This window comes from Hymenobacter armeniacus (assembly GCF_014699055.1).
GTDB classification, from domain to species: Bacteria; Bacteroidota; Bacteroidia; order Cytophagales; family Hymenobacteraceae; genus Hymenobacter; species Hymenobacter armeniacus.
This window is the reverse complement of sequence record NZ_JACXAC010000005.1, coordinates 228,710-284,411: the sequence shown is the minus strand read 5'-3', so window position 1 is coordinate 284,411 and position 55,702 is coordinate 228,710. Positions and strand designations below refer to the sequence as shown.

The 55,702-nt window shown below is 62.6% G+C and carries 56 protein-coding genes (1 of these 56 only partly in view); 35 read left to right on the top strand and 21 right to left on the bottom strand.

Translation table 11 applies throughout. The annotated features are described in order from the left end of the window. From nusB to coaE, 7 genes are all read left to right on the top strand, one after another. Positions 1–896, top strand: partial view of a transcription antitermination factor NusB gene (gene nusB / locus IC234_RS15915; protein WP_190926482.1) — the 3' portion only. Its footprint begins 301 nt before the window's first position; the window shows 896 of its 1,197 coding nt (coding positions 302–1,197); the start codon falls outside the window, past its left edge; its stop codon occupies positions 894–896. Positions 897–1,002: 106 nt separating this feature from the next. Then, on the top strand, positions 1,003–1,314 hold the full coding sequence (locus tag IC234_RS15910) for a YtxH domain-containing protein (protein ID WP_190926480.1): 312 nt from the start codon (positions 1,003–1,005) through the stop codon (positions 1,312–1,314). Between the two features lie 109 nt (positions 1,315–1,423). After that, complete coding sequence (locus tag IC234_RS15905) at positions 1,424–2,422, top strand: isocitrate/isopropylmalate dehydrogenase family protein (RefSeq protein ID WP_190926478.1); 999 nt, start codon at positions 1,424–1,426, stop codon at positions 2,420–2,422. A 130-nt stretch (positions 2,423–2,552) separates the two neighbouring features. Then, a complete protein-coding gene (locus tag IC234_RS15900; protein ID WP_190926476.1) occupies positions 2,553–3,062 on the top strand; it encodes a DUF1573 domain-containing protein in 510 nt (169 codons plus the stop codon). Positions 3,063–3,122: 60 nt separating this feature from the next. Then, positions 3,123–3,416: a preprotein translocase subunit YajC gene (yajC, locus tag IC234_RS15895; RefSeq protein ID WP_223827717.1), complete on the top strand. Its 294-nt coding sequence runs from the start codon at positions 3,123–3,125 to the stop codon at positions 3,414–3,416. Between the two features lie 2 nt (positions 3,417–3,418). Next, positions 3,419–4,150, top strand: coding sequence for a YbbR-like domain-containing protein (locus IC234_RS15890; RefSeq protein ID WP_190926472.1), 732 nt, complete (start codon positions 3,419–3,421; stop codon positions 4,148–4,150). Between the two features lie 2 nt (positions 4,151–4,152). Continuing rightward, positions 4,153–4,758, top strand: a complete 606-nt coding sequence (gene coaE / locus IC234_RS15885) for a dephospho-CoA kinase (RefSeq protein ID WP_190926470.1) — start codon at positions 4,153–4,155, stop codon at positions 4,756–4,758. 54 nt (positions 4,759–4,812) lie between these two features. On the opposite strand, the gene IC234_RS15880 is transcribed toward coaE, so the two are convergent. Further along, complete coding sequence (locus IC234_RS15880; protein ID WP_223827754.1) at positions 4,813–5,079, bottom strand: ArsR/SmtB family transcription factor; 267 nt, start codon at positions 5,077–5,079, stop codon at positions 4,813–4,815. A gap of 295 nt (positions 5,080–5,374) precedes the next feature. Here IC234_RS15880 and IC234_RS15875 point away from each other — a divergent pair, with 295 nt between their 5' ends. From IC234_RS15875 to IC234_RS15865, 3 genes are all read left to right on the top strand, one after another. Further along, the gene (locus IC234_RS15875; protein WP_190926465.1) at positions 5,375–6,604 is read left to right on the top strand and encodes a Glu/Leu/Phe/Val dehydrogenase dimerization domain-containing protein; all 1,230 of its coding nucleotides are present in this window, start codon (positions 5,375–5,377) and stop codon (positions 6,602–6,604) included. A 366-nt stretch (positions 6,605–6,970) separates the two neighbouring features. Next, a complete protein-coding gene (locus tag IC234_RS15870; RefSeq protein ID WP_223827753.1) occupies positions 6,971–7,714 on the top strand; it encodes an LOG family protein in 744 nt (247 codons plus the stop codon). Positions 7,715–7,804: 90 nt separating this feature from the next. Continuing rightward, positions 7,805–8,998, top strand: coding sequence for a lycopene cyclase family protein (locus IC234_RS15865; RefSeq protein ID WP_190926461.1), 1,194 nt, complete (start codon positions 7,805–7,807; stop codon positions 8,996–8,998). Positions 8,999–9,005: 7 nt separating this feature from the next. Here IC234_RS15865 and IC234_RS15860 read toward each other — a convergent pair whose 3' ends face one another. From IC234_RS15860 to IC234_RS15850, 3 genes are all read right to left on the bottom strand, one after another. Continuing rightward, positions 9,006–9,713, bottom strand: coding sequence for an ABC transporter ATP-binding protein (locus tag IC234_RS15860; RefSeq protein ID WP_190926459.1), 708 nt, complete (start codon positions 9,711–9,713; stop codon positions 9,006–9,008). A gap of 101 nt (positions 9,714–9,814) precedes the next feature. Then, complete coding sequence (locus IC234_RS15855; protein ID WP_035561220.1) at positions 9,815–10,036, bottom strand: DUF2795 domain-containing protein; 222 nt, start codon at positions 10,034–10,036, stop codon at positions 9,815–9,817. Between the two features lie 113 nt (positions 10,037–10,149). After that, entirely contained in the window at positions 10,150–11,466 is a 1,317-nt protein-coding gene (locus IC234_RS15850; protein ID WP_190926457.1) for a DUF349 domain-containing protein, read from the bottom strand. 276 nt (positions 11,467–11,742) lie between these two features. Here IC234_RS15850 and ettA point away from each other — a divergent pair, with 276 nt between their 5' ends. Continuing rightward, positions 11,743–13,407: an energy-dependent translational throttle protein EttA gene (gene ettA / locus IC234_RS15845; RefSeq protein ID WP_190926455.1), complete on the top strand. Its 1,665-nt coding sequence runs from the start codon at positions 11,743–11,745 to the stop codon at positions 13,405–13,407. Positions 13,408–13,556: 149 nt separating this feature from the next. Continuing rightward, positions 13,557–15,446 (top strand): T9SS type B sorting domain-containing protein, encoded by a 1,890-nt coding sequence (locus IC234_RS15840; RefSeq protein ID WP_190926453.1) that lies wholly within the window; start codon positions 13,557–13,559, stop codon positions 15,444–15,446. A 91-nt stretch (positions 15,447–15,537) separates the two neighbouring features. On the opposite strand, the gene IC234_RS15835 is transcribed toward IC234_RS15840, so the two are convergent. From IC234_RS15835 to panC, 9 genes are all read right to left on the bottom strand, one after another. After that, the gene (locus IC234_RS15835) at positions 15,538–16,428 is read right to left on the bottom strand and encodes a hypothetical protein (RefSeq protein ID WP_190926451.1); all 891 of its coding nucleotides are present in this window, start codon (positions 16,426–16,428) and stop codon (positions 15,538–15,540) included. A gap of 2 nt (positions 16,429–16,430) precedes the next feature. Then, complete coding sequence (locus IC234_RS15830; RefSeq protein WP_190926449.1) at positions 16,431–16,691, bottom strand: hypothetical protein; 261 nt, start codon at positions 16,689–16,691, stop codon at positions 16,431–16,433. Between the two features lie 168 nt (positions 16,692–16,859). Beyond that, positions 16,860–17,672, bottom strand: a complete 813-nt coding sequence (locus IC234_RS15825) for a peptidoglycan recognition protein family protein (protein ID WP_190926447.1) — start codon at positions 17,670–17,672, stop codon at positions 16,860–16,862. Between the two features lie 32 nt (positions 17,673–17,704). Then, positions 17,705–18,976: a hypothetical protein gene (locus tag IC234_RS15820; protein WP_190926445.1), complete on the bottom strand. Its 1,272-nt coding sequence runs from the start codon at positions 18,974–18,976 to the stop codon at positions 17,705–17,707. A gap of 336 nt (positions 18,977–19,312) precedes the next feature. After that, complete coding sequence (locus IC234_RS15815; RefSeq protein ID WP_190926442.1) at positions 19,313–19,936, bottom strand: helix-turn-helix transcriptional regulator; 624 nt, start codon at positions 19,934–19,936, stop codon at positions 19,313–19,315. 250 nt (positions 19,937–20,186) lie between these two features. Further along, positions 20,187–20,864: a zinc metallopeptidase gene (locus tag IC234_RS15810; RefSeq protein WP_190926440.1), complete on the bottom strand. Its 678-nt coding sequence runs from the start codon at positions 20,862–20,864 to the stop codon at positions 20,187–20,189. A gap of 27 nt (positions 20,865–20,891) precedes the next feature. After that, a complete protein-coding gene (gene rfaE2 / locus IC234_RS15805; protein WP_190926438.1) occupies positions 20,892–21,371 on the bottom strand; it encodes a D-glycero-beta-D-manno-heptose 1-phosphate adenylyltransferase in 480 nt (159 codons plus the stop codon). A 60-nt stretch (positions 21,372–21,431) separates the two neighbouring features. Further along, positions 21,432–22,478 carry a lysylphosphatidylglycerol synthase transmembrane domain-containing protein gene (locus IC234_RS15800; protein ID WP_190926436.1) on the bottom strand — a complete coding sequence of 349 codons (1,047 nt, stop codon included), beginning with the start codon at positions 22,476–22,478 and terminating at the stop codon, positions 21,432–21,434. 90 nt (positions 22,479–22,568) lie between these two features. After that, positions 22,569–23,414 carry a pantoate--beta-alanine ligase gene (gene panC / locus IC234_RS15795; protein WP_190926434.1) on the bottom strand — a complete coding sequence of 282 codons (846 nt, stop codon included), beginning with the start codon at positions 23,412–23,414 and terminating at the stop codon, positions 22,569–22,571. A gap of 118 nt (positions 23,415–23,532) precedes the next feature. Here panC and IC234_RS15790 point away from each other — a divergent pair, with 118 nt between their 5' ends. The 7 genes from IC234_RS15790 to IC234_RS15760 all read left to right on the top strand — a co-directional run bounded on the left by IC234_RS15790 (position 23,533) and on the right by IC234_RS15760 (position 30,747). Then, positions 23,533–24,345, top strand: coding sequence for a glycogen/starch synthase (locus IC234_RS15790; RefSeq protein ID WP_190926432.1), 813 nt, complete (start codon positions 23,533–23,535; stop codon positions 24,343–24,345). Beyond that, entirely contained in the window at positions 24,329–25,876 is a 1,548-nt protein-coding gene (locus IC234_RS15785) for a DUF4270 family protein (protein ID WP_190926430.1), read from the top strand. The genes IC234_RS15790 and IC234_RS15785 overlap by 17 nt, the downstream gene beginning before the upstream one ends. Before the next feature lie 63 nt (positions 25,877–25,939). After that, positions 25,940–27,775, top strand: a complete 1,836-nt coding sequence (gene glmS, locus IC234_RS15780; RefSeq protein WP_190926427.1) for a glutamine--fructose-6-phosphate transaminase (isomerizing) — start codon at positions 25,940–25,942, stop codon at positions 27,773–27,775. Positions 27,776–27,900: 125 nt separating this feature from the next. After that, positions 27,901–28,284, top strand: a complete 384-nt coding sequence (locus tag IC234_RS15775) for a Rid family detoxifying hydrolase (protein ID WP_190926425.1) — start codon at positions 27,901–27,903, stop codon at positions 28,282–28,284. A 57-nt stretch (positions 28,285–28,341) separates the two neighbouring features. Further along, positions 28,342–28,533, top strand: coding sequence for a hypothetical protein (locus IC234_RS15770; RefSeq protein ID WP_190926423.1), 192 nt, complete (start codon positions 28,342–28,344; stop codon positions 28,531–28,533). 143 nt (positions 28,534–28,676) lie between these two features. Then, entirely contained in the window at positions 28,677–30,233 is a 1,557-nt protein-coding gene (gene gltX / locus IC234_RS15765; RefSeq protein WP_190926421.1) for a glutamate--tRNA ligase, read from the top strand. 121 nt (positions 30,234–30,354) lie between these two features. Further along, entirely contained in the window at positions 30,355–30,747 is a 393-nt protein-coding gene (locus IC234_RS15760) for a hypothetical protein (protein ID WP_190926419.1), read from the top strand. A 9-nt stretch (positions 30,748–30,756) separates the two neighbouring features. On the opposite strand, the gene IC234_RS15755 is transcribed toward IC234_RS15760, so the two are convergent. Next, the gene (locus IC234_RS15755) at positions 30,757–31,341 is read right to left on the bottom strand and encodes a toxin-antitoxin system YwqK family antitoxin (RefSeq protein ID WP_190926417.1); all 585 of its coding nucleotides are present in this window, start codon (positions 31,339–31,341) and stop codon (positions 30,757–30,759) included. A 153-nt stretch (positions 31,342–31,494) separates the two neighbouring features. Here IC234_RS15755 and IC234_RS15750 point away from each other — a divergent pair, with 153 nt between their 5' ends. Further along, entirely contained in the window at positions 31,495–32,277 is a 783-nt protein-coding gene (locus IC234_RS15750; RefSeq protein ID WP_190926415.1) for a TIGR00266 family protein, read from the top strand. Between the two features lie 17 nt (positions 32,278–32,294). Here IC234_RS15750 and IC234_RS15745 read toward each other — a convergent pair whose 3' ends face one another. The 3 genes from IC234_RS15745 to lptB form a co-directional block, all read right to left on the bottom strand. Further along, positions 32,295–32,552, bottom strand: coding sequence for a hypothetical protein (locus IC234_RS15745; RefSeq protein WP_190926413.1), 258 nt, complete (start codon positions 32,550–32,552; stop codon positions 32,295–32,297). A 145-nt stretch (positions 32,553–32,697) separates the two neighbouring features. After that, complete coding sequence (locus IC234_RS15740) at positions 32,698–34,251, bottom strand: GH3 auxin-responsive promoter family protein (protein ID WP_190926411.1); 1,554 nt, start codon at positions 34,249–34,251, stop codon at positions 32,698–32,700. Positions 34,252–34,312: 61 nt separating this feature from the next. After that, positions 34,313–35,044: an LPS export ABC transporter ATP-binding protein gene (gene lptB / locus IC234_RS15735; RefSeq protein ID WP_190926409.1), complete on the bottom strand. Its 732-nt coding sequence runs from the start codon at positions 35,042–35,044 to the stop codon at positions 34,313–34,315. Between the two features lie 149 nt (positions 35,045–35,193). Between lptB and IC234_RS15730 the strand changes: the two genes are divergently transcribed. Together IC234_RS15730 and IC234_RS15725 are read left to right on the top strand one after the other, a co-directional pair. Then, entirely contained in the window at positions 35,194–36,480 is a 1,287-nt protein-coding gene (locus IC234_RS15730; protein WP_190926407.1) for an OmpP1/FadL family transporter, read from the top strand. A gap of 30 nt (positions 36,481–36,510) precedes the next feature. Beyond that, positions 36,511–38,052, top strand: coding sequence for an SGNH/GDSL hydrolase family protein (locus tag IC234_RS15725; protein ID WP_190926405.1), 1,542 nt, complete (start codon positions 36,511–36,513; stop codon positions 38,050–38,052). A gap of 68 nt (positions 38,053–38,120) precedes the next feature. Here the strand turns inward: IC234_RS15725 and IC234_RS15720 are convergent, their stop codons facing one another. Beyond that, positions 38,121–39,098, bottom strand: a complete 978-nt coding sequence (locus IC234_RS15720) for a YpdA family putative bacillithiol disulfide reductase (RefSeq protein ID WP_190926403.1) — start codon at positions 39,096–39,098, stop codon at positions 38,121–38,123. 114 nt (positions 39,099–39,212) lie between these two features. Between IC234_RS15720 and IC234_RS15715 the strand changes: the two genes are divergently transcribed. Continuing rightward, on the top strand, positions 39,213–40,127 hold the full coding sequence (locus IC234_RS15715) for a class I SAM-dependent methyltransferase (RefSeq protein WP_190926401.1): 915 nt from the start codon (positions 39,213–39,215) through the stop codon (positions 40,125–40,127). A 138-nt stretch (positions 40,128–40,265) separates the two neighbouring features. Here IC234_RS15715 and IC234_RS22210 read toward each other — a convergent pair whose 3' ends face one another. Beyond that, positions 40,266–42,374 (bottom strand): alkaline phosphatase, encoded by a 2,109-nt coding sequence (locus IC234_RS22210; RefSeq protein ID WP_190926399.1) that lies wholly within the window; start codon positions 42,372–42,374, stop codon positions 40,266–40,268. A 194-nt stretch (positions 42,375–42,568) separates the two neighbouring features. Between IC234_RS22210 and IC234_RS15705 the strand changes: the two genes are divergently transcribed. Beyond that, positions 42,569–43,651 (top strand): ligand-binding sensor domain-containing protein, encoded by a 1,083-nt coding sequence (locus IC234_RS15705; protein ID WP_190926397.1) that lies wholly within the window; start codon positions 42,569–42,571, stop codon positions 43,649–43,651. A 117-nt stretch (positions 43,652–43,768) separates the two neighbouring features. On the opposite strand, the gene htpG is transcribed toward IC234_RS15705, so the two are convergent. Then, positions 43,769–45,598, bottom strand: a complete 1,830-nt coding sequence (gene htpG / locus IC234_RS15700) for a molecular chaperone HtpG (RefSeq protein WP_190926394.1) — start codon at positions 45,596–45,598, stop codon at positions 43,769–43,771. Between the two features lie 135 nt (positions 45,599–45,733). Beyond that, complete coding sequence (locus IC234_RS15695; protein WP_190926392.1) at positions 45,734–46,243, bottom strand: hypothetical protein; 510 nt, start codon at positions 46,241–46,243, stop codon at positions 45,734–45,736. Positions 46,244–46,378: 135 nt separating this feature from the next. Here IC234_RS15695 and IC234_RS15690 point away from each other — a divergent pair, with 135 nt between their 5' ends. From IC234_RS15690 to IC234_RS15640, 11 genes are all read left to right on the top strand, one after another. Further along, positions 46,379–46,729: a hypothetical protein gene (locus tag IC234_RS15690; RefSeq protein ID WP_190926389.1), complete on the top strand. Its 351-nt coding sequence runs from the start codon at positions 46,379–46,381 to the stop codon at positions 46,727–46,729. A gap of 91 nt (positions 46,730–46,820) precedes the next feature. Next, positions 46,821–49,301 (top strand): TonB-dependent receptor, encoded by a 2,481-nt coding sequence (locus tag IC234_RS15685; RefSeq protein WP_190926386.1) that lies wholly within the window; start codon positions 46,821–46,823, stop codon positions 49,299–49,301. 152 nt (positions 49,302–49,453) lie between these two features. Beyond that, positions 49,454–50,029: an RNA polymerase sigma factor gene (locus IC234_RS15680; RefSeq protein ID WP_190926383.1), complete on the top strand. Its 576-nt coding sequence runs from the start codon at positions 49,454–49,456 to the stop codon at positions 50,027–50,029. A 3-nt stretch (positions 50,030–50,032) separates the two neighbouring features. Further along, positions 50,033–50,287, top strand: coding sequence for a hypothetical protein (locus IC234_RS15675; protein ID WP_190926381.1), 255 nt, complete (start codon positions 50,033–50,035; stop codon positions 50,285–50,287). 180 nt (positions 50,288–50,467) lie between these two features. Beyond that, a complete protein-coding gene (locus tag IC234_RS15670) occupies positions 50,468–51,160 on the top strand; it encodes a ClpP family protease (RefSeq protein ID WP_190926379.1) in 693 nt (230 codons plus the stop codon). A 75-nt stretch (positions 51,161–51,235) separates the two neighbouring features. Continuing rightward, positions 51,236–52,189: a cation diffusion facilitator family transporter gene (locus tag IC234_RS15665; RefSeq protein WP_190926377.1), complete on the top strand. Its 954-nt coding sequence runs from the start codon at positions 51,236–51,238 to the stop codon at positions 52,187–52,189. A 59-nt stretch (positions 52,190–52,248) separates the two neighbouring features. Further along, entirely contained in the window at positions 52,249–53,490 is a 1,242-nt protein-coding gene (locus tag IC234_RS15660) for an MFS transporter (protein ID WP_190926374.1), read from the top strand. A gap of 89 nt (positions 53,491–53,579) precedes the next feature. After that, positions 53,580–53,984: a hypothetical protein gene (locus IC234_RS15655; protein ID WP_190926372.1), complete on the top strand. Its 405-nt coding sequence runs from the start codon at positions 53,580–53,582 to the stop codon at positions 53,982–53,984. 115 nt (positions 53,985–54,099) lie between these two features. Beyond that, on the top strand, positions 54,100–54,546 hold the full coding sequence (locus IC234_RS15650) for a DUF6526 family protein (protein WP_190926370.1): 447 nt from the start codon (positions 54,100–54,102) through the stop codon (positions 54,544–54,546). 113 nt (positions 54,547–54,659) lie between these two features. After that, complete coding sequence (locus IC234_RS15645; RefSeq protein ID WP_190926367.1) at positions 54,660–54,962, top strand: DUF4286 family protein; 303 nt, start codon at positions 54,660–54,662, stop codon at positions 54,960–54,962. A 63-nt stretch (positions 54,963–55,025) separates the two neighbouring features. Beyond that, a complete protein-coding gene (locus IC234_RS15640) occupies positions 55,026–55,613 on the top strand; it encodes an arylesterase (protein ID WP_190926365.1) in 588 nt (195 codons plus the stop codon). Positions 55,614–55,702: the final 89 nt, after the last annotated feature.

Below are 55,702 nucleotides of genomic sequence, written 5' to 3'. Positions count from 1 at the left end.
AGCTGTACGCCGGCCAGCTGCTGGTGGGCGCCGAAAGCATTCACGACCAGTACCTGCACTTGCTCAACCTGCCCGCCGCCCTGCTCGGCGTGATTGAGGAAGAGCAGAGCCGCGAGGAGCGCCGCCGCCTCGGCCCGCGCGAAGACGCCCTGGACGCCAACCGCCTGCACCAGAACAAGGCCATTGCCAAGCTCATGGCCAACGAGCAGCTGCAGGCCACCACCATCCGGCGCAAGCTGCAGTGGGACGGCGCCGAAGAAACGGAGGCCCTGCGCACCGCCTGGGAGGAGATGAAAGCCGATGAAACCGTGCGGACCTACCTGGCCGGCAAGGACGTGGACCAGCCCGAGATGGACTACGACACGGACATGGAAATCCTGCGGCATCTCTACAAAGACTTTGTGTTCAAGGGCGAAGCCCTGCCGCGCCAGCTCGAAGCGGCCGACCTGAACTGGGAAGAAAACCGCCCCATCGTGCGCAACTTGGTGCTGAAGACGCTGAAAATGCTGCCCTACGGCGCCGACGAAAAGCAGGAACTGATGAACCTCTCGGCCAACTGGGCCGACGACCGCGAGTTTGCCGAAACGCTCTACAAGCAGACGCTCATCGAGGACGACAAGATGGAGAAGCTCATTGCCGGCTCGGTGCAGAACTGGGACGTGGAGCGCGTGGCCCTGCTCGACAAAATTATCCTGAAAATGGCCCTCACCGAGATGCAGCTCTTCCGCGGCATTCCGGTGAAAGTCACCATCAACGAGTACATCGAAATCAGCAAGCTCTACAGCACGCCCAAGAGCAAGCAGTTTGTGAACGGCATTCTGGACAAGCTGGCGACGGATTTGGCCGCCAGCGGCGACATTCGCAAGTCGGGCCGCGGCCTGCTCGACAACCAGTAGCGCCGGGCGCCGAAGCCCGGCCCCTTGTTCTACATTTGTACCCACGGCCGGGTTTCTGCGTACTCAGCCCGAACTCTTTTCCCACCTCCCAATCATCCCGACGACCATGGCCAGCAAAACCACCACCGGCATCTTGTGCTTCGCGGGCGGCGCCCTCACCGGCGCGGCCCTTGGCTTGCTCTACGCCCCCGAACCCGGCAGCGAAACCCGCTCCTGGCTCAGCTACCAGCTCGAAAAATACCGCTCCGTGCTCGCCGACCTCACCGACAGCCTGGTGACCAGCCGCGAAGGCGTGGGCCAGTCTTCGGCCAAAAGCGAAGGCCAGCGCGTGATTTCCGACGCCAAATCCAAAGCCGAACAGCTGCTGGGCGACGTCGACCAGCTCATCAACCAAATCAACTCCCGCAAGGGCGCCTAATTCAATGGGTGACTGAGCGAATGGGTGAATGGGTGAATGATGCGGAACCAAGCCATCACACCCGTTCACCCATTCACTCATTTACCCGTTCACCCATTACCAGAAGAAGATGCACGTAGTAACCCTTATTCCCGGCGACGGCATAGGCCCCGAAATCACGAAAGCCGTAACCGATATTTTTGCCGCGGCGCAGGTGCCCGTGCAGTGGGAAGAGCAGAACGCCGGCCAAACCACCTTCGACCAGTCGGGCGAGCTGATTCCCAACGCCCTGCTTAAGTCGCTCGAAAAGAATAAGGTGGCCCTCAAAGGCCCCATCACCACGCCGGTGGGCAAAGGCTTCCGCAGCATCAACGTGACGCTGCGCCAGAAGTACGACCTCTACCAGAACGTGCGCCCCAGCAAAACCACACCCGGCATCAAAACCCGCTACGAGGGCATCGACTTGGTGCTGTTTCGCGAAAACACCGAAGGCCTGTACTCGGGCCTGGAGATGTGGGACGAGCGCCTGGGCATTGCCGACGCGGTGGCCCGCGTCACGGTGGAGGGCTCGCGCAAAATCTGCCGCGCCGCCTTTGCCTACGCCGCCAAGCACGGCCGCAAAAAGGTGACGCTGGCCCACAAGGCCAACATCATCAAGATGGCCGGCACGCTGATGATAAACGCGTGCAAAGAAGCCAGCCTGGAGTTTCCGGAGATTGTGTTCGAAGACAAAATCATCGACAACATGTGCATGCAGCTGGTGGGCAAGCCCGAACAGTTCGACGTGATTGTGACCACCAACCTGTTTGGCGACTTGCTGTCGGACCTCTGCGCCGGCCTGGTGGGCGGCCTGGGCGTGGTGGCCGGGGCCAACATCGGCGACAACATGGCCATTTTTGAGGCCGTGCACGGCTCGGCTCCCGACATCGCGGGCCAGGGCAAAGCCAACCCCACCGCACTACTTCGCTCGGCCCTGATGATGCTGCACCACCTCGGCGAGCACGCCAAAGCCGACCAGATTGAAAAGGCCCTCGAAGCCACCCTGCTGCACCCGGAACAATGCACCGGCGACCTCGGCGGCCGGGCTAGCACCAGCGAGTTTGCCCAGCACATCATCGAGAAGCTGTAGCTCATCGCGTTGCTGCCTACCAATCGTTTGGCCTCCTGAGCCTGCGAAGGCCCTTCTCACGCTGAACCGTTTGTTCGGCGGAGAGAAAGCCCTGCGGGCTTGGGCTGACAACCAGATACATACCCCACTCATGAAATACCAGATTTTCCTGGCTGCTGCTCTGCTGCTCGGCGCCTGCAACCGCGACAAGAACGAGGTGGGCACCGAAGGCATGAACGCCGCCGCCACCGAAGCTTCCGACGCGGCCGCCAACCCCACCGTGGACAACCCCAACGTGGTGAGCGAAAACGAAGCGCCCAACCCCAACGCCCCGGTGATGAAATTCACCGAGTCCGAATTTGACTTCGGCGACATCAAGCCCGACACGAAGGTGCACCACACCTTCGCCTTCACCAACACCGGCAAGTCGCCGCTGCTGATTGAGGACGCCACCGCTTCGTGCGGCTGCACCACGCCCAGCTGGACCAAGGAGCCCGTGGCCCCCGGCGCCCAGGGCACCCTGGAAGTGCAGTTTGACAGCCGCGGCAAGCAAGGCATCATCAGCAAGCAGGTGGCGGTGCGGGCCAATACCCAGCCCACCATCACCACCATCCTCATCAAAGGCAACGTGCTGACGGCCGATGCCAAGAAGCCCCTCTAAATCACCTCTTTCACGCTTACCGCCATGTTGTTGACGTTATTTTTACAGGCCGCCGGAGGAATGGATTTGACCCAGTTGATTTTCCCCGTTGCCATTGGCCTGGTGGTGTTTTTCTTCCTGATTCGGCCCCAGCAAAAGCGCGCAGCCGAAGCCAAGTCCTTCCGGCAGGCGCTCACCAAGGGCACGCGCATCGTGACCATCGGCGGCCTGCACGGGCTGGTGGTCGACCTGACCGAAGACACCGTGGTGGTGGAAGTGGACCGCGGCACCAAGCTGCGCTTCGACCGCTCGGCCATTGCCCGTGAAGTGGGCAGCAAAACGAGCCCCAGCGCCGACGCCCCCGCCGCCAGCTAGCCATGGACGGGCCGCTGAACCGGGCGGGCCGGCTGGTGCGCTGGTTCGTGCGGCCCTTTGCGGGCCAGGAACCCAGTTTTTACCGGGCCGTGACGGCGTGCCTGCTGGCCGCCGGCCTGTTCTGGCAAATGAACGCCCTGAACAAGACTTACACCACGCGCGTGAGCTGCCCCTTGGCCTGGCACTACGACTCGGCCCGCTACGTGCCCCTGCGGCCACTGCCCACGGCGTTGCCAGTCACCGTCACGGGCCAGGGCTGGCGGCTATTGCGCGCCAACATGGGCTGGGGCACCCACCCCGCCGACCTGCGCCCCGTGCCCCTGCCGGGCACGCGCTACCTGCCCCCCGCCGCCTGGCGCCGCGGTCTCCAAAATGCGCTTGAGGGCGTGCAGATAAACGAGTGGGCCGGCGACACCCTCCGGCTGACCTTCGACCGCTACGCCACGCGGCGCCTGCCCCTGGCACTGGCGCCCGATTCGGGGCAGACTCGGGCGGCGCGCTTCACGCCCGCCACCGTTAGCTTTCGCGGGCCAGCCTCGCTGGTTAACTCGTTGCCCAGCCCCTACCCCGTGGCACTGCCCAAGGGCGCCGGCGCGTCCGACAATGTCGAAGTAGAGTTGCGTGCCCCGTCGCAGGTGCGGCCGTCCGTTTCCACGGTGCGCGTGAGCCGCCTTGCCAACACAGCGCCGGCCGCGCCCGGGCGTCGTCGCGCCATCAACCACTTCAGTCGTTAACCATGCTGCGCATTGGCATCACCGGCGGCATTGGCTCGGGCAAGAGCATTGCCAGCCGCTTGTTTCAGGCCCTGGGCGTGCCCACCTACGACGCCGACTCCCGCGCCCGCTGGCTGATGGAAAACGGGGCCGAGCTGCGCCGTGAGCTCACCGCAGCCTTTGGCCCCGACACCTACGACGCCGCCGGCCGGCTCAACCGGCCGCTGCTGGCCAGCACGGTGTTCAACAATCCCGCGCTGCTGGCGCAGCTCAACGCGCTGGTGCACCCGCAGGTAGGCCTCGATTTTGAAGCCTGGGCTCGGGCGCAGGAGGCCGCGGGCCACCCCTACGTGCTCAAGGAAGCCGCCCTGCTCTTCGAAGCAGGCTCGTACCAACAGCTCGACCGCATCATTACGGTGTATGCGCCGCTGCCGGTGCGCGAGGCGCGGGTGCTGCGCCGCGACCCGCACCGCTCCCTGGCCGACGTGCGGGCCATCATGGCCAAACAGCTCAGCGAGGAGGAGAAGATGCAACGCGCCGACTACGTGCTGACCAACGACGACGCGCAGCCGCTGCTGCCGCAGGTGCTGGCCTTGCACGCTGCGTTCAGCGCGCCGCAGGGCGCATAAAAAAGGCTGCCTCTTGCGAAACAGCCTCCTTCAACTAAAGCTAGCTAGCTCAGGCTACAACCGGCCCGAATAATCTTCCAGGGTATCAATTACTTTCAGCAGCTGCGGCACTGCCAGCGAGTAATAAATCTTGGTGCCCACTTTGCTCGACTTCAGCACGCCCCGGTCTTTGAGGGTGATGAGGTGTTGCGAAGCAATGGCCTGGGGAAGGTCGAGGGCCTGGTAGATATCGGTAACGGACATTTGGCTGTCCTTGCCTTTGGTTTTGCCCAGCAGGTCAACAATGGCCAAACGTTTGGGATGCGAGAGAACCTTGAGCATAGCCGCGGCACGGTCCAACTGTTGCGCTTCAACACGCGAATGCAATGGTTTCATGAAGTCGATAAAAAGTGAAAGGAAAATGGAAGCGTAGAATAAGTGCAATACAGCGGTACTACTCAGGTAGTTCCTAAAGACTATGCAAAATAGGAAGAAATAGATTTATTTTTCCTTCCTATACTGCAGTATTTGAAGATTTTTATTTTCAAATGGGTAACATCCTATTTGAAAGCCCGGCACCGGGCCGCCGCGTACCTTTGCGGCCCTGTTTGTAAAGACGCTTTTTTGTATTCAACCGATGCTTGACCTGCTCACAAAATTTGAAAACAAGCGCCCCGAAATCGTATTCGAGTGGCAAGACGCTGAAACCGAAGCCGAAGGCTGGGTGGTCATCAACTCCCTGCGCGGGGGCGCGGCCGGGGGCGGCACGCGCATGCGCAAAGGCCTCGACAAGCGCGAGGTAGAAAGCCTGGCAAAAACGATGGAGGTCAAGTTCACGGTGTCGGGGCCGGCAATCGGCGGGGCGAAATCGGGCATCAACTTCGACCCGCAGGACCCGCGCAAGCGCGGGGTGTTGGAAAGGTGGTACCGCGCCGTCATTCCGCTATTGAAAAACTACTACGGCACCGGTGGTGACCTTAACGTAGATGAGATACATGAGGTTATACCGATAACTGAAGAATACGGACTGTGGCACCCGCAGGAAGGTGTGGTGAACGGCCATTACCGCGCCACCGAACCCCAAAAAATCCAGAAGCTGGGCCAGCTGCGCCAGGGCGTGGTGAAAGTGGTGGAAGACGCCACCTTCTCACCCGACTTGGCCCGCAAATACACCGTGGCCGACCTCATCACCGGCTACGGCGTGGCCGAGGCCGTGCGCCATTACTACCGCCTCTGGCCCGGCACAGAGCTGCGCGGGCAGCGCGCCATCATCCAGGGCTGGGGCAACGTGGGCGCGGCGGCGGCCTATTACCTGGCCGGCCAGGGCGTGCGCATTGTGGGCATCATCGACCGGGCCGGCGGCCTGCTGAGCACCGACGGCCTGGGCCTGGAAGAAATCCGCGCCCTGCTGCTGGCCCGCAAAGGCAATGCCCTGACGGCCGAGCACCTGCTCTCGTTTGCCGAAATCAACGAGCGGGTGTGGTCGGTGGGGGCCGATATTTTCATTCCGGCCGCGTCGTCGCGCCTCGTCACGCAGGCGCAGGTGGAGCAGCTGCTGGCCGGTGGCCTCAAGGTGATAAGCTGCGGCGCCAACGTGCCCTTCGCCGACCCGGAAATTTTCTTCGGGCCCACCGGCGTGTTTGCCGACGAGCGCGCGGCCGTCATCCCCGATTTCATTGCCAACTGCGGCATGGCCCGCGTGTTTGCCTACCTCATGGAAACCGGCGCCGAAATCACCGACCAAGCCATTTTTGCCGACACTTCGCGCATCATCGGGGCCGCGCTGGAGCGCACGCATCAGGAAAATTCGCAGGCCACCGGCATCGCGCAGCGCTCGTTCGAGATGGCGCTGCGGCAGCTGGTGTGAGGCGATAGCCAGAAGAGCGACAACGGGTTAAGCTGAGCTTGCTGGGGCCCTGGCACAAGCGCTGCAATCGATTGTAGCGCGCCAGCGGCCGTGGCAAGCTCGGCATACTGCTCTTCTTCAAGCCCTAAAACGTGGGCAAGCGTGATTGTTTGCTAACAAATCAATATCTTTGACGCCCTACTTTTGAGTCGCCCCGGTTCGGGGCGATTTTGTTTTTGGTAGGTATTTCCACTTGCAATTATGTCTACACTGAAAAAACCCAAGACCAGCAAAACCAAAGCGGCCGACGAAATGCTGAACGCCGGCAGCGGCAAAACCATCAAGCAGCCCAACGTCAACGACGACAAGCTGACCTCCATCACGGAGATGCGCCAGAGCGCGCACGGCGAAACCACCATGGCCCTGGAGGACGAGCAGCGCCTGCGCAAAGCCTTCGTGGACAAGGACTGGAACGAAATCAAAATCGCCGACAGCTGGCAGATTTTCAAGGTGATGGCCGAGTTTGTGGAGGGCTTCGAGAAGATGTCCAAAATCGGTCCCTGCGTGAGCATCTTCGGCTCGGCGCGCACCAAGCCCGACAATCCTTACTACAAGCAGGCCGAGGAAATTGCGGCCAAGCTGGTGCGCCACGGCTACGGCGTCATCACGGGCGGCGGCCCCGGCATCATGGAGGCCGGCAACAAGGGCGCCCGCTCCGAGGGCGGCAAGTCGGTGGGCCTCAACATTGAGCTGCCCTTCGAGCAAACCCACAACATCTACATCGACCAGGACAAGTGCATCGACTTCGATTACTTCTTCGTGCGCAAGGTGATGTTTGTGAAATACGCGCAGGCCTTCGTGGGCATGCCCGGCGGCTTCGGCACGCTCGACGAGCTGTTTGAAGCCATGACGCTGATTCAGACCAAGAAAATCAGCCGCTTCCCCATCGTGCTGGTGGGCTCGGCGTACTGGAACGGCCTGTTTCAGTGGGTGAAAGACGTGATGCTGCACGAAGAGCACAACATCTCGCCCGAGGACCTAAACCTGGTGCAGATTGTGGACGACGCCAGCGAAGCCGTGAAAATCATCGACGACTTCTACCACAAGTACCTGCTGTCGCCGAACTTCTAAACCGGTCCGGCAAGCCCGTGGTTATGCAAAGCCGCTTCTTCGGAAGCGGCTTTTTTGTGGGTAGCTTTCGCCTGCCGTTGCCATTTTTTTATGCCCGCTCCTACCGCCGCCACTTTCGATTATGATTACCTCATTGTGGGCGGCGGGGCGGCCGGCCTCAGCTTGGCCTATCACATTGCGCAGGAACCCCGGCTGGCCCGCAAGAAAGTGCTGCTTATCGAGCCGGAGGCCAAGGCACAGGACGACCGCACCTGGTCCTTCTGGGCCGATGCGCCGGGTCTATTCGACGGCATTGTGGCGCACGAGTGGCGACAAATTGCCTTCCGCAGCCCCGGCTTTGAGCGCGTCATCGACTTGGGCCGCTACCGCTACAAAACCATCAACGGGCTGGATTACTACCGCTTCGTGCAACGGGCGCTGGCCGACAACCCCCAGTTTACCATCGTGCGGGGCACGGTGATTGACCTGGAAGATGGCGCTGACGGCGTACGGGTGCGCAGCAGTTGCGGCGATTTCCGGGCGCGCTACGCGTTCGATAGTCGCCCGCCGGACTTGGCTGCGTTGAGGCGACCGGAGAAGCACCGCTACCTGCTGCAGCACTTCGTGGGCTGGGAAATCGAAACCGACCACGACGCGTTCGACCCCGCCACGGTGGAGTTTATGGACTTTCGCGGCGAGCAGCACCACGAGGCGCGGTTTATGTACGTGCTGCCGTTCTCGGCCCGCAAAGCACTGGTAGAGTACACATTGTTCTCAGAAAACCCGCTACCCAAAGCAGAATACGAAGCTGCTCTCCGTCAATATCTGAGCACGACGCTGGGGCTGGCCGATTACCGCATTACGGCCGAAGAAGTGGGCGCCATTCCGATGACCGACCACCCGCTGCCGGCTCGCATCGGCCCGCACATCATCAACCTGGGCACCCGCGGCGGGCGGGCCAAGCCCAGCACCGGCTACGCCTTCAAGCGCATTCAGCAGCATTCGGCACGGCTGGTGGCGGCCCTGGCCAGCACCGGCCACCCGCCCCCCGACCCCACCGGCGACCAATGGCAATTCCGGCTCTTCGACACGCTGCTGCTGGACATCATGCGCCGGCGGGGCGAAACGACGCGGGACATTTTCCGCCAGCTGTTCGAGCGCAACCCCGTGGAACGCATCTTCCGCTTTCTGGACGAAACGACCTCATGGGCCGACAATTTCCGCATCATGAACTCGGTGTCGCCCGGCCCCTTCATGCGGTCTATCGGGCAGGTGCTGCTGGGGCGGCCGGGGCAGCGGGAGTAAGCCTTGCTTAACGCTGCGGGGCTTGCTCCAGGCAGGCGCGGGCCGCTTGCACAGTGGCGGCCGAAATGAGGCGCAGCTGCGGCTCCGCTTCTGACAGATTGAGCAGATAGCCCGACAACTCGGGCAGGTTGTCGAGGTCGTGGGTGCTGCAGAGCACGGTTTTGCCCTGCGCCGTGGCCCACTCGTGCACCAAGCTGAATACCTGGCGGCGGTAGTACACGTCGAGCTGCTGCGTGGGCTCATCCAGCAGATACACCTGCGCATCCTGCAGGCTGAGCTGGGCCAGCCACACCAACTGCTGCTCCCCGCCCGAGAGCTGGGTGAAGTCGCGCGCGGCCAGGTGCGCCATGCCCACCCGGGCCAACGCGGCGTCGGCCAGCGCGTAGTCGGCCGGCGAATAGGCGCTCAGCAGGCCGTGGTGGCGGTAGCGGCCCATGACCACCAGCTCGCGCACGGCAATGGCAAAGTCGATGCTGCCGCGCTGGGGCAGGTAGCCCAGCAGGCCGGCGGCTGCGGCGCGGCGCAGGGTGCGCACCTCGTGCCCGTGCAGCTGCACGCTGCCCTGGTAGGCCAGCTGCCCCGTCAGTACCCGAAAAAGAGTGGTTTTGCCGCTGCCGTTGTGGCCCACCACGGCCACGAAAGCCGGCTCGGGCAGGCACAAAAAAAGGTTGCGGACCAGCACCCTGCCGGGGTAGCCCGCAACCAGTTGTTGCATGTTGAGGGGTGAGTGTTGCGTGGTGAGTGACGGATTGTTGTGCATCAACAGGCTCGCGTCGCGTCAATCATCTAACAGTAACCCCTTAGCAGTCAGTAGTTCTAGTACTCGTCCTCGTTGAACATGAAGTCCTCCTTGGTGGGGTAGTCGGGCCACACTTCCTCGATGTTCTCGTAGGGCTGGCCGTCGTCTTCCAGGGCTTGGAGGTTTTCCACCACTTCCATGGGCGCGCCCGAGCGGATGGAGAAGTCAATCAGTTCGTCTTTGGTGGCGGGCCAGGGAGCATCTTCCAGATAAGATGCGAGTTCGAGTGTCCAATACATAGGGAGGCGGATAAAAAAAGGTTGGCGAAGGTAACTATTTCCGGGCAAGATACAAGCCCGAAACGGCGGCATTCCGGCGGCCTTTTCGGCAACGCAAAACGCGGCCCAAAGTTTTAGCCGGCGGCCTGGGCTTGCTGGTTAAACAAGGCAATCAGGTCGTTTTTCGTGCGGATTTTGCGTTCAAACGACCGGATTTTGGTTTGCAGCATCTGCCGGAACGAGTCGTTGGCGGCGCTGGGGCTCAGCTTGTCAAGATTGTCGCGCAGGGTGGCCAGCTCGGCTTGGTCGTCCTTGAGCAGCTCGCGCAGGGTGCTGGCCCGGTAGCGGGCGCGCTCGGCCGGAGCCGTGGGCACGGCCTCGGTGGCGGCACGCTTGCGCAAGTGGTACTCCAACGCGCTGAGCTCGAATATCTTGTCGCAAGCCACCATGAAGCGCTGCCAGATGCGGTCCGACTCTTCGCCGCGCACGGTGCCTACCTGTTTCCACTCGGCTTGCAGGGCTTTGGCCTGATGAATGGCCTCCTGGGGCGGCACGGCCATGAGGGCCTCGGCGCGCTCGGCGAGGGCGCGCTTGCGGGCCAGCAACTGCTCGGGCGTGGCGGCGGCGCCGGTGCCGGCGGCCTGCTGCGCCGCAATGTGCGCTTTGAGGCGCTCAAAGAAATGGTTGTTGGCCGCCCGGAAGCGCGTCCAGAGTTCGGAAGCCTGCTTCTTGGGGAGGGTGCCGTTTACTTCGCGCCAGGCCTGCTGCAGCTGTTTGAGCTGCCGCGAGGTGGCCTCGAACTGGTCGGAGTTCTTGAGGTTTTCGGCCTGCTGAATGAGCTCGCGGTAGCGGTTTTGTACGCGCGCCACCATGGCCTTCTTGTCCGACTGAAAGGCTTTGCGCCGGTCAAAAAACTCCTGAATGGCGGCTTGGAACCGCGTTTCCAGCTCGTCGGTCATGGCTTTGTCGACGGGGCCGGTTTTGAGCCAGCCCTGGCGCAGGTCCTTCACTTTCTCGCTGGCCGACACCCACTCCACGCTGTCGCGCAGGGCCTCGGCCTCCTGGATGAAGCCGAGCTTGGTGGCCAGGTTTTTCTCGCGGTTTTGAGCCACCGTCACGGCAATGGCTTCTTCGGCTTCGGTGAGACGGCGGTGCAAGGCGGCAAAATCGCCTAGGCCATCGTAGGTCAGCAGCTGCTCTTTCAGGTGCAACGCCTTCATCAGGAAGGAACCTTTGTTGTCGCTGGCCTCCATTTTCATGAGCAGCGAATCTACTTTTGCCCGCAGAGCTTCAAAGCGTTGGGCAAAATACAGGAGGGCGGCTTCGTCGGTTTCTTTGACCAGGCCTATCTGGCGGGCGGGCTGGGCAAGCACGGGGCGCAGCCACACGCCGCCGGCTTCCACGTAGCCGTAGCGCTGGGCTTCGGCCAGCAAGTGGTCGGTTGGTTCCATACTAATGTGTAAGCTCGTGGGTAGGAGTGCGGAATACGGGGCAGAGCGGTGAAAAGGGGTGAAGTGGCTGAAAAATGGATTGGGAAGGGAATACAAGTTTACGGTAAAAAGGTGATGTAATGATGTAGCCGCGGGGAAACGTGCCCAAAACCGGGTTTGACGCCCGGGAACCACCGACACACGGCCCCGAAAACCCGACGGCCGGCGCATGGCCCACTAGCCGCGGTTGCCGTTCTTTGCGCTTGCAATTCGTCCATCAGCCCTTCCCGACTCCCCATGAGCGACCAGACCATCATCTTCAGCATGGCCGGCGTGAGTAAGATTTACCCGCCCCAGAAGCAAGTTCTCAAGAACATCTACCTCTCGTTTTTCTACGGCGCCAAGATTGGCGTGTTGGGCTTGAACGGCTCGGGCAAGTCGAGCCTGTTGAAAATTATTGCCGGCGTCGACAAGCAGTTTCAGGGCGAAGTGGTGTTTTCGCCGGGCTATTCGGTGGGCTACCTCGAGCAGGAACCCCAGCTCGACCCCACCAAAACCGTGCGCGAGGTGGTGGAAGAAGGCGTGGCCGAAACCGTGGCCCTGCTCAAGGAGTTCGACGAAATCAACGAGGCCTTTGGGGCCGAAGACGCCGACTTCGACAAGCTGCTTGACCGCCAAGGCAAGGTGCAGGAACGACTGGACCAGCTCGACGCCTGGAACCTGGACTCGAAGCTGGAGCGGGCCATGGATGCCCTGCGCACCCCGCCCGAGGAGGCCGTTATCGGTAACCTCTCGGGCGGGGAGAAGCGCCGCGTGGCGCTATGCCGCCTGCTGCTGCAGGAGCCCGACGTGCTGCTGCTGGACGAACCCACCAACCACCTCGACGCCGAAAGCGTGTTCTGGCTGGAGCAGCACCTGCAGCAGTACAAAGGCACTGTGATTGCCGTGACCCACGACCGGTACTTCCTCGACAACGTGGCGGGCTGGATTCTGGAGCTGGACCGCGGCTCGGGCATTCCGTGGAAGGGCAACTACTCGTCGTGGCTGGAGCAGAAGACCCAGCGCCTGGCTCAGGAAGAAAACCAGGAAAGCAAGCGCGCCAAGACCCTGCAGCGCGAGCTGGATTGGGTACGCATGTCGCCCAAAGCCCGCCAGAGCAAAGGCAAGGCCCGCCTGGCCAACTACGACAAGCTGGCCAGCGAAGAAGCCAAGGACAAGGAGCAGAAGCTGGAGCTATTCATTCCTGACGGCCCGCGCCTGGGTGCGCAGGTCATCGAGGCCGAGGGCATCACCAAGGCATTTGGCGACAAGCTATTGTTTGAGAACCTGAGCTTTTCGTTGCCGCAGGGGGGCATTGTGGGCATCATCGGGCCGAACGGCGCCGGCAAAACGACGCTCTTCCGCCTCATCACCGACCAACTGCAGCCCGACGCGGGCACCTTCGAAGTAGGCCCCACGGTGCAGACGGCCTACATCGACCAGCAGCACGACACGCTGGACCCCAGCAAATCGGTGTTCGACACCATTACGGGCGGCACCGAAACCATGCTGCTGGCCGGCCGGCCGGTGAACTCCCGCGCCTACGTGAGCAAGTTCAACTTCGGCGGCGGTGACCAGGAGAAGAAAGTGGCCATGCTCTCGGGGGGCGAAAAAAACCGCGTGCACTTGGCCATGACGCTCAAGCAGGGCGCCAACCTGCTGCTGCTCGACGAGCCCACCAACGACCTGGACGTAAACGCCATCCGAGCCCTGGAAGACGCGCTGGAGAACTTCGCCGGTTGCGCCGTCATCATCTCGCACGACCGGTGGTTCCTCGACCGGCTGGCCACCCACATTCTGGCTTTTGAGGGCGACTCGGAAGTGGTGTGGTTCGAGGGAAATTTCTCGGACTATGAGGAAGCCAAGCGCAAGCGCCTGGGTGACGTAGAACCGAAGCGCGTGCGGTACAAGAAGCTGGGCTAGAGAGCACTATAAGCTCAATATCAGATACGCCCCGCCGTTCATTCGGCGGGGCGTGATTGTTTAGCCGGGGCGGTGCCACCCGCGGTCGGCTTAATTTTTGCTTTGCCTGTTCGCTATAAGAATACGGTTCTTCCATCATGCGACTGCCCATGCGTTTTCTTACTGTTCTGTTACTAGTGTGGGCGGGGTGTGGGCAAGTGCAGGCGCAGGGCGAGAACAATAACTGGGCTTTTAATTTTTTGTATGGGCTGAATTTCCGGCCGTCGGGGCCCGCTTTTGTTGCCACCAGCTTCCGGCACTCGGCAGGCGGTTGTTCCGCTATTTCCGACGCCAATGGCCGGCTGTTGTTCTACACCAATGGCAACACGGTCTGGGACAGCCAGCACACCCCTATGACCAATGCCTGCGGCGCCTGCGATGGCACTACCGCGCAGCTCAACGCCGGGTTCGGCGCCCACAACGGCACCCTGATTGTGAAGCGGCCGGGTAGCCAGTCGCTTTACTACGTTTTCACCACCGACTCGCAGCAAAACTTGCTTAACGGGGGCCTGTCCTACACCGAGGTAGACATGTCGTTGCGCAGCGGGCTCGGCGGCGTCACGGCCGTGCGCAACGTGCGCCTGCCCACCCCCACCCTCACCAGCAAAATCGCTGAAGGTGTGGTGGGGATGCAGCACGCCAACCGTCGGGACGTATGGGTGGTGGTGCACGGCTTGGGAACTAACTCCTTTTACAGTCTTCTGGTGACCTCGGCCGGCGTAAGCCCAGCGCCAGTCACGAGCACCAGCGGCAGCCTGAGCACGAACATCAGCATCATGGCCTTTGCGCCGGATGGCAAGCACTTGGTTCGTGCCGGGCTCTACGCGCCGGTTGAGTTGTTCGACTTTAATGGAGCGTCCGGCTTGCTGAGCAATGCGCAGGTGCTCGACACAGACGTGACAAATTCATTCCTCTTCGATTTCGAGTTTTCAGCCGATGCTTCTAAACTCTACCAGTCTCAATCTTCACGCACGACGTCCAGTGGCAACGTGTTTGAAACTCATTTTTTGTGTCAGTATGACTTACGGGCAGGCTCACCCGCGGACGTCCGGAACTCCAAGCTGATGATTTATAAAACCTTTTTCACGGACCCTGATTTTAGGCCACTGTCGGACCTGGAAATTGGGCCAGATGGCCGCATTTATGCGACCTCCGGCAACACGTTGGGCATTATCGACCGCCCCAATCGCCGCGGCTTGGCCGCGAATTTTCGCCCGGTTGGACTACCTGTCGTCAATGTCAGCAACATTACCGGTGCCAATGGCAACGAGCTGCAAAACATCGTGCGCCTGCAGCCTCCGTCGCTCGACTTTATGGCCGAAACCGCTTGCGCGGGCTCCACAGTCCAGTTCGCACCCTATGAAATCCCCACGGGCACAGGCCCCCTCACCTGGACCTTCTCCGACCCGCTTACCGGCCTGGCCGATTCGGTGCAGGGGACTTCAGTCACGCGCACTTACCCGTTGGCTGGCACCTACACCGTGACGCTTTCGACCGTGTTGCGGGGGCAGTACTACCGCTTCGAGCGCAACCTCATCATCTCCCCACTTCCCGCCCTTGCGTTACCCGACACCATTCGCCTGTGCGGGGGCTCTGTGCTGATGCAACTCGGCGCGCAACCCGCCGGCACCACCTTCCGGTGGTCTGATGGCTCAGCCAGCAGCCAACTTGCCATAAGTCAGCCAGGCAAATACTGGGTGAAAGTGCGCAATTACCAGGGCTGCGAGCGCGCCGATACCACAGTGGCCATAGCCTGCCAGTTGCCCAACGTCATTACGCCCAATGGGGACGCCGTTAATGAAACGTTCCGCCTCGAGGGCCTAAAAGCCGGCGAGTGGAGCTTAGACGTCTACAACCGTTGGGGCCGGCTGGTATACCGAACAGCAACCTACGACAACCGCTGGAACGCCCAAAACCAATCGGCGGGTATTTATTATTATCTATTACGCAACCGCCAGTCCGGCCAGCGCCTACGGGGTTGCTTAGAAGTGATTCGCTAGCGCCCACCACGCCATTGGTAAACCCTCCCACAAGTGCAAGGCAACCGCACAAGAGCTAGAGTCATCCAGCATGCGTTACAGGCTTAGCGGACTAAAAAGCGACGGTTAGACCTATTCCGTACTGGTCGCCCTGATTAAAATTCGGCGCTCCTGACCCTTTCTGGTATTCGAAGTCCAAGTACTGTTTTTTATACGCTCCGGTGCCGGGCATGTAAAGTCGTAGCTTGCCTTGCACCCGATGGTACCACGCCTGGTTTTTGAAGTCATACCATAAGTCGGCATTTCCGATAGCGCCGGCCTGCAAGAAGCCAATCTTGATGAGCGGTTCGCCGGCATCGATAGCGAAGGAGCCTTTCGCCCGGAAGATGCCATTATCACGCAATTCCTTGCCCTCCACCGCCTCCCCGCCTTTCAGGTGCTGGCCCGTGGTGTCGTTCTTGAACTTGTAACCACCTTGCAGAAATACCCCAATGCGTGTGGAGCGCATGAAAGGAGTGATATGCTTGTTGCCAGCAATCTGATACCACGGAGCGTAGCCAACTTCCGCCACGCCGTTGATGACCCGGAATGTGTTGTTGCTTTCCAAGCCTGCTGATACCGGAAACAGGTGAAATATCCGCCGGGAGTTTACTGTGCGTAGGCCCCCAACCGTGGTGTCGCGGAACACCATGGCGAAGCCCTGTGCTTTGATATTTATGGAGGAAAACGCATCCGCGGTTCCCGTCAACACATTGATTTCGGGAGACAATTGAAACAACGCGTTTTTGCTGGTTGAAGCGACCAGGATGTCTTGGTATTTAAAGGTGCTATCCCATGCTTGAGCATACGAAATGGCCAGCTTGATGGCATTTGCCTTAAGGTCGGTGCGTAAGCTGCTCAGGTTGATTGCCGTTCCTTCCTGGCTTATCTGCCCAACAGCTCTGGTTGAACAAAAGCATAGCGCTACCACTAAGCCGACCACAAACGTGCGTCTTGTGCCCATGACTAAAGTATCCTAGCGGTTAACTGAATGACGTTCAACTTTAGCCAATTGCTAGGCCATGGCTTGTCAACTCCGCCATTCGCTTTAATTGTCCACCGAATGATTGCCCGGTATACATTGGCCGAATGGGCATTGCCCCACCCGTCATTGGTCGACAAAACATCTTCGTGAATGGTCGCGTCATCAATCGGCACACCGGTGTTGTTGAAGCTACCCAAATGGTATTTCATAACCGTTTGCAGTGCTAGAGGGGTAATTGCCATGGGAAATTTGAAACTAATGGCGTATTTCTCTTTCGGTTGCAGCCTTTTTGCTGTACCATTTTCAGCTTCTTTGCGGAAGCAACAAACTCCCTGTTTCGAGCTCCGTTTATCAAACAGTCCTCTACATTGACTAGGGCGTGCTTGCGTTGGAGTGCTTCAAGCGCCCTTTCATCGCACGGCCCCGCTCCAGCAAAACAGTCCGCCGGGGCTGAGCTCGTACCAGTCGTCGTTGCCGCTCACGGCTTCGCCCACCACGCGGCCCTGCACGGGCAGCACCGCCCCGGCTGGCACTTGCCGGGCCACCGGCGCGCGCCGAAACGGCTCGCCCTGCCGGATGTTGACCAAGCCTTGCGCGGCTACGCTGCTGGGCAGCGGCGGCAGGTCGGGCAAGACCCCTCCGATGCTCTGAAAGATGGCCGTGACGTCGGCCAATAGCTGCGGAAACGTGCGCCGGCTGTGCGACAAGCCCGCCACCGGGTCGAACTTCCGGCCGGGGTCGAGAAAGCAATGGCCAGTGATGTCGCGGCGCGGGTCGAGCCCAAAATGCACGCAGAGGTAGGCCAGCAGCCACACGTAGCGCCGGTAGGCTTCGTCGGCGTTGATTGCCCCGCCGTAGCAATACTCCACTCCGATGGCCGCGTCGTTGGCGTTGCAGCCGTAGAGAATGTTGTCTTCGCGCCGGTCGTATAGCACATGCCAGGCTTTTTCGGGTGGGGCCGTCAGGGCCGGCACGCACTCCAGAATCTGGTGGTCGTCGACGAACAAATGGGCTGAGGTAGGCGGTTTGATGAGGTAGGTGTCGCGGTAGTAGCGCACGTTGCCAGCGGCCGTCGAGCCGGGATTCCCAGTGTCGTGGGCCACCAGAAAACGCGCGCGCAACGGGTTGGGACCGGGCGCCGTGAGTGCGTAGCCCCGGCGGCGGGTGCCCAATGGCAGGTAGGCGGGCAAAATATCAAATTCGCGGTCTGGGTACTGTTTCATGACTCGGCGTGAAAAAGTGAGCAGGGGCCGGCTTAGCCCATGGCCAGGCTGGCATCAGGAGCGCCGCTCAGCGTGCCAGCGGGGGGCTGGGCTTCGTTGTCGTCGCCCTCGTCGTCGCGGCGGGTGGGGGTGCCATCGGGCAGCACCGCCGGCGTGGGCGCGGCAGGTGCCGGGCCGCTATCAGTTGGCATACCGGAGGCGCCGGCGTTGGCAGGGGTCACGTTCACAATGGTGGTGGCTCCGCCAGGCAGGGTGCGTTGCACTACCGCCCCTTGGCCCAGGGAATTTCCTTGAATACCGGCGGCGTCTTTGGCCGCTGCCACGTCCGACGAAGCGGGTTTGCTTTCCTGGTATTTGCCAAACAAAAACCCGGTTGTGCTGATGGAAATAAGGCCCAGCAGGCCTTCGTCCAGCGGCGGCAGGTTCCACAGCCGCCACACGTGTCGCACGAAGTATAGCCCCACCAGCAGGTTGAACAGCAGGAATTGGATGCGCGCGATGCTAAACCGGTTTTGCTCGGCCAGGATGTCGCGCCAGAAGCCCTTGCTGACGTCCTTCACGGTGGGTCCTTCGGCGCTGGCGTTCACTTGGTCACTGGTGATGCCGCGGCTGAACAGGTTTCCGCCCAAGCTGATGCCTAGCAGCCCCAACAGGCTCACGGGAATGGCCGCCAGTTCGCCGGTCACGAGGTAGCACAGCAGGTAGGCGCTGAGAATGAGGAAGGTCCAGAACACGAGCTGCACCTTGCTGAGGCTGAACGGCACCGACTCGTAGTGCTTGCCAATCATGTCGGTACGGTCCACATCCAGGCCGTTCAGGTTGCCGCGGAGGATGTCGCTCCGCACCAGGTTGCTGTGCCAGCACAGATACAGCAATACGGCCAGCAGCGCACCCACCAGAAAAAGGCCCAGGTTGAGTTCGTTGCGGCGCACCAGTTCCAGGTAGATGTTGTGGTCCTGCGGAAAGGCATCGCCCAATTGCCCGTTCTCGAACCCAATGCCGATGTGCGCCTTGTGGTCCAGCTTGCTCCGCACCCGGTAAAAAAGCTGCCAGATGGGCTCGGTGGTGGGGTTACGCAGCAATAAGAACCGCACCGTGGCCGTATCGGCGCGGTTGAGCAGGTCCACGCTTTCCGGCGCCATCGGAAAGCTTACCCCGTCGATAAACAGCCGCAGTTCCGTGGGCTTGCGTTTATAAGCCTCCAAGGCTTTGGCCAGGCCGCGCACGCGCAGCACCACGTGGTCGCCCAGTTGCAGGCTGTCGCGGCGCTTGCTGGACAGGTTGTAGACGTCTGTTATCTGCACCAGTGGCGGAGCGGCCTCCGCCGCAGCTACGGGCTTTGGGGCCACTGGCGGGGCGGCCGCTGGCGGGGCGGCTACTGGTGGTGCGCCACCGGCTTCTGGCACTTGGGCCACCGCCGGCCCTATTGCCAACATCAACAGAAAAAGAAAGCCGAGTAACTGTCGAGCGCGCATAATCAGGGGCATTGAGTAGCAGAGTCCGGTGCTGTTTCAAGCAATGAAAAAGCAGTTGTGCCGTGTGCAAAACCAACCGCTCTTTGTGCGCAAGGCCCACCTGCCAAGCAGCCCGTAAAACTCGCTTTTTGCTTTCCCTGCTACATCAGTGCCATCACTGAAAATTCACGCTACCCAGCCCTCCCGCACCGCCCGCGCGGCTAGCCCCACCAGCGTGCGGGTGCCGGCCTTCTGCAGCAGGTTGCGGCGGTGGCTTTCCACGGTGCGCACGTTGATAAACAGCCGGTTGGCAATTTCCTCGTTGCAGCAATCGGCCACCACCAGGCGCAGCACTTCCAGCTCGCGGCGGCTGAACCGCCCGGCAATGGCGTAGGGCGGCAGCACGCGCGGCGGTGGGCTGCCCACAGGCCCAGCCGCAAGCCACGGCGCAATGGCCGCCGCCAACGCATGGGGAGGCACGTGGCTGGGCACAAACAGCCAAGCCCCTGAACCCGCGTGCAGGCCTGCCTCGTGGGCCAGGGTGCGCGCATCGGCCAGCACCAGCAGGCGCTGGGAAGGGCGAGCCTGACGCAGACGCCCCAAGACGTGGGGCAGGTTTAAGCCCGGCAATGCGCCTTCGAGCACCAGCAAGCCGTAGAAATGATGCGTGGCTAACTGTTCTACTTCCGAAGCATCTGCCGTGAGCGTGATGGCCAACTCGGGGCATTGCTCGCGCAACACGGCTAGCAAGCCTTGCCGGAACAGTGTGGGTGCGGCCGCAACCAAGGCCGTTGGGGTAGAAGTGGGCATGGTACTGGCAGAAAAGAAGGTTTCCGCCCCAGCATCGCTGCGCAAGGCAGCCGCGGGCCCGGGCGACAACAGGAAGGGCACCGCAAAGTATAAATCATAATTGAATTATCAATAATTAAATTTCTATATCTTTTGCTTATTGCATGCAAGCTCGTCAGTAGGCAAGCTGGCTGACAGCTAACAGATAAGCACAAAAAAGCCGCTGCTCCGGTTAAGGAACAGCGGCTTTGCCGTCAGGGGCAGCCTGGGCTTAGTTGCGCCGGCTGCCGCTCAGAAAGATGCTGACGTAATACAGCAACGTGGCCAATGAGCTGATGGCAGCTACCACGTAGGTCATGGCGGCCCACCACAAAGCGTCCTTGGCCATGGCGTGCTCCTGCACCGTCACCACGCCGCGCTTGTCCATCCAGGCCAGGGCCCGACGCGACGCGTCGAATTCTACTGGCAGGGTCACGAACGAAAACAAGGTGGTGAGCGAGAACAGCGCAATGCCGATGCCCAGCGGAATGACCGAGCGGTTAATCAGGAACACGCCGGCGAGCAAAATCCACGGCATCCAGGTCGACACCGCGCTCAGGGCCGGCACCATGGCCGAGCGGAACTGCAGCATGGAATACGCGGTGGCGTGCTGCACGGCGTGGCCGCACTCGTGGGCCGCAATGGCGGCCGCGGCGGCGCTGCGCTCGGCGTACACGCCCTCGCTCAGGTTCACGGTTTTGTCGGTGGGGTTGTAGTGGTCGGTGAGGCGGCCTTCGGTGCTGATGATGCGCACGTCGGTGATGCCGTGGTCGGCCAACATGAGTTCGGCGACTTGGGCGCCGGTCAAATTGGCACGCAGGCCCACTTGGGCGTATTGCTTGAACTTGCTACGGAGGCGCCATTGAATGCCCCAACTAACCAGCATCAGCAGAATCAACAGGAAATACATGGCAGTAAGAAAAAAAGGGTGAAACCGCTACGAGGAGTGCAAAATGCGCTCCACGATGCGGGACGTGCTGTAGCCCTGCACTAATGGCACAGTCAGCACCTGCCCGCCCCGGTTTAACACCAACTCATGCCCCACAATTCCGTCAATGGCGTAGTCGTCGCCCTTCACCAGCACGTCGGGCTGCACCAGTTCGATGAGGGCCAGCGGCGTGGGCTCGCCAAACAGCACCACCGCATCCACAAAGGCCAATGAGGCCAGAATACGGGCCCGCGCGTGCTCGTCCTGAATGGGCCGGCCGGGCTTGAGGGCGCCCACCGACGCGTCGGTGTTCAGGCCCACCACCAGGGCGTCGCCCAGGTGCCGGGCCTGTTCCAGGTAGTCCACGTGGCCCAGGTGCAGCAGGTCGAAGCAACCGTTGGTGAACACCACTTTACGTCCCTCGGCCCGCCAGGCCGCTACGGTGGCGGGCAGCTGCTCACGCGTCTGGATTTTGTCTTTGGTCCACATAAAATCAATGGGTGAAGGGTGAATGGGCCAATGCTTTTCGCGCCCATTCACCCACTGAAACTATTCACTGGTCAGCGGCTCGTCGGCAATGGCTTCGGCTTCGGTGAGCAAGCGGCCTTTGTCGGCGGCGGCCACGGCCACGAAGCTGATGCCGCCCATGAGCACCACCAGCAGCGTTTGGGCCCCGTGCACCACCAGCGCGTACGCAATGCCGGCCTCTTTGCTGATGCCGTACACAATCAGCACGCCCTGCACCAGCACGTGGAAGGGGCCGATGCCGCCGGCCACCGGCGCCGCCATGCCAAACGCGCCAAACGTGAGCACGGCCAGGCCGGCGCGCATGTCGAGGCTGTACGTTTCCGGAAAGCAGAAAAACGCCAGGTAGTCCATGAGGTAGTACACGCTCCAGGTGAAGAGCGTGTGGAAGATGAACAGCCACTTGTTTTCCAGCTTCAGCACGCTGAACACGCCGGCCAGCAGCCCTTTCACAAACAACACCGCCTTGTTGAAAAACGCGTTCTGACGCAGCCGCTCCAAGTTGCGAAACAGCGCGAAGCCGGCCACCAGCAGCAGAATGCCGCCCACAAAAGCCGCAATGATGAGCGGCAGCGGGTTGCGGGCCAGGGTCTCGTAGCGTCCGCCCAGGATTTCCACCGTCACAAACCGCCAGAACGTCTGGAAATCCAGCAGCAGCAAGGTGCTGAGCAGGCCCAGCAGCACCAGCACGTCAATCACCCGCTCGGTCACCACCGTGCCGATGGCCACTTGCACCGGCACGCCGCTCGTGCGCCGCAGCACCGAGCAGCGGATGACCTCGCCCATGCGCGGCAGCACAAGGTTGGCCAGGTAGCCCACCATCATGGCGTGGTACACGGGCCAGTAGCCCGCCGGCGTCTGCGAGGCCTTGAGCTGCATCTGCCAGCGGTAGGCCCGGCTGAAGTAGCCCAGCGTGGAAAGCGTAAGCGTGATGGCCAGCCAGAAATAGTTGGCCGTGGCGATGTAATGCCCGATGCGCGACAAATCCTGCCCCCGCACGGCGTACCACATCAGCGCGCCCGAAATGCTCAGCAGCAGGACGTATTTGAGAATGTTTAAGAGCTTTTTCAATAGAAGACCGGAATAGCTGCGGGCGCAAACGAGGAACAAAAACCGCCGCAAAGGTAAAACGCCCTTGCGCGCGGCGTGGCCGCTCCTCCCCTACTCCACCACCACGTTGTCAATCAGGCGCACGCCGCCCAGGTGCGCGGCCAGGCACAGCACCACGGCCCGGCCGGCGGTGTACTCGGCCAGCGGCTGCAGGGTTTGGGCATCGGCCACTTCCACGTATTCGGGCGTGAGCAGCGGCTCCCGGGCCAGGGTGGCCTCGGCCGTGGCGCGCACCTGGGCGGGCGGCACCCCCTGGCGCACCTGGGCCGCGGCGGCTTCCAGCACCTGGTGCAGCAGCGGTGCGGCGGCGCGGGCCGGCGCATCGAGCCGGCGGTTGCGCGAGGACATGGCCAGCCCGTCGGCTTCGCGAATGGTCGGGCAGGTCACAATTTCCAGGTCGAACGACAGGTCGGCCGCCAGTTGCCTGATGACGGCCACCTGCTGCCAATCCTTCTGGCCGAAGTAGGCCCGGTGCGGGCGGGCCATGTGAAATAATTTGCTCACCACCGTGGCCACGCCGTTGAAATGGCCGGGGCGGTGGGCACCTTCCATCACCCGCTCCAAGTCGCCGAAATCGAAGCGCAGGACGGACGGGCGGGGGTACATTTCTTCCACCGTGGGCACAAACAGGGCGGTGCAGCCGGCGGGCTCCAACAGGGCCGCGTCGGCCTCGGGCACGCGGGGGTACAGGCGGAAGTCTTCGGCGTTGTTGAACTGCGTGGGGTTGACAAACAGGCTGACCACCACCACGTCGCAATCGGTGCGGGCGGCTTGTACCAGCTGCAGGTGGCCGTCGTGCAGGGCGCCCATGGTGGGAACCAAGCCGACCCGTTGGCCGGTTTGGCGAGCGTGTTCGGTGTAGGCGTGCAACCCGGCGGCAGTCGTAAGTATCTGCATAGAGAAGGAAGGCTATTGGCAAGGCCCTCGGTATGATTTATGTTGATTTTCCGCCCAAAATTGTTTAATTTTGTGCACCCATAGCATGGCCTTGTCCCATTCTCTTCAATAATCCATTATGTCGAAGCTACGAATCCTCTACGCGGCCACCGAAATTGACCCCTTCCTGCAGACCACGAAAGTGGCTGAAATGCTCCGGCGCCTACCCGCCAGCATGCAGGAGATGGGCTGCGAGATTCGGATTTTTGTGCCCCGTTTCGGCATTATCAACGAACGCAAAAACCGGCTGCACGAAGTGGTGCGCCTCTCGGGCATCAACATTGCCGTGGGCGACGACGAGAAGCCGCTGGTTATCAAGGTGGCGTCCATCCCGACGGCCAAGCTGCAGGTGTATTTCATCGACAACGAGGACTATTTCCACCGCAAGTCGGCCCTGGTCGACAAGAACGACAAGTTTTACGCCGACAACGACGAGCGCGCCATTTTCTTCTGCAAAGGTGTGCTCGAGACGGTGAAGAAACTAGGCTGGTCGCCCAACATTGTGCACTGCTCGGACTGGATGACCGGTTTAATTCCGCTGTACCTGAAGACGACTTACAAGAAAGACCCGGTGTTCAAGGACGCCAAGTCGGTGTTCTCGATTTACAACAACGAGTTCGACGACAAATTTGAGGGCAACATTCTGGAGAAAGCGAAGATGCTCGACATCGACGACCAGATGCTGGCCTCGCTGAAGTCGGCTGATTTCAGCGGCTTCATCAAAATGGGCATGGAGTATGCCGACACCGTGGTGCGGTCCGACGAGGACTTCAGCGAAAACATGAACGGCATGTTCCACGAATACGCCCTTAACAACAAGCTCAGCCAGGTAGCCACCGACGAAAACCTGCACACTTCCTACCTAGCGCTTTACAATGAATTGGCTAACTAGCCGCAGTGCTCCCCTCGTGGCCGTGGCCGCTTTGGCGCTGGCCAGCTGCGACAAAGGCACGGACCTGAACGTTGACCTGCCCGACACCACGGCCGTCAGCACCGAGTACAAAGACCTCCCGTTGGAAGCCAGTACCGTGCGCATTGCGCCGGTCCAAACGGCCAAAACCAACCAGTTCCTAGTGGGCAGCCTGGCTGATAACGTGGCCGGCAAAACCACGGCCGCCGCGTACTTCAACGTGGTGGATGCCAGCGGTGTTAACGCCATCATTTCGGCCGGTGGCGGCATTCCCGCCGACTCGCTGCCCTCCACCGTTACCGCGCCGGTACTGGATTCGGTGGTGCTGGTGATGGGCTTTGACCGGGTGTATGGCAGTGCGACGACGCCCGTCAAGTTTGACGTGTTCAACCTGGCGGCGCCGCTCGACGAGCGGCAGGTGTACAACGGCGGCACGCCGGTTGCGTTGGGTGCTCCCATTGCTCTGGGCCTCACCAGCCGCCTCGACCGCACCATCACCGTGACTACCGCGGCCGTAGCCGCGACCTCCACCAGCCCGGCCATCCCGGCCGGCACCACCGTAACGCCCGACCCCACGGTGCGCTTGCTGCTACAACGGACGGCCGTGCCCCCGGGCCCGGGCCAGCCCGGCGTGCCGGGCGTGAGCTCGTCTTTTGCCACGGGACTGTACGCCAAGCTAAATATGGCTGGGTTCAACCAAGCCCAGTTGGATAGTTACCTGAAAGGCTTGGCGGTATTGCCCAATGTGGACCACAATAGCAGCATCGTCAGCTTTAGCAAAAGCTACAAGTCGCGCATCCTGGTTTACTACCACCACAGCAAGTCACCTCCTGCGTACTCCACCATCTACTCCATCTATTTTGGCCCCGCTTACAGCGGCATAAGTACCACGTACTCGTCGGCGCGCGACCCGCGCTACTTCACCACCATCGACAACGTACTGCCCCCGGCACTGTCGGCGCTGGCCGCGCGGTCGGGGTCGGTGCCGCCGGCGCTGCTGGGCGGCACCAGCTACGTGCAGGAAGGCACTGGCCTGGCTACGCGCGTGCTGATGAAAGGCCGGGTGACTCTGAAAAGACTCATTGGCTCTACCGACACGGTGGGCGTGGTCATCAACCGGGCCGAGATAATTGCGCCCGTCAAGCCCTTTACCAACGCCTTGTATGGCAACCCTGCGCAGCTGTACGCCGTGGAAGTGAACGCCGCCAACCAAGTGTTGCAGCGCACCATCAACTTTCTGCCCACCGACCGCATTGTGCAGGCCGATGGCACCAATCAGCAGAACTCGGGCAGCCCAACCGCGGGGGTGCTCAACGCAACCGGTTCGCAGTCGTATTACGCCATTCCGGTCACGGCATACATGCAAGCCTACTTCTACAACAACCTGGGTGGCACCCCTGATGCCTTGGTACTGGCGCCCAACATCCGTTCTTCCGCTGGGCTGACGCTCAACCGGGCCGCGCTCGACGCAACCAACATCCGGCTGCGGGTATACTACTCGCAGAAGCGCTAGGCTCTCGACCAAGCTAGCGGCCGCTTCGGCCTTTCCCTCCATTACAACCTAACTTAATTTGCCATGTGCGGCATTGTTGCTTACCTGGGCCATCGCGAGGCCTGCCCCATTATTCTCAAAGGCTTGCACCGTCTCGAATACCGGGGCTACGATTCGGCCGGCGTTGCGCTGCTCAACGGTGAGCTCAACGTGTACAAGAAAAAAGGCAAGGTCAGCGACCTGGAAGCCTTCATCCACGAGAAAGACACACATGCCCACGTGGGCATGGGCCACACCCGCTGGGCCACCCACGGCGAACCCAACGACGAGAATGCCCATCCGCACTACTCCACGTCGGAGCGCATTGCCATCATTCACAACGGCATCATCGAGAACTACGCGGCGCTGAAAACGCACTTGCAGCAGCAGGGCCACGTGTTCCATTCCGACACCGACACGGAAGTTTTCGTCAACCTGATTGAGGAAATTCAGAAGCAGAACGACTGCTCCTTGGAGGAAGCCGTGCGCCTGGCCCTGCACGAAGTGGTGGGCGCCTACGCCATCGTGGTGCTCAGCAAGGATGCTCCCAACCAGCTCATCGCCGCCCGCAAAGGCTCGCCGATGGTGATTGGCATTGGCGAAGGCGAGTTCTTCATTGCTTCCGACGCCACGCCCATCATCGAGTACACCAACGAGGTGGTGTATGTGAACGACTACGAAATCGTGGTCATTCGCGACGGCCAGCTGGAAATCCGTTCGAAAGAAGACGTGAGCCAGACGCCCTACATCCAGAAGCTGGAGATGGAGCTCGACAGCATCGAGAAAGGCGGCTACGAGCACTTCATGTTGAAGGAGATTTTTGAGCAGCCCCGCTCAATTCTCGACTCCATGCGCGGCCGTTTGGAAATAGAAGCCAGCCATCTGAACATGGGCGGCATCCGGGCCTACGAGCAGAAGTTTATCAACGCCCAGCGCATCATCATTGTGGCCTGCGGCACGAGCTGGCACGCCGGCCTCGTGGCCGAATACCTGATTGAGGACCTGGCCCGCATTCCGGTGGAAGTGGAATACGCCTCGGAATTCCGCTACCGCAACCCGATTATCACGGAGCGCGACATCGTGATTGCCATCTCGCAAAGCGGTGAAACCGCGGATACCCTGGCCGCCATCGAGCTGGCCAAGAGCAAGGGCGCTACCATCTTCGGCGTGTGCAACGTGGTGGGCAGCAGCATTGCCCGCGCCACCGACGCCGGCGCTTACACCCACGCCGGCCCCGAAATCGGGGTGGCCTCGACCAAAGCCTTCACGGCGCAGGTGACGGTGCTCACGCTGCTGGCCATGATTATGGGCCAGAAGCGCGGCACCATCACCGACACCAAGCTGCGCGAGCTGATGGTGGAGCTGGACACCATTCCGGCCAAAGTAACCAAGGCCCTGGAGCTGGATGCCCAAATCCGCGAGATTGCCGAGGAGTTTAAAGACGCCACCAACTTCCTGTACCTGGGCCGCGGCTACAACTTCCCCGTTGCTCTCGAAGGCGCGCTGAAGCTTAAGGAAATCAGCTACATCCACGCCGAGGGCTACCCCGCCGCCGAGATGAAGCACGGCCCCATCGCCCTGATTGACGAGAACATGCCGATGGTGGTGATTGCCACCCGCGACAGCTCGTACGAGAAGGTGGTGAGCAACATTCAGGAAGTGAAAGCCCGCAAAGGCCGCATCATTGCGGTGGTGAGCGAGGGCGACAAAGTGATTCCGGCCATGGCCGAATTCGTGATTGAAGTGCCCCACACCAGCGAAGTGCTGATGCCGCTGGTATCGGTGGTGCCGCTGCAGCTGCTGAGCTACCACATTGCCGTGCTGCGCGGCTGCAACGTGGACCAGCCCCGCAACCTCGCCAAATCGGTGACGGTAGAATAGCGGACAGCTTGTGAAAAAAGCAGGTTTTTGGACTTGCTGATAAAAGCCGCTTCTGGAAACAGGGGCGGCTTTTGTGTTATTTGCGCCTCTTAATCCAGCAACCCACCAATAGACCAACTCACCACATGGCTCACCAGATTATCCTTACCGACCAGGCCCCCGCGCCCATTGGCCCCTACTCCCAAGCCGTGAAAGCGGGCAACACGGTGTATGTTTCAGGCCAGATTCCGTTGGATGCCAGCGGGCAACTAGTGCCCGGCGACGTAGCTGCCCAAACCCATCAGGTGCTGAAAAACCTGACGGCCGTGCTGGCCGCCGCCGGCCTGGCCCTTACCGACGTGGTGAAGTGCAGCATCTTCGTGAAAGACCTCGGCAACTTTTCCACCGTCAACCAAGTGTACGGCTCCTACTTCGACGACGCCACGGCGCCGGCCCGCGAAACAGTGGAAGTAAGCCGCCTGCCGCGCGACGTGGAAGTGGAAATTTCCTGCATCGCCGTTGGGGCATAATAAGCTGGCGCGAAGGGCGTTTGAGGGGCCTGTTTCACCTCAACCCCCCTTCTCTTTATGAAAGAACTTGGACTCGGCTTGCTCATCATTGGGCTCATTTCCTTGGTGTTGCCGCTCATCAATCCCAACATTCACTACGTGTTTCTGACGTGGATTGACCGGTGGGGCCCGGCTGTGGCCTGGGGCATTCGGGGCGGCATCACGCTGCTGGGGCTGGTGCTCTGGCTGGGCTTCAAGAACCGAGACTAGCAGTAGCGCGAGCGTTGTAGTTCGCGTGGCAGTGCGATAATCGTTGAGATGGCGCGGTAGCGCGAACTACAAAGTTCGCGCTACTGCCCTTCGCCTTACCTTTGCAGCGCGTTCCGAGAACCGGAACGCGCTTTTGCATTCCCATGACTGAAAGAGAAGTTCGGGTGCGCTTTGCGCCCTCGCCCACCGGGCCGCTGCACATCGGCGGCGTGCGCACTGCGCTGTATAACTACCTGTTGGCCCGCAAGCTGGGCGGCAAGATGCTGCTCCGCATCGAGGACACCGACCAGAACCGCTTCGTGCCTGGGGCCGAGGAGTACATCCTCGAAGCCCTGGCCTGGTGCGGCATCGTCATCGACGAGGGCCAGGGCGTGGGCGGCCCCCACGGCCCCTACAAGCAGAGCGAGCGCAAGCCCATGTACAAGCAGTACGCCGACCAGCTCATCGCCGACGGCCACGCTTACTACGCCTTCGACACGCCCGAGGAGCTGGACGCCATGCGCGCCCGCCTGCAGGCCGCCAAGGTCCCCAACCCGCAGTATAACAGCATCACCCGCGCTCAGATGCGCAACTCCCTCACCCTGCCCGAGGACGAGGTGAAGCAGTTGCTGGACAGCGGCGCTCAATACGTCATTCGCTTGAAAGTGCCTCGCAAAGAAGAGGTTCGCTTCCAGGATTTGATTCGCGGCTGGGTGGTGGTGCACTCCTCGGCCATCGACGACAAGGTGCTGATGAAGTCGGACGGCATGCCGACCTACCACCTCGCCAACATCGTGGACGACCATTTGATGGAAATTTCGCACGTCATCCGGGGCGAGGAATGGCTGCCGAGCGCGCCGCTGCACGTGCTGCTCTACCGCTACCTGGGCTGGGAAAAGACCATGCCGCAGTTTGCCCACCTGCCCCTGCTGCTCAAGCCCGATGGCACCGGCAAACTCAGCAAGCGCGACGGCGACCGCCTGGGCTTCCCGGTGTTCCCGCTGGAGTGGCACGGCATCGACGGCGAAACCGGCGAGCCCACCGTGAGCCGCGGCTACCGCGAGGACGGCTACCTGCCCGAAGCCCTGGTGAACTTCCTGGCCTTCTTGGGCTGGAATCCCGGCACGCAGCAGGAGATTTTCTCGATGGACGAGCTGATTCAGGCCTTTTCCATTGAGCGGGTGAGCAAGTCGCCGGCCAAGTTCGACCAGAACAAGGTGAAGTGGTACAACGAGCACTACCTGCGCGCCAAGTCCGACGCCGAACTGGCCCCCTACCTGCTCACGGCCCTGCAGGAGCACGGCATTGCCTGCTCGCAAGAGAAAGCCGAGCAAATTGTGGGCGTGATGAAGGAGCGGGTGAGCTTCCCGCACGATTTCTGGCAGGAAGCCAAGTACTTCTTCGAGGCCCCGACCGAATACGACGAGGCCGTCATCAGCAAGAAATGGAACGCGCAAGTGAGTGCCGCCCTGGCCGCCTACGCCGACGCCCTGCCCGACAACTCCGAGCCCAGCGCCAACGCCGAGGTCCTGAAAAGCATCTTCAACCAGACCGTCGAAGCTCAGGGCATGAAGCCCGGCCAGGTGTTGCAGGCCCTGCGTGTGGCCGTGACCGGTGCCGCCGCCGGCCCCGACTTGTTCGAAGCGCTGGCCATTCTGGGCAGCGGCGAAGTGGCTACCCGCCTGCGGGCCGCCGTGGAGCGCCTGGCGTCGCGCGCGTAGGCCGCTTTTTGGCAGGAGAATGAAAAGGCTGGCCTTCGGGCCGGCCTTTTTTATGCCCGGCCGGTTCACCCGCGGGCCCGAATTCGCGTAAAGTGGTTCACATCTGCCCAACTTTTCCGTTATGGCCAAAAAACCCGTCAAACCGAAGAAAGCCGCCGACCCCGACAAAAAGGCCCGCGTTCACAAGGAGCTTGAAGGCTTCGAAATCGGGGTGAACCCGCTCGGGGAAATCACCTCCAACTACAGCATCGAGCAAATCAACCAGTTTCTGGGCCGGCACGTGCGCGACAAAAAGCTGGTGGACCGCGCCGGCCAGTTTGGCGAGAAGCCGGGCCCCGACGAAACCGAGGACGAGGCGTTCCCCATTGCCGACGCCGAGCACGCGCCCGAGCCCGAAGAGACGGACGAAGAGTTTATGCGGCGCACCAGCCGCGAGGCCAAACGCAAAAAAGCCGTGGGCGACCCCGACAAGGAAGCCGCCGAAACGCGCGGCGAGCTGCCGCTGGACGAATAGACGGCCGCGCTACAAGGTATTGGTGTTGCCCGTGCGCAGGCCTTTCTCAAAGGTCTCGACCCGGATGAGCTGGCCGTCCTGGTACGATTCTGTACGGGTGGTTTTATTGCCTTCGTAGGTTTCGACCTGCGTGAGCTTGCCGTCTTCGTACTTCTCGGCGCGCGTGATGGTGCCGTCGATATAAGTTTGCACGTCGGTAACCTGGCCGGCGGGGTCGTAGCTTGTCCAGGGGCCGTACCAATAGAAGCGCGGGGCCTTGCCCTGGCCCGTGACCCACTGCGCGGTGCCGCGCCGTGCCACTTTGCCGTCGGGGTGCCAATAAGTGACTTCGCACAGCCCGTCGCGCCCGTACACCTCGGAGCGCTCGAGCGCCCCCGTGGCCGAGAAATAGCGAAACGTGCGCACCGGTCGCCCGTGGCGGTACTGGCCGCTGGTGAACAGCTGCTTTTTGGCGTCGTCGTGGTAGGTGCGCCAGCGGCCCCGGGCCAGGCCGTGGCGGTCCGAACGGTTGGGATTCCAAAAGCCGCGTGCCCCGGCGCAGGCATGCAGAAGAACAGCGAGACCGAACAGCAGCAGCAAGCGAGAAAGGTACATGTGGCGAAAGGGTTAGCAACAACTATAAAGTTAGTTGACGTTGCTTTCTCAACGCAGCAAATTCAAAATATTGTTCCCCCGCCGATTTTTTGAAAAGCCGGAATTTGAGCCGACGCCTATCTTTGGCCGCATCACCCTTTCTGCTTTTGCGCCATGACCTCCCACGACGTTGATTACCGCATCCTCGGCTCCGACATTCAAGTGCTCGAAGTAGAGCTCGACCCCAACGAAACCGTTATTGCCGAGGCCGGGGCCATGGTGTACATGGAAGAAGGCATCGCCTTCGAAACCAAAATGGGCGACGGCTCCGAGCCCGACCAGGGCTTTATGGGCAAACTGTTCTCGGCCGGCACGCGCCTGATTACCGGCGAGTCGCTGTTCCTCACGCACTTCACGCACCGGGGCGGCTACGGCAAAAGCCGGGTGGCGTTTTCGGCCCCCTACCCCGGCACCATTATTCCCATCAACCTGCGCGACATGCCCGCCGGCCTCATTGTGCAGAAAGACGGCTTTCTGGCCGCGGCGCGGGGCACCAAAATCAGCCTGCACTTCAACCAGAAATTCGGGGCCGGCCTGTTTGGCGGTGAGGGCTTTATCCTGCAGAAGCTGACCGGCGACGGCAAGGCCTTCGTGCACGCCGGGGGCACCATCATCGAGAAAAAGCTGAACAACGAGCTGCTGCGCGTGGACACGGGCTGCGTGGTGGCTTTTGAGCCCAGCATCGATTTTAGCGTGGCCCGGGCCGGCGGCCTCAAGTCCATGATTTTTGGGGGCGAGGGCCTGCTGCTGGCCACGCTGCAAGGCACGGGCCGCGTGTGGCTGCAGTCCATGCCCGTCAAAAAGCTCATCCGTGCCCTGGCGCCCGGCGGCGGCAACGCCCAGAAGGAAAGCGGCGGCGTGCTGGGCGGCCTGCTGGGCAACATGCTGGACGAATAGCGCGGGGGCGCAAGCGCCTACGCGGCGGCCGGGAGGCCACGCGTCGTCAGCGCCACGGGCGCGGCGGCGTCGCTGCTGTCGGCCATGCCCTTAATGGCGAAGCCCACCGCCAGCAGCAGCAGCAGGCCAATGCCCACGGCCACCCTTACCAGGAACTTAAAATCGGCGGTTTCGTCGTGCTTGCGGCGGTCGGCCATGCGGCGTTGGCTGCGCGTTTTATACGGGCGCTGATAAGCCGATTTCTTGGCTGCAGGTGCTTGAGTAGTATAGGACATAGGCATGAACGTTACGGTAATATTACCGCTTTTTGCATTATTATCGTTCACCGAGCCATATTTAGTCGCCTGAATGTTGCTTTATCCTCGCTAAACGCCTGTTTTTTCTCTGCCAGTTGGCGCTGCCGGTTTCACCAGCAAGCAGTTAACGCCCCGCTTCAGCTGTGGCCGCGGCCGTTTGCAAAACGGCATCGAGCACGTCGCGGGTGTTGAGCAGGCGCGGCACCTTGTGCTGCCCGCCCAGCTTGCCCTGGCTGCCCAGCCACGCCTCGAAAGTGCCGGTGGGCACGGCTCGCAGCTGCGGCGGGGCCAGCGCCAGGCTGCGGTGGCGCTTGGCGGCGTAATCGGAATTCAATTCGCAGAGGGTGGCGTCGAGCACGGCCCCGAAGCGGGCCAGGTCGGGCCGGTTGGGGCCGGGGGCGAACTCCACGGCCCATTCGTGCCCGCCGCGCGAAGCGGCGTTGTCGGCTGCGAACCACACCGGGGCCACGGTGAAATCGCGCACGGCGGCGCCGGTGGCCCGGCAGGCAGCGGCCACCGCAGCTTCGGCGTTCTCGATAACCACTTCCTCGCCAAACGCATTGAGAAAATGCTTGGTGCGCCCGGTGATGCGCACCCGATAGGGCGCCAGCGAGGTGAAGCGCACTGTATCGCCCACGAGGTAGCGCCACAAGCCCGCGTTGGTGCTGATAACCAATGCGTAGGCCCGGTTCATTTCTACTTCGGCCAGCGGCACGGGGCGGGGGTTGGGCGCCTCCCACTGGTCGGCGGGCAGAAACTCGTAGTAGATGCCGTGGTCGAGCAGCAGCAGCAGGTCCTCACTGTCGGGCTGGTCCTGCAGGGCAAAATAGCCTTCGGAGGCGTTGTAGATTTCGAGGTAGCGCATGCGCGCATCGGGGATGAGCTGCCGAAACAGCTCACGGTAGGGCCCAAACGCCACGGCGCCGTGCAGGAACAGGCGCAGCCGCGGCCACACCTCCGTGATGTTGTCGGCGCCGGCCAGGGCCACCACGCGGCGCAGCAGCACCACCATCCAGGTGGGCACGCCGGCCAGGGTGCGCACGTCTTGGTGGAGCACGTGCCGGGCTATGCGCTCAATTTTTTCTTCCCACTCGTCTAGCAGCGCCAGCCGGAGCGGTGGCGTGCGCAGCTGCTCGGCCCACCACGGCAACTGCTGCATGATGACGGCCGACACGTCGCCGGCCCGCGAGGCGGGCTCCTGCGGCCGGAAGGGGTTGGCGGCGTGGGCGCCGCCCAGCGAAAGCGTTTTGCCGGCCAGTAGCCGCTCCTGGGGGTAAAAGTGCGTGCTCAGGGCCAGCATGTCGCGGCCGGCGCGGTAGTGGCATTCGTGCAGGGCCTCGACCGTGACGGGGATGAACTTGCTGCGGGCATTGGTGGTGCCGCTGCTCTTGGCAAACCAGCGCGGCCGGCCGGGCCACAGCACATCGGGAGCGCCGCGCAGCACCTTTTCCAACTCGGGGTACAGTTGCTCGTAGGTGCTCACGGGCACGCGCCGGCCAAACTCCGCGGCCGACAGGTGCTCGCGGAAACCATAGCGCCGGCCCCACTCGGTGGCGTTGGCCCGGCTCAGCAGGTGCGTGAGCAGCCGGGCCTGCAGGGCGTCGGGCTGCTCGCGCACGCGGGCCAGCCGGGGCAGGCTGCTCCATTGAACGGCGCTGGCGAGTAGCTGGTCGAGCATAGGCAAGTGGGCGGAAATAGGTGGTGGCCTTACGTTCTTTCGCGTCTACTCCGTTAGCCGTTTAGAACGTGCGCTTGAGCTCGAAATTCTTGCCCAAGTACACGCGGCGCACGGTTTCGTCGCCGGCCAGCTCTTCGGCGGTGCCGGCTTTCAACAGCTTGCCTTCGAAAAGCAGGTAGGCACGGTCCACGATGTTGAGGGTGGCGTTCACGTCGTGGTCGGTGATGAGCACGCCGATGCCGCGGTGCTTGAGCTTGGCCACAATGCCCTGGATTTCTTCGGTGGCAATGGGGTCGACGCCCGCGAACGGCTCGTCGAGCAGCACGAACTTGGGGTCGACGGCCAGCGCGCGGGCGATTTCGGTGCGGCGGCGCTCGCCGCCGCTCAGCACCTTGCCCAGGTTCTTGCGCACGTGCCCCAAGCTGAACTCTTCGAGCAGTTCTTCCACCTTGGCCTGGCGGGCTTCTTTCTTGAGCTTGGTCATTTCGAGCACGGCCATGATGTTTTCCTCCACGCTCAGGTCGCGGAACACGCTGGCTTCCTGGGCCAGGTAGCCCACGCCCAGCCGGGCCCGCTGGTAGATGGGCATGGTCGTGATTTCGGTGTCGTCGAGGAAGATGCGGCCGGCGTTGGGCTTCACCATGCCCACCATCATGTAGAAGCAGGTGGTTTTGCCGGCGCCGTTGGGCCCGAGCAGGCCCACGATTTCGCCCTGCTCCACGGTCACCGACATGTCGTTGACGACGGTGCGGGCTTTGTATTTTTTGATGAGGTGGTCGGCGCGAAGAATCATACAGCAAAGGTAGGGGCTTGCGGCACGGCGGCCGAACCCGGGAAATAAACGAATGCAACGCCAAAATCAGTCGGCTTGCCTAACAATTGACTTGAATTTTTCCGCTACTTTTAGCCTCTCAAATAACCCCACCCCAAATTTTAATTTATATGACGGTAAAAACACTACTCCTCGCGGGAGGTGCGCTGCTAGCCAGTGCGTCGGCGGCGTCGGCCAGCGGCTTTCAGGTAAACCTGGGCGGACAGAAAAATATCGGCATGGGCGGCGTCGGCGTGGGCTTGTCGCTCGACCAAGCGGCCATGTTCTACAACCCCGGGGCCTTGGCCCTGGTGCGCGAAAATGGCGTGCAGTTCGGCGTGAACGCCGCTTTGGCGCGCATCAGCTTCCGCAGCGAAAACGGCGGCGACCAGCGAGCCCTCCAAAACAGCGTGGTGACGCCTTTCAACTTCTACGCCGGCTTCGGCCCCAAAGACGCCAAGTACAAGTTTGGCTTAGCCGTGTACACGCCCTACGGCAACAAAGTGAAGTACGCCGACGGCTGGGAAGGCCGCTACGCCCTCACCGAAATCGACCTGAAGGCGGTGTACGTGCAGCCCACCTTTTCTTACGCCATCACGCCGCAGCTGAGCGTGGGCGCGGGCCTCATGATTTTGGCCTACGGTTCGGTGAACCTGCAGAAGGACCTGCCCCTGCCCACCGGCCCCGGCCACATCGAACTCGACGGCAAGGCCAAGACGCAGTTTGGCTACAACGCCGGCATTTTCTTCAAGCCTTCCGACAAGCTGGGCGTGGGCGTGAGCTACCGCTCGCAGATTGACGCCAAGGTTGAAAACGGCAGCATCACCTACACCGGCCTGCCCACGGGCGCCAGCGCCGGCATCGTGAACCCGTCGTTCACGGCCAACAAGTTTGCCGCTACGCTGCCCTTGCCGGCCGTGGCCAGCATCGGCATCGGCATCAACCCGACCGACAAGCTGACCCTGGGCGTCGACGCCGCCCTGACCTTCTGGAGCCAGTACCGCACCCTCGATTTCGCCTTCAGCAGCGACAACGGCGGCACGGGCGTGGTGGGCGGCAGCGCCACCAGCACTTCCAAGCGCAACTACCAAGACGCCCTGGCCTTCCGCGTGGGCGGCCAGTACATGGTGAGCGACAAGCTGGCCGTGCGCGCCGGCGCTTCCTACGACTTCTCGGCCGTGCGCGACGGCTTCGTGACCCCCGAAACCCCCGACGCCGACCGCGCCATTGGCACGCTGGGCCTCTCCTACCAAGTGACCGAGAAGCTGGGCGTGGACGCCTCCTTCCTGTTCGAAGCCTTGGTGAAGCGCACCCAGACCCAGCAGGACTTGCTGAACCTGGGCACCACCGACCGCGTGGCCGGCACCTTCCGCACCAATGCCTACATCCCCGGCATCGGCCTGCACTACAAGTTTTAATTTCCCACCCGAACCTCAGTCTTTGCTCTTATGAAATTGTTTATCAAACGTTCGGCACCGGTACTTGGCTTGCTGGGCCTGGGACTGGCGGGCTGCCAGCCCGACATTGACGCCCCGAAAGTTTCGGCGGGCTCGGCCGACTTTTCCCGGTACGTCTCGGTGGGCAACTCGCTCACGGGCGGCACCGCCGATGGCGGCCAGTACCGCGAGTCGCAGCTGAATTCGTACCCCAACATTCTGGCCAGCCAGTTTGCGCTGGTAGGCGGCGGCACATTCCTGCAGGCCCTGTTCAGCGAAACCCAGTCCAACGGCTCGGGCTACCTGCGTCTGGCGGGGTTCACGCCGGCTACGGCCACTTCGCTGCCCGCGCCCATCACGGCCAGCGTGACGACCAACCTCGCCATTCGTGGCGCGGTGCCCACCCGCACGAGCCCCCTGCCCCGCCCGCAGCCGCTCTACACCAAGGACTTGTCTGACATCAACAACCTGGGGATTGACGGCATTCGGATGTCGGACATTACAACGGCTGGCTTCGGCAACTCGGCCTCGACGGGCGGCACGTTCGCGGCTCCCACGCCGGTGTTTAACGCCTATTTTGAGCGCATTACGCCCGACGGCAGCAACGAGAGCTACCTCGACCGCGTGAAGCGCACGGTGGCTTCCATCAAGCCCACGTTCTTTACCGAATGGCTGGGCAACAACGACGTGCTGGGGTTTGCCACGGCGGGCGCTGCCGCCAACTCCGTGACGCCTGCTGCTACCTTTACCGCCAATACTAAATTGGTGCTCGACGCCCTGACCGCTGGCGGCGCCAAAGGCGTGGTGGCCACCATTCCGGACGTGACGAACATTCCGTTCTTCACCACGGTGGGCCCTTCGTTCCGGGCCAACCTGGCCCTGAACAACACGCCCGTGACCGTGGCGCCGTTCATTTACACCACCGGCCTGCTCGCTCCGGGCCAGCCCAACACCCGCGTCCTCACCGCCAAGCTCTCCGACATTGGCAACGCGCCCGGCACAGCCGGCAACCTCTTGCTGACGCTGACCGCCTCGCCCTACCTCTCGCTTTACGGCCGGGCTACCGGCAAGTACTGGCGCGACTTCTACCAGCAGGCGCGCCCCAACCTGCCCCCGACCTACACGCTGGCGCAGTTTCTGGGCCCGGCAGCACTCGGCGGCTTAGCCATCGACACCACGAAGGCCTTTGGGCAGGACCCCGCCAACCCCTTCCCCAGCACGCTGGTGTTGGACCCCACCGAGCAAGCCAGCATCGTGAGCACGACCAACGCGTTCAACACGACCCTGACCACGGAAGCCAACGCCCGCAACCTCGCCATTTTCGACGCCAACATTTTCTTCCGGTCGGTGGCCGCCAGTGGCTTTGCCACCAACGCCGTGAATAACACGGCCGGGTACCTCTCGGGCAACCTGTTCAGCCTCGACGGCGTGCACCCCACCCCCCGCGGCTACGCCGTGATTGCCAACGAGATGTTGCGAGTCATCAACGCCAAGTACGGCAGCACGTTCCAGGGCGTGAACGCCAACAACTACCGCGGCGTGGTGTTCCCGTAGTCATCTGCGAAAACATGGCCCAAATAAAAGCGCCTTCTCCGACCGGGGAAGGCGCTTTTGTTTGGGCATCAGCGGGGCAAGCTCACTGCGTGCCCCGCCAGATGCGCGGCAATGAGTTGGGCGTGGTGCCGGCCGTTCTCGATGAACCAGCGGCTGGTGGCGCGGCCGCCGCACACGGTGCCGGCCACGAACACGCCGGGCTGCGTGGTTTCGTGGGTGGCGGGGTCGAAGAGCGGGGCGCGGGCCTCGTCCTGGGGGTCGGGCTCCACGCCGAGGCGGCCGAGCAGGGCCTCGTCGGGGTGGTAGCCGGTGAGGGCGTACACGAACTGCGCCGGGATGGTGAGCGGCCCGTCGGGCGTGCGCACCTCCACGGCCTCGGGCGTGATGGCGGTGACGCAGGTGTTGAAATGCGCGGTGATGCGGCCTTCGGCAATGCGGTTGACGAGGTCGGGCCGAATCCAATACTTCACCGACGGGCTAACCTCCGGGCCGCGCACCACGAGCGTGACCTGGGCCCCGGCGCGCGTGAGCTGCAGGGCGGCTTTGGCCGAGGAATTTTTGGCCCCGATGACGACGACGTGCTGGCCCACGTGCTCGTAGGGCTCTTTGTAGTAATGCTTGACGTGGGGCAGGTCTTCGCCGGGCACGTCGAGCGGGTTGGGCAGGTCGTAGAAGCCCGTGGCCACGATGACGTTGCGGGTCTGGATTTCGCCCTTGTCGGTGGTCACCGTGAAATTACCCTGCTCGCCGCGCAGGCTCAGCACCCGTTCGTAGAGGCGCAGGGGAATGTTTTCGCTGCGGGCCACGCGCTGGTAGTAGTCCAGGGCGTCTTCGCGCAGGGGCTTGTAGTGCGACACCGGGAAGGGATAGCCGCCGATTTCGAGCAGTTCGGGGGTGGAAAAGAATTCCATGTTGGTGGGGTAGCCGATGATGGAATTCACCAGCGCGCCCTTTTCCACGATGGTTACGCGCAGGCCTTTGCGCTGGGCTTCGAGGGCGCAAGCCAGGCCCACGGGGCCGGCCCCGATGATGAGAACGTCGAGCATATGATGTGGCGACGCGTGTGCGCGTCTTGTCGTTGAACGATAAACAGGCCCGCTCCCCTGGACATCAACTGTCCCAGACGCCGAGACGCAAATATGCGTCTCTACCTTTGCGTCATGCGTACCTGTGACTTGTGCGGCAGCTCCGATTTTAAGAAGCTGCCTTTCTATTACGAATTTGAAGGCCAACGGCTGCAAGGCACCCAATGCCGCGCCTGCGACCTGATGTTTCTGGACCCGCAGCCCACGCCGGCGCAGCTGGAACGGCTCTACGGCAAGGACTATTTCACGGAGCGCCCCAACTACGACCGCACCCAGCAGGACGTGGTGTTCATTGAGGAAGGCCAGAAGCAGGAAGTACTAAACCAGCTCCGGCCCGACAAGTTCACCAATTACATTCTGGCCAAGTACCCCGGCCGCAAGTTCCGCTACCTGGAGGTGGGCTGCGGCCCCGGCTATACCCTCAAAAGCCTGGAAGCCATGGGCTGGGAAAGCCACGGTCTCGAAATATCGGAGCACGCGGCCGACTTCGCCCGCCGCGAGCTGCACCTGCCCGTGGTGACGGGCAACATCGAAACCACCGAGGACTTCCACGAAAACCAGTTCGACCTCGCCTACATGGGCGACGTGCTGGAGCACTTGCTCTCGCCCGCCGCTACGCTGGCCAAGTTTCACCGCATTCTGGAGCCGGGCGGGCTGCTGGTGCTGGCCCTGCCCGCCACGCTCAACCTGCCCACCGTGCGCCTGGGCTTTGCCGCTTATGGCGTGCTCGGCAAGGAACGCAAGATGGACATTCCGCCCTACCACTTGTTCGAGTTCACCCCCGCTACCATCACCAAAATGCTCAAGAAGCAGGGCTTTGAAGTGGTGGAACTGCTGAACCCCGTGAAGCCGCCGAAGAACATTCGGCTGGGCGGCAGCATGGTGGAGAAAGTGAGCAAGCTGGCCGGCCAATACCCGACGTACTACCTGAACAAGCTGACGGGTCGATTTGGCGACCGGATGTTTGTGGTGGCGCGCAACGTGAAGTAGGCCTGTAAAAAAGACCGTCATGCTGCGCGTAGTCGAAGCATCCCTACCGCGCAAGTAGCTAATTACTATTGCAGTAGAGATGATTCGACTACGCTCGGCATGACGGTCTGGCTTTGCCAGGCGTTTGGCCCAGGCAGCCTACAGCTTGATGGTGCGCTTGCTCACCACCTGCCCGTTCATGGTGACGGCGGCGATGTAGAGGCCGGCGCGGAGGCGGCTGCCGTCCACGGCCACAGAATGGGGGCCGGTGCTGAAGTTGTGGTTCGTGACCACCTTCTGCACGCGGCGGCCCATCTCGTCGAACAGTTCGACCGTGACGGCGCCGGCAGTGGGCAGCGTGAAGGCCACGTTGAACTGATTGAGGAAGGGCACCGGGCTCAGCTGCAGGCCCTGCAGCTCGTCGGCCTTGCCGGGCGTGGTGCGCAGGGTGATGGTGTTGAAGAAGCTGGTGAGGCCCAGGAAGCGGGCCATGACGGGCGTAATGGACGTGTTGTCCAACAGGCCCTGGCCAGTGATGGCGGCGGCGTGCAGGGGGTTGTTGGTGTTGTCTTCGGCCCCCACCCAGATGTCCTGGGGCGTGTGGTTGCCGGGGGTGCCGCCCTGGTTGCTGCCCACGCCGGTGCTGGCGCGGGTGCCGTTGCCGTTGGTGAGCGGGTTTGAGCCGTAGGCCACCACAATGCGCTTGCCCGTGGCCGAGGCCGGCTGGGGATAGTCTTTGCCCTGGAAGGTGTTCATCACGTAGTCCGGAAACCAGCCGCCGGTGCCGCCGTCGCCGCGCAGCAGGTTGGTGGGCGTGGCGTAGCCCGCTTCGGCCGCTACCGACTTCGTGATTTGGCCCGAGTAGGTGCGGATTTTGGTGCCGTTCTGCTGGGCATCGGCCTCGTCGTGCAGGCCCGTCACGGCGAAGCCGCCGCACTCGTGGTCGGAGGTGCTAAAAATGAGCGTGTTGCCAGTGGTCGATTGGGTGCCGAGCAGGGCGCGGCCCTCGGCCACGGCGTAGTCGAAAGCCAGCACCTCCTTAATCATGTAGTCGGAGGCGTACACGTTGGTGGTGCGGGCCGTGCTGGGCGTGGCCGTGTAGTTGGCTTCGCCGCCGCCGGGGGCGTAGGTGGGCTTGTCCGAATCCACGGTGTATTGGTTGCCGCCGGCGGGGTTGGCTACCACCGTGATGCCGCCGGTGTTGGCGTGCTCCAGGTGGTCGATGCGGCCGGCTTCCACCATCAGGAAGAAGCCTTTGCCGTTGCTCTTGGCTTTTAGTACCTCGATGGCCATGTGGGTCATTTCGGCCAGCGAGGGCTCCCAGGGCGCGCTGGTCTGGCGGTCCTGCTCGTAGTTCACGTGCGAGCTGTTGAACAAGCCCAGCAGCTTCTTGCCGCCCACGCCGTACTGGCTCAGGTTGAGGTTGTTGAGGGCGTCGCGGCTGTTCACATAGCCGTAGTTGCGCTGGTTCACGGCGTAGCTCACCAAGTCCACGTCGTCGGCGCGGTTGCCGCGCAGGGTGGCGGCGTTGCCGGTGGCGGGGTCGATGATGGCCGCGCCGTTGCGGTCCACGATGGTTTCGTAGGCGCTGGCGGCCGTGCGGGTGCGGGGCATGAAGTGGCGGGCGCCACCGCCCAGAATCACGTCCAGCTCCACGCCCACTTTAGGAGTGGGCAACACCCAGTCGCGGGCCGCCGTGTAGCGGTACGAGGTGGTGGGGCTGCTGTTGAAAATGGCTTCGTACTGGGCCTGCGTCGAGGCAATGTATTGGGCCGAGATGTAGTCTTCCAGGTCGCGGAACCAGATGTGGCTGGCGAAGGCGGCCGGCGTAGCGTGCGTGATGCGGGCCGTGCTCACGAGGCCCACGGCGTAGCCCTGCTTCTTGGCGTTTTCCAGAATGGTTTCGATGGCCGCGCCGGAGCTGGGGTTCAGCGAAATCACCTCGTTGTCCTGCTTGCCGGGCTTGCCGCAGGCGTACACCGAAGCGCCCGGGGCCGAGTCCGTAATCCAGGAGTTGAGCGAGTGCGTGGTGACGGTGGCGTTGTACTTCAGCTTGTCGAGGCTGAGCACCTGGAAGCCGGCATCGGAGGCGAAGCGCTTGCCGGTGGTGCCCTGGCCCATGGCCATGCGCGCGGCCGTCTTCGGCGCCAGCCCGAAGCCGTCGCCGATATAGATGATGACGTTGTTGTTGGCCGCCTGGGCCCGGGCTTCCTGCCCGGCCAGCGCCGCCAGCAGCAGGCCGCCGCTGAGTATCATTTTCGCTTTCATAAAAGCCGGTTTGGGTTGATGAATGGAATAAACCGGCCGCAAAATTGAGCGGGGGCCGTGAGGCCGGGGTTACTGTGCTATCAAGCCTCCATTAAGAATTCGGGGCCGAACGACTTCATTGATAACGCCTAGATAACCAACACCCTGCAGGGCCATATCTACCTTTGCCCGAACCGTTAAACCGTTCCTGGGCAATGTTCTTTTCCGTCAAAACACCTTCCTTGCGCCCCTTGCTGTTGGGCTTGTTGCTGCTTGGTTTTGCCGCTACCGCGCTGGCCAGGCCACGCCCCCACTACGCCGTGCCCGGCCACGAAAAACCGGTGGCCCTGCTGCACGCGGGCAAGACGACCTACCTCGTTACCGAGCGCAGCGTGTTCCGGCTCGAAGGCGCGGCGTTTGTGCGCAAGCACCAAATTGAGCAGCCCATTCAATGCGCAACCGTGGCCGATACAGCTCTCTGGCTGGGCACCCGCGCGGGCGTGCAAACCCTGAGCACAGCCACTTTTAGAGCGCACCCATTGCCGCTGCCCGGCCCCGACGCCGCGCCCGGCATTACGGCCGTTTTCCGCGATGCGCGGGGGGCCATGTGGGTGGGCGCCAACGGCCAGGGCGTGTTTCGCTGGGCCGGCAATGCCTTCACGCAGGAGTTGCACACGCCCGCCATCAACGGCGGCGTGGCCACGGCCGACAGCTCCGTCTGGATTGCCACCAGCATTGGCCTCAGCCGCAAGCAGGGCGCCGAGTGGACGCGCTACAACGAAGAAGGCGTGGCCAACCACGAAATCCCCGACAACATCGTGGAAAAGCTGCTGCCCGACAACGCCGGCAACCTCTGGGTGGTGATGTCCGACGCCATCTGCGTGTTCGAAAACAACGGCCAGTGCGGCGCGGCCGAGGAAGAGCTACCCACCGTGAAGTTCATCGGACGCCCCGGCAATGAAGTGTTTGGCGTGGCCAGCGTAGCCGGCACGGGCCGCCTGTTTGCCACGGCGCAGGGCCTGCTCCTGCTGCCCAACGAGCCGGCCGGTTTCGCCAGCTTCGCCCCGGCTACGGACAAGGTGGAACCCAAGCGCCTCTTGGTGCCGGTGGCGCTGCCGGCCAGCGTGGGCACCCCGGTCCTGCTGGAAATAGATAAGCAGCAGCGGCTGTGGCTGGCCAGCACGGAGGGCGTGGCGGTGCTGACGGGCAAGGAGCTGCGGCGGCTGGCAACCTCACCCCCTGACCCCCTCTCCAAAAAAGAGGGGGCACCGGTCCTGAGCAAACGAAATATTGATTAAGAGTTTAAAAGGAAGAAAGCCAGCTTTTCAGCAGGCTTTCTTCCTTTTAAACTCTCCGTCGGCGCAAAGCCGGTGCCCCCTCTTTTTCGGAGAGGGGGTCAGGGGGTGAGGTGAACGTTACAGCAGTTCGGTACTGCGCTTTACAAAGGCCGTCAGCGCCTCGCCTTTCAACAGGCCTTGCGAGAGCAGGGCCAAGTCAAACGCCTGCTTGGCGAGCGTGGAGCCGCCGTCGGCCAGCACCTTGCTCACCAGCGGGTGGTTGGCGTTCACGGTCACGTCGTACGACTCGGGGAAGGCGCCGAACATCTGCATGCCGCCGCCACCGCCGGTGCGCTGCATGTCCTTCATGCGGCGCATGAACTCGTTTTGGGTGATGACCACGGGCGCGTCCTGGGGCGAGAGGGCGGCCACTTTCACGTGCATTGCCGGGTTGGCGATGGCCGTGGTGAAGGTTTCTTCCAGCTTCTTGGTGTCGTCTTCGCTCAGCACGCTTTCGGTGGTGCCGTCTTTCTCGATGAGCTTGCTCACCGTGTCGGCATCCACACGCTTGAAGCTGGTTTTCTCCAGCTTCTGTTCCAGCAGGCCCACGAAGTGCGGGTCGAGCACTTGGTCGAAGTTCAGCACGTCGTAGCCCCGCTCCTGGGCGGCGGCCACGAAGCTGTGCTGGTGCTCGGCGTCGTTGGTGTAGAGCACCACCGTGTTGTCATTCTTGTCCTTTTGGTTGGCCTGGATGTGCTCGGTGTACTCATTGATGGTGAAAAGCTTGCCGTCCACATTCTTGAGCAGCACGAAGTCTTTGGCCTTGTCGTAGAACTTGTCGTCCGACAGCATGCCGTACTTCACAAACAGGCCGATGTCAGACCATTTTTCCTCGTAGCCGGCGCGGTCCTGCTTGAACAGGCTGCTGAGGCGGTCGGCCACCTTCTTGGTGATGTAGGTGTTGATTTTCTTCACCGCCGCGTCGGCCTGCAGGAAGCTGCGGCTCACGTTCAGCGGGATGTCGGGCGAGTCGATGACGCCGTGCAGCAGCATCAGGAACTCGGGCACCACGTCCTTCACCTCGTCGGTGATAAACACCTGGCGGGAATACAGCTGAATCTTGTTGCGCTGGAACTGCAGCTCGTCCTTCACCTTCGGGAAGTACAGAATGCCAGTGAGGTTGAACGGATAGTCCACGTTCAGGTGAATCCAAAACAGGGGCTCGTCCATGCTCATCGGATACAGCTCCTGGTAGAACTTCTTGTAGTCCTCGTCGGTCAGCTCCGAGGGCTGCTTGGTCCAGATGGGCGTGGTCTGGTTGATGACCTCGCCCTCGAACTCAATTGGAATGGGCAGGAACTTGCAGTACTTGGTGAGGATGGTGCGCAAGCGGGCCTCCTCCAGAAACTCGTCGGAGTCTTCGGCCACGTGCAGCACCACATCGGTGCCGCGCTCGGCTTTGGCGTGCTCGCCTTCGGTTTCTTCGAGGGTGAATTCGGTGCTGCCGTCGCAGGTCCAGTGGGCCGTCAGGGTGTCGTCTTTATACGACTTCGACCAGATTTCTACCTCCTTGGCCACCATGAATGCCGAGTAGAAGCCCAGGCCGAACTGTCCGATTATCTGGTCTTTGGCGTTGGCATCCTTCTCTTTGTACTGCTCCACAAACTCGGTGGCGCCGGAGAAAGCAATCTGGTTGATGTACTTCTTGATTTCCTCGGCCGTCATGCCCAGGCCGTGGTCGGAAATTGTGATTTTGCGGGCCTCTTTGTCCACGGTCACGCGCACTTTCAGCTCGCCTAGGTCGCCCTGGTACTCGCCCAACTGGGCCAAGCTCTTCAGCTTTTGGGTGGCGTCGACGGCGTTCGACACCAATTCCCGCAGGAAGATTTCGTGGTCGGAATACAAGAACTTCTTGATGATGGGGAAGATGTTCTCGGTGTGGATGGAGATGGAGCCGGTTTCTTGCATGATGGTATGAATAAGAACGGTTGGTTGCAGACGAAACGACCGGGCACGAGGTGCCGGGCCGTGTGCTGCACGGCATTCAAAGCCCGTTCCAAGCAGGGGTTCGCTGTCAGATTGACAGCGGAGCGGCGGCAACCGTTAGTATTCCAGTCCGGTTTGATAGAAGGCGCGCGGTTCGTTCACGCCGCCATGCGCGGGGCCCCGGCCGTGGGCCGCGTCCCATTCGGCCAGCAGGCCGGGCACGCGGTTGGAGTAGTCGCTGAGCCAGTGCAGGCCGGGCACGGCCGTCGAAAAGAACTGAATGTCGAACTTGATGAACGGGCGAAACAGCGCAATCAGCGAGTCGATGGCCAGCTGGTTGTGCACGTGCCGGCGGTTGATGGCCAGCACCATGCGCTCGATGGGCAACTTGACGAGGGCGGGCATCCAACCCACGCCCAGCCACACTTGGTCGTACACGGCAATTTCTGGAAACGTATTCATTTCCAGCAAAATATTTCGTACGCTATGCTGGTTCACAACTTCCAGCAACTGCTCGGCGGCGCTGCGAAAGGCGCGCATGTCTTCGCCGGCGGCCCATTCCACGCGCAACAAGCTCAGGGCTTCGTCGTACTGGAGGGAAAGGCTGGCAATGGTATTGAGTATCACAAAATTCAGGTATGCATCGGCCCGAAGCCGGGCGCGGGGCTTACGTAAATGCGCCGCATTCGGATTGCCGGTTGCCGGCTTTTTGACAACTTTTTTTTTCGAGCAGCTTTTGCGGCTTTCGCTCATCTTTGCACCGTGCAAGCCCTGCGTTCCCATTTAGCCCTCCTGCTGCTGCTCTGCCTCACGCGGACCTTGCTGCCCGAGGCGTGGATACTGGCGTTGCACCCGCACGCCCACACCACCGACGAGCCGGTGGCCCGCCCCGGCACGCGCCAGCCCGGCAAAGCGCACCTCAGCGCCAAGCACCAGCACTGCGAGGTAGAGCAGTTCTACGACGTGGCGTACCAGCCGGCGGCCCCCACCGCGGCGCCGCAGCCCCGCCTCGCGCCCAGCTACCCCGCCGCGGCTTTACCGCTGGCCGTGCGGGTGGTAGCGGCCGCGCGGCCGCGCCTGCTGCCCCTGCGTGGGCCGCCCTGCCGAGCCTGATTCCGGCGTTTCCTTTCTTCCTGGTTTCACGCTGACCGCCCCGTGCCGCGCCTTCGTGCCCGGCCGGGGCTGGCGGCTTTGGCTTATTTCCATGCGTTTTTTTCTTTATCGATTGCCTTTGCTGGCGGCATTGGCGGCGGCTCCTGCCGGGCTATGGGCCCAGCAGCCCGCGCCTCCTGCGCCCCGCGGCCGCGTAGCCGCTCCACCCCTCACCGGCCGCGTCGTCGATGCGGCCAGCGGCGAAGCTTTGCCGGGCTCCACCGTGTTGTTTGACGACCTGAAGCAGGGCGCCGCCGCGGGGCCCGATGGCAGCTTCACCTTCAACAACCTGCCCCGCGGGCGCTTCACCCTGCAGGTGCGCTCTTTGGGCTACAACACCGTGACGCAGACCGTGGACACGGGCAGCGGCCAGCCGCTGGAAATCCGGCTGACGGCGGCGGCCACCGAAATTGGCCAGGTGGTGGTCACGGGCGTGTCGCAGGCCACGCAGCTGCGGCGCTCGCCGGTGCCCACCTCGGTGGTCGACCGCACGCGCCTCAACCAAACGTCGGGCTCTAACCTTATCGACGCCATTGCGCACACGCCGGGCGTGGCCCAGGTCACGACCGGCGCGGCCATTAGCAAGCCGGTGGTGCGCGGGCTGGGCTACAACCGCGTGGTGACCCTCAACAACGGCGCCCGGCAGGAAGGCCAGCAGTGGGGCGACGAGCACGGCATCGAGATTGACGAGTTCAGCATCGACCGGGCCGAGGTTATCAAGGGGCCGGGCTCGCTGCTGTACGGGTCCGACGCCATGGCCGGCGTCATCAACTTCGTGGCGCCCGACCCGGTGGCCGAAGGGCGCATCATCGGCACGGCCACGGGCAGCTACCAGGCCAACAACCACCAGCAGGGCTACTCCCTGCTGAACGCCGGCAACCTCAACGGCCTGAACTGGCTGGTGCGCGGCACCCGCAAGGTGGCCGGCAATTACCAAAACCGCTACGATGGGCGCGTGTACAACTCCGGCTTTAATGAGTGGGATGCCAACGGCTACGTGGGCGTGAACAAGAGCTGGGGCTATTCGCACCTCACCTTCAGCACGTTCAACCAGCAGATTGGCCTGACCGAGGGCACCCGCGACGAAACCGGCCGCTTCACCAAAGACGTGCCCGCCGGGCTCGACCAAGCCGGCGCCGACAGCACCGCCAGCGTGCCCGTGACCGACGCCGACCTGCGCGGCTACGGCCTGGCCGTGCCGCGGCAGCAAATCAACCACCTGCGCCTGGGCACCGACAACAACTTCATTCTGGGCGAGAACGGAGCCCGCCTCACCCTGCAGGTGAGCTACCAGCAAAACCTGCGGCGCGAGTTCGGCAACGTGTTCGACCCGTCGGAAACCTCGCTTTACTTCCAGCTGCGCACCGTGGACTACGCCCTGCGCTACTTCCTGCCCGAGCACAACGGCTGGAACGTGACCCTGGGCACCAGCGGCCTGCACCAGCAAAACCGCAACCTGGGCGTGGAATTCCTGATTCCGGCCTACCGCGCCAACGAGGGCGGCGTGTTCGGCGTGGTGAAGAAGACGTTTGGCGGGCTCGACCTCAGCGGCGGGCTGCGCTACGACGTGCGCCAGATTTCGGCCGATGCCCTGTACCTGAACGCGGAGGAGCAGCCCGTGGCCGGCCCGGCCGCCGACGCCGAAACCAAGTTTGCGGGCTTCGTGAGCAGCTACCGCAACTACAGCGGCAGCCTGGGCGCGGCCTACAGCCTGAGCGAACGGCTGACCGTGAAGGCCAACCTGGCCCGCGGCTTCCGGGCGCCCAACATTGCCGAGCTGGCCTCGAACGGCAAGCACGAGGGCACGCTGCGCTACGAAATCGGTAACGAGAACCTGGCCGCCGAAACCAGCCTGCAGGCGGATGCTGGCGTGAGCTACGTCACCGACCACGTCCGCTTCAGCGTCGATGCGTTCACCAACAGCATCAGCAATTACATTTTCACGCAGCGCCTGCTCACGGCCGGCGGCGCCGACTCGCTGCGCGACGACACGGGGGCGTTTAAATATTCGCAGGGCCGGGCCCGGCTGTATGGCGGCGAGGTCAGCCTCGACTTCCATCCCCACCCGCTGGACTGGCTGCACTTCGAAAACTCGTTTTCGATGGTGCGCGCCCGCCAGCTCGACGTGCCCGCCGACCAGCAGTACCTGCCTTTTATTCCGGCCGACCGGCTGCAGTCGGAGCTGCGGGCCAACTTCCGCCGCCAGGGCAAGCGCCTCGCCAACCCCTACGCGCGCCTGCAGATGGAGCACACCTTTGCCCAAAACCGCTTCTTCTCGGCCTTCGACACCGAAACGGCCACGCCCGGCTACACGCTGTTCAACGCCGGCCTGGGCACCGACGTGGCCAACGCGCAGGGCCGCACCCTGTTCTCGCTCTACCTCACGGCCAACAACCTGTTCGACGTGGGCTACCAGAGCCACCTCAGCCGCCTGAAGTACGCCGACTACAACGCCGCCAACGGCCGCTACGGCGTGTTCAACCAGGGCCGCAACGTGGGCGTGCGGCTGGTGGTGCCGCTGAGCTTTAAGTAATAGCTGCTGGCCCGCGCCAATGCCGCGGGCCAGCATAATCCACTAATTATAAGGCGTCTTGCTTTCTGCCGGAAAGCAAGACGCCTTAATTTTTTGCCCGCCGGGGTGATAGTTGGGCCAGAAATGGATTAATTAGTACAGCCCCGCCCGCCATGACTGCTTCGCCCCACCTCCTGCCCGCCACCGCCCTGCGCGATGCCTTGCTTGCCAACCGCGAGCAGGCCCTGACCCGCCTGTACCGCCGCGCGTTTCCGGCGGTGCGGCGCTACGTGCGCGGCCACGGCGGCTCGGCGGAAGACGCGCAGGATGTGTTTCAGGATGCGCTGGTCATTCTCTACGAGCAGGCCACTGGCGGCCGCCTGGTTCTGACGGCCTCGGCCAGCACGTATTTGGTGAGCATTTGCCGCAATCGGTGGCAGCATGAGCTGCGCCGCCGCGCCCGCCTGCCGCAGGATGCCCTGCCCGACGACCCCGAGCAGCTAAACGCCGAAACGCCGGATGCCTCGGAAGAGGCCGGCCCGGCCGTGCTCGACTACGTGGAGCGGCTAGGCGCCAAATGCAAGAGCATTTTGCTGGCGTTTTATTACTTCCAGCAGCCTCTGACGCAGATTGCGGCCGACCACGACTACCGCTCCGTGCGTTCGGCCACGGTGCAGAAATTCAAGTGCCTGGAGCGGCTGCGCAACTCGGTGCGCCGGGCCTTCCATGCCGAAACCATTGACTCCTAAGCCATGCGCCCCGAGCTCGAACGCCTGCAGCTGATTGAGCAGCATTTGCTGAATGGCCCCGCCGCCCTCCCAGCCGGCGACTGGAACCTGCGCCTGCTGCTGGATGGCGAGCTGGCGGCCGACACGGCAACGCAACAGCGGCTTTACCAGGGCCTGCGCCGGGCCGGCCGCCAGCAGCTACGGCAGGAGCTGCGGAGCATTCACGCCCGGCTGTATCGCGGCCGCTGGGCCTGGCTGCGCCGCCTCTGGTCGATGTAGAGACGCGTATTCGCGTCTCGGCGCCCGCACCGTTGGGATGGTGCCGGGGCGTCGTTCACGCGCCGAGACGCGAGTACGCGTCTCTACATCCCCTTATTTCTCCCTTGAATCACGGGCTTTTATCCCTGTCTTTTCCGGCGGGCAGACCTCGCTTTGTCTTTTTCACTCCATCATCTCCTCATGCTGAATAAGCCAGAATTCCGCAAGTTTGCCGTGCACGGCCAGGGCCTCAACGGCCTTGCCGTAGACCAGTACCTTAGCCACGCCGAGGGGCTGGCCCGGCCATACGTGCAGAACATGACCCGCTCGGTGATTGAGGAGCGGCCTACCCGCTTCGCCGAAATCGACGTGTTTTCGCGCCTCATCATGGACCGCATCATCTTTCTGGGACAGGCCGTCGACGACAACATTGCCAACATTATCAACGCCCAGTTGCTCTTTCTGGAGTCGGCCGATGCCAAGAAAGACATCCTGCTCTACATCAATTCGCCGGGCGGCTCGGTGTATGCGGGCCTGGGCATATACGACACCATGCAGTACGTGCGGCCCGACGTGGCCACCATCTGCACCGGCTTGGCCGCCAGCATGGGTGCCTTCCTGCTGTGCGGCGGCGCCCTGGGCAAACGCTCGGCCCTGCCCCACGCCCGCGTCATGATTCACCAGCCCAGCGGCGGGGTGCAGGGCCCGTCGGCCGACATCGAAATCACGGCCCGCGAGGTGGTGAAGCTGCGCCAGGAGCTGTACGGCATCTACGCCGAGCGCACCGGCAAAACCTACCAGCAAATCCACGACGACTCGGACCGCGACTACTGGATGCGCGCCGACGAGGCCAAAGAATACGGCCTGATTGACGAGGTGCTGACGCGGGCGTAGCCCGGTGCATCGGGCCGCCGCCTGCACCCAATGCGCGCCGCTTACGTTCTTGGTGCAGTCTCCCGCGCTTTCGTTATGCCCCACGACCACTCCCACGCTGGCCACCAGCACGCTGCCCCGCCGCCCGGTGGTGGTTTCAACGCCGCCTTCGCCATCGGCATTGCCCTCAACCTGGCTTTTGTGGCGGCCGAAACCGCGGGCGGCCTCTGGGCCAATTCCGCCGCCTTGCTTTCCGACGCCGGCCACAACCTGAGCGACGTGCTGAGCCTGGCCCTGGCCTGGGGCGCCGCCTGGCTGGCGGGCCGCCCGGCCACCCGGCGCTACACCTTCGGCTACCGCGGGGCCACCATTCAGGCGGCCCTGCTGAACACGGCCTTGCTCTACGCCGCGCTGGGTTTCATCCTCTGGGAAACCATCGACCACCTGCGCCACCCCGAGCCCGTGAACGGCCGCTGGGTGATGCTGCTGGCCGGCGCCGGCATTCTGGTAAACGGCGTCACAGCCCTGCTATTCCGCAGCGGGCAGAAGGGCGACGTGAACGTGCGCGGCGCCTACCTGCACATGCTCACCGATGCGCTGGTGAGCGTGGGCGTGGTGGCGGGCGGCGGCCTGGTGGTGCTCACCGGCTGGGCCTGGCTCGACCCCGTCATTGGCTTTATCATCTTGGCCATCATCGCCTACAGCTCGTGGGGCCTGCTACGCGACAGCCTGCGCCTGGGCCTGCAGGCCGTGCCCGACGGCATCGACCCCGAAGCCGTGCGCAACTACCTGTTGCAGCAGCCCGAAGTGCAGTCCGTGCACGACCTGCACATCTGGAGCCTCAGCAGCTCGGGCCACGACGCGGCCCTGATGGCCCACCTCGTGCGCCCCGGCGGCGCCGATGCCCAGTGGCTGGCCACCCTTTCCAAAGGCCTGGAAGCCGAATTCCACATTCACCACAGCACGGTGCAGGTGGAAGACGGCCCCACGCCCGGCGGCTGCCACAGTGGCTGCCAGCTGCCCGAAGCCGCGGCCCACGGCCACGCCTAACCGCATTGCGGGCGTGCCGACGGCACCGGTCGTTTCTGTGGCCGGTGCTACATTTCGCCATGCAAGTCCCTCAATCCGCTGCAAAAGCCTCACTTTTCAGCGCCGCCGTCATCGTGGCCGCCCTTGGCTATTTCGTTGATATCTACGACCTTATTCTGTTCAGCATCGTCCGCGTCCAGAGCCTCACCGAGCTGGGCGTGGTGCCCGGCACGCCCGAAATGACCAACCAGGGCCTGTTTCTCATCAACATGCAGATGGGCGGCATGCTGCTCGGCGGCATTTTGTGGGGCATTCTGGGCGACAAACGGGGGCGGCTGTCGGTGCTCTTTGGCTCGATTCTGCTGTATTCGCTGGCCAACATCGCCAACGGCTTCGTCACCACCATCGACCAGTACGCGTGGCTGCGGCTCATTGCCGGCATCGGCCTGGCTGGCGAGCTGGGCGCGGGCATCACGCTGGTGAGCGAAAGCCTCTCGAAGGAGCAGCGCGGCTACGGCACCATGATAGTGGCCACCGTGGGCGTGAGCGGCGCCATGCTGGGCTACTGGGTGGCCAAGTTTGGCTGGCGCCCGGCCTACTTTGTGGGCGGCGGGCTGGGCCTGGCCTTGCTGGTGCTGCGCGTGAGCGTGTTCGAGTCGGGCATGTTTCAGCAGGTGCAGGCCCAGACCGCGGTGGTGCGCGGCAACTTCCTGAGTTTGTTCACCAACCCCGTGCGCCTGGGCAAGTACCTGCGCGTGCTGCTGATTGGGGTGCCGCTGTGGTTTGTGGTGGGCATCCTGGTGACACTGGCGCCGGAATTTGGCAAGGCCCTGGGCATCAGCGGCAACGTGGAGGCCGGCCTGGCGGTGTTCTGGTGCTACTTCGGGCTGGTGTTTGGCGACTTCGCCAGCGGGGCGCTCAGCCAGCTGTGGCATTCCCGCAACAAGGCGCTGAAGGTGTTTCTGGGCTTTTGCGCCGCGTTGGTGGGCGTGTATTTGTACGGCGTGAAGGGCGCCACGCCCACCGTGTTCTACGGCGTGTGCTTCGTGCTGGGCGTGTCGGTGGGTTTCTGGGCGCTGTTTGTGACGGTGGCCGCCGAGCAGTTTGGCACCAACCTGCGGGCCACCGTGGCCACCACCGCCCCCAACTTTGCCCGCGGCGCGGTGGTGGGCCTGGTGCCCGCCTTCAAGGCCTTGAGCGGGGCGCTTGGCTTCATCCCTGGCGCCGCGGTGCTGGGCGGCCTCACGCTGCTGGTGGCCTTCTGGGCCGTGAGCACCCTGCCCGAGAGCTACGGCAAAGACCTGGACTACGTAGAAGAATAAAAGTCTTGAAAATCAATAAATAACTAACCTCCACTCAGGGCCTGCGTTTGAAGGTGCAGTCAGCCGTTGGCTGGCCGTAATCCCCTCCCATGAAAAACCTACTTTTCGGCGCAGTCCTTTTGGCGGCCCTCACCGCCACCTCCCTCGCCAACGCCCAAACCGCGCCCGCTCCCACGCCCGACCCGGCCGCCCTGCCCCTCACCCCCGAGCAGCAGGCCCAGCGCGCCACCGACGCCAAAGCCACCTACGACGCCCAGAAGCAGCAAAGCAACAGCAGCGACCAAGCCGTGCGCGACAGCCGCAGCCAGCTCAAAGCCAACGCCAGCCAGCAGTCGGACCTCAAACAGCAGCTCCGCGAACAGCGCAGCCAAGAGAAAGCCCAAAAAGCCCAGCTCAAAGAGCAGCGCCTCGCTGCTTCCGAAGCCAAGAAGCAGGAGCGCGCCGCCCGTGCCATGGCCAAAGCCGAAAAGCAGCGCGCCAAGGAAATGAAGTAAACGCGCAGTCACTACGTCGTATTCGTGGAAAACTCCGGCCCCGGCCGGAGTTTTTCTTTTGGCCTATTCCGGTTTTCGCCCCCTACCTTTCGTTTCATCTACTTTGCTTCTGCTTATGGCCACGCCCACCAAAAACACCCCCATGTACTACCCGTGGCACCATTTCGTGCTGCTACCGCTGGCCCTGCTCATGGCCGGCTACGCGGTGCTGCGCTACACCAAAGTGGCCGGCGACGACGACCAAGTGGCCCGGCTGTGGTTCACGGTGGCCGCGCTGGCCGTCATCGGCCTGGGCGTGCTCGTGATGTTGCGCCAGCACTATGCCTTGCAGCTGCAGGACCGCATTTGCCGGCTCGAAGTGCGCCAGCGGTATTTTGAAGTAAGCGGCCAGCGCTTCGCCGCCCTCGAAAAGCAGCTCAGCCTCAAGCAAATCCTGAGCCTGCGCCTGGCCGGCGACGCCGAACTGCCCGCCCTGGCCCAGGCCGCCGCGGCCGAGAAGCTTTCGCCCAAAGACATTCAGGCCCGTATTACTGATTTTCAGTTCGACACCATGCGCGTCTGAGCCGTGTAGTTTAGTTGTCAGTTGCTCGTTGTCAGTTGTCAGAATGTTCTGGCAAACCCCACAACAGAACCCTGACAACTGACAACGAGCAACTGACAACTAAAACCTGTTCCATGATTCTCTACAACGTCACCAGCAGCATTGAGCCCTCCGTGGCCGAGGAGTGGCTGGACTACATGCGCTCCACCCACATGCCCGAGGTGATGGAAACCGGCTTTTTCATCAAGAGCCAGCTCTGCCGCCTGCTAAACGAGGAAAACGACGGCATCACCTACGCTGCCCAGTACTACTGCCTCAGCGTGGAGCAGCTGGAGCAGTACCAGGAGCTGTGCGCCCCCGCCTTGCGCGCCGACATGGAAAAGCATTTTGCGGGCCGGTACGTGTCGTTTCGCACCGTGCTCGAAGTGGTGGAATAGACCGCGGTGACGCAGCGGCCAGCGGGCACGAAAACGCCGCTTGGGCTGTTGAAATGGCACTGTATGAAAAACATCATTTTCTTCGGCGACAGCCTTACCGCGGGCCACGGCCTGCGCGCCAGCGAAAGTTTCCCCGCCCTGCTGCAGCAGCGCCTCGACGAGCAACACCTTCCGTACAAAGCCTATAACTACGGCGTGAGCGGCGAAACCAGCGCCGGCGGCCGCCAGCGGCTGGCCTCGGTGCTGGCCCGCCACCCCGTCGACGTCTTCGTGCTGGCCCTCGGCGCCAACGACGGCATCCGCGGCATTCCGGTGCGCGAAACCACCCAGAACCTGCAGTTCATCATCGACGCCGTGCGGCGGCAGTACCCGCAGGCCCAGCTTGTCCTCGCCGGCCTCGAATTTCCGTTCGACCTCGGCCCGCTGGGTGGCCACCGCCTGGCTCACTACGCCACCGAGTTCAAGGCACTGTTTCGCACGTTAGCGGAGAAAAACAGCCTGCCTTTTGTGCCCTTCCTGCTGCAGGGCGTGCTGGGCCGCCGCGAGCTCAACCTGCCCGACGGCGTGCACCCCAACCCCGCCGGCCAGAAAATCCTGGCCGAAAACGTGTGGCAGGTGCTGGGGCCGCTGCTCAAGCAGCCGGTTTTGTAACCCTACTCGTTCGTCATCCTGAGCGCAGCGAAGGACCTTATCACGTTAGAAAGTTCTGGCGTAATAAGGTCCTTCGCTGCGCTCAGGAT

Excerpts from the sequence above, each read along its gene's own strand:
- IC234_RS15910 (WP_190926480.1), top strand. The coding sequence starts at position 1,003 with ATGGCCAGCAAAACCACCACCGGCATCTTGTGCTTCGCGGGCGGCGCC.
- IC234_RS15905 (WP_190926478.1), top strand. The coding sequence starts at position 1,424 with ATGCACGTAGTAACCCTTATTCCCGGCGACGGCATAGGCCCCGAAATC.
- IC234_RS15900 (WP_190926476.1), top strand. The coding sequence starts at position 2,553 with ATGAAATACCAGATTTTCCTGGCTGCTGCTCTGCTGCTCGGCGCCTGC.
- yajC (WP_223827717.1), top strand. The coding sequence starts at position 3,123 with ATGGATTTGACCCAGTTGATTTTCCCCGTTGCCATTGGCCTGGTGGTG.
- IC234_RS15890 (WP_190926472.1), top strand. The coding sequence starts at position 3,419 with ATGGACGGGCCGCTGAACCGGGCGGGCCGGCTGGTGCGCTGGTTCGTG.
- coaE (WP_190926470.1), top strand. The coding sequence starts at position 4,153 with ATGCTGCGCATTGGCATCACCGGCGGCATTGGCTCGGGCAAGAGCATT.
- IC234_RS15880 (WP_223827754.1), bottom strand. The coding sequence starts at position 5,079 with ATGCTCAAGGTTCTCTCGCATCCCAAACGTTTGGCCATTGTTGACCTG.
- IC234_RS15875 (WP_190926465.1), top strand. The coding sequence starts at position 5,375 with ATGCTTGACCTGCTCACAAAATTTGAAAACAAGCGCCCCGAAATCGTA.
- IC234_RS15870 (WP_223827753.1), top strand. The coding sequence starts at position 6,971 with ATGCGCCAGAGCGCGCACGGCGAAACCACCATGGCCCTGGAGGACGAG.
- IC234_RS15865 (WP_190926461.1), top strand. The coding sequence starts at position 7,805 with ATGCCCGCTCCTACCGCCGCCACTTTCGATTATGATTACCTCATTGTG.
- IC234_RS15860 (WP_190926459.1), bottom strand. The coding sequence starts at position 9,713 with ATGCAACAACTGGTTGCGGGCTACCCCGGCAGGGTGCTGGTCCGCAAC.
- IC234_RS15855 (WP_035561220.1), bottom strand. The coding sequence starts at position 10,036 with ATGTATTGGACACTCGAACTCGCATCTTATCTGGAAGATGCTCCCTGG.
- IC234_RS15850 (WP_190926457.1), bottom strand. The coding sequence starts at position 11,466 with ATGGAACCAACCGACCACTTGCTGGCCGAAGCCCAGCGCTACGGCTAC.
- ettA (WP_190926455.1), top strand. The coding sequence starts at position 11,743 with ATGAGCGACCAGACCATCATCTTCAGCATGGCCGGCGTGAGTAAGATT.
- IC234_RS15840 (WP_190926453.1), top strand. The coding sequence starts at position 13,557 with ATGCGTTTTCTTACTGTTCTGTTACTAGTGTGGGCGGGGTGTGGGCAA.
- IC234_RS15835 (WP_190926451.1), bottom strand. The coding sequence starts at position 16,428 with ATGGGCACAAGACGCACGTTTGTGGTCGGCTTAGTGGTAGCGCTATGC.
- IC234_RS15830 (WP_190926449.1), bottom strand. The coding sequence starts at position 16,691 with ATGGCAATTACCCCTCTAGCACTGCAAACGGTTATGAAATACCATTTG.
- IC234_RS15825 (WP_190926447.1), bottom strand. The coding sequence starts at position 17,672 with ATGAAACAGTACCCAGACCGCGAATTTGATATTTTGCCCGCCTACCTG.
- IC234_RS15815 (WP_190926442.1), bottom strand. The coding sequence starts at position 19,936 with ATGCCCACTTCTACCCCAACGGCCTTGGTTGCGGCCGCACCCACACTG.
- IC234_RS15810 (WP_190926440.1), bottom strand. The coding sequence starts at position 20,864 with ATGTATTTCCTGTTGATTCTGCTGATGCTGGTTAGTTGGGGCATTCAA.
- rfaE2 (WP_190926438.1), bottom strand. The coding sequence starts at position 21,371 with ATGTGGACCAAAGACAAAATCCAGACGCGTGAGCAGCTGCCCGCCACC.
- panC (WP_190926434.1), bottom strand. The coding sequence starts at position 23,414 with ATGCAGATACTTACGACTGCCGCCGGGTTGCACGCCTACACCGAACAC.
- IC234_RS15790 (WP_190926432.1), top strand. The coding sequence starts at position 23,533 with ATGTCGAAGCTACGAATCCTCTACGCGGCCACCGAAATTGACCCCTTC.
- IC234_RS15785 (WP_190926430.1), top strand. The coding sequence starts at position 24,329 with ATGAATTGGCTAACTAGCCGCAGTGCTCCCCTCGTGGCCGTGGCCGCT.
- glmS (WP_190926427.1), top strand. The coding sequence starts at position 25,940 with ATGTGCGGCATTGTTGCTTACCTGGGCCATCGCGAGGCCTGCCCCATT.
- IC234_RS15775 (WP_190926425.1), top strand. The coding sequence starts at position 27,901 with ATGGCTCACCAGATTATCCTTACCGACCAGGCCCCCGCGCCCATTGGC.
- IC234_RS15770 (WP_190926423.1), top strand. The coding sequence starts at position 28,342 with ATGAAAGAACTTGGACTCGGCTTGCTCATCATTGGGCTCATTTCCTTG.
- gltX (WP_190926421.1), top strand. The coding sequence starts at position 28,677 with ATGACTGAAAGAGAAGTTCGGGTGCGCTTTGCGCCCTCGCCCACCGGG.
- IC234_RS15760 (WP_190926419.1), top strand. The coding sequence starts at position 30,355 with ATGGCCAAAAAACCCGTCAAACCGAAGAAAGCCGCCGACCCCGACAAA.
- IC234_RS15755 (WP_190926417.1), bottom strand. The coding sequence starts at position 31,341 with ATGTACCTTTCTCGCTTGCTGCTGCTGTTCGGTCTCGCTGTTCTTCTG.
- IC234_RS15750 (WP_190926415.1), top strand. The coding sequence starts at position 31,495 with ATGACCTCCCACGACGTTGATTACCGCATCCTCGGCTCCGACATTCAA.
- IC234_RS15745 (WP_190926413.1), bottom strand. The coding sequence starts at position 32,552 with ATGTCCTATACTACTCAAGCACCTGCAGCCAAGAAATCGGCTTATCAG.
- IC234_RS15740 (WP_190926411.1), bottom strand. The coding sequence starts at position 34,251 with ATGCTCGACCAGCTACTCGCCAGCGCCGTTCAATGGAGCAGCCTGCCC.
- lptB (WP_190926409.1), bottom strand. The coding sequence starts at position 35,044 with ATGATTCTTCGCGCCGACCACCTCATCAAAAAATACAAAGCCCGCACC.
- IC234_RS15730 (WP_190926407.1), top strand. The coding sequence starts at position 35,194 with ATGACGGTAAAAACACTACTCCTCGCGGGAGGTGCGCTGCTAGCCAGT.
- IC234_RS15725 (WP_190926405.1), top strand. The coding sequence starts at position 36,511 with ATGAAATTGTTTATCAAACGTTCGGCACCGGTACTTGGCTTGCTGGGC.
- IC234_RS15720 (WP_190926403.1), bottom strand. The coding sequence starts at position 39,098 with ATGCTCGACGTTCTCATCATCGGGGCCGGCCCCGTGGGCCTGGCTTGC.
- IC234_RS15715 (WP_190926401.1), top strand. The coding sequence starts at position 39,213 with ATGCGTACCTGTGACTTGTGCGGCAGCTCCGATTTTAAGAAGCTGCCT.
- IC234_RS22210 (WP_190926399.1), bottom strand. The coding sequence starts at position 42,374 with ATGAAAGCGAAAATGATACTCAGCGGCGGCCTGCTGCTGGCGGCGCTG.
- IC234_RS15705 (WP_190926397.1), top strand. The coding sequence starts at position 42,569 with ATGTTCTTTTCCGTCAAAACACCTTCCTTGCGCCCCTTGCTGTTGGGC.
- htpG (WP_190926394.1), bottom strand. The coding sequence starts at position 45,598 with ATGCAAGAAACCGGCTCCATCTCCATCCACACCGAGAACATCTTCCCC.
- IC234_RS15685 (WP_190926386.1), top strand. The coding sequence starts at position 46,821 with ATGCGTTTTTTTCTTTATCGATTGCCTTTGCTGGCGGCATTGGCGGCG.
- IC234_RS15680 (WP_190926383.1), top strand. The coding sequence starts at position 49,454 with ATGACTGCTTCGCCCCACCTCCTGCCCGCCACCGCCCTGCGCGATGCC.
- IC234_RS15675 (WP_190926381.1), top strand. The coding sequence starts at position 50,033 with ATGCGCCCCGAGCTCGAACGCCTGCAGCTGATTGAGCAGCATTTGCTG.
- IC234_RS15670 (WP_190926379.1), top strand. The coding sequence starts at position 50,468 with ATGCTGAATAAGCCAGAATTCCGCAAGTTTGCCGTGCACGGCCAGGGC.
- IC234_RS15665 (WP_190926377.1), top strand. The coding sequence starts at position 51,236 with ATGCCCCACGACCACTCCCACGCTGGCCACCAGCACGCTGCCCCGCCG.
- IC234_RS15660 (WP_190926374.1), top strand. The coding sequence starts at position 52,249 with ATGCAAGTCCCTCAATCCGCTGCAAAAGCCTCACTTTTCAGCGCCGCC.
- IC234_RS15655 (WP_190926372.1), top strand. The coding sequence starts at position 53,580 with ATGAAAAACCTACTTTTCGGCGCAGTCCTTTTGGCGGCCCTCACCGCC.
- IC234_RS15650 (WP_190926370.1), top strand. The coding sequence starts at position 54,100 with ATGGCCACGCCCACCAAAAACACCCCCATGTACTACCCGTGGCACCAT.
- IC234_RS15645 (WP_190926367.1), top strand. The coding sequence starts at position 54,660 with ATGATTCTCTACAACGTCACCAGCAGCATTGAGCCCTCCGTGGCCGAG.
- IC234_RS15640 (WP_190926365.1), top strand. The coding sequence starts at position 55,026 with ATGAAAAACATCATTTTCTTCGGCGACAGCCTTACCGCGGGCCACGGC.